Origin of the sequence: Specibacter sp. NPDC078692 (genome assembly GCF_040686835.1) — a bacterium.
GTDB lineage: Bacteria > Actinomycetota > Actinomycetes > Actinomycetales > Micrococcaceae > Specibacter.
Genome location: NZ_JBFBLV010000027.1, coordinates 1 through 56,256 on the forward strand (window position 1 = coordinate 1; position 56,256 = coordinate 56,256).

The 56,256-nt window shown below is 57.0% G+C and carries 57 protein-coding genes and 1 pseudogene (1 of these 58 only partly in view); 21 read left to right on the top strand and 37 right to left on the bottom strand.

The genetic code is table 11. The features are described 5' to 3' along the window. Positions 1-45: 45 nt before the first annotated feature. A complete protein-coding gene (locus tag AB0O97_RS15945) occupies positions 46-1,179 on the top strand; it encodes a hypothetical protein (protein ID WP_363883938.1) in 1,134 nt (377 codons plus the stop codon). Between the two features lie 182 nt (positions 1,180-1,361). Here AB0O97_RS15945 and AB0O97_RS15950 read toward each other — a convergent pair whose 3' ends face one another. The 3 genes from AB0O97_RS15950 to AB0O97_RS15960 form a co-directional block, all read right to left on the bottom strand. Continuing rightward, complete coding sequence (locus AB0O97_RS15950; RefSeq protein WP_363883940.1) at positions 1,362-1,805, bottom strand: hypothetical protein; 444 nt, start codon at positions 1,803-1,805, stop codon at positions 1,362-1,364. A 191-nt stretch (positions 1,806-1,996) separates the two neighbouring features. Next, positions 1,997-2,851, bottom strand: a complete 855-nt coding sequence (locus AB0O97_RS15955; RefSeq protein ID WP_363883941.1) for a hypothetical protein — start codon at positions 2,849-2,851, stop codon at positions 1,997-1,999. 433 nt (positions 2,852-3,284) lie between these two features. After that, a complete protein-coding gene (locus tag AB0O97_RS15960) occupies positions 3,285-4,034 on the bottom strand; it encodes a hypothetical protein (RefSeq protein WP_363883943.1) in 750 nt (249 codons plus the stop codon). Positions 4,035-4,311: 277 nt separating this feature from the next. Here AB0O97_RS15960 and AB0O97_RS15965 point away from each other — a divergent pair, with 277 nt between their 5' ends. Together AB0O97_RS15965 and AB0O97_RS15970 are read left to right on the top strand one after the other, a co-directional pair. Beyond that, positions 4,312-5,103, top strand: coding sequence for a DUF6414 family protein (locus AB0O97_RS15965; protein WP_363883944.1), 792 nt, complete (start codon positions 4,312-4,314; stop codon positions 5,101-5,103). Then, complete coding sequence (locus AB0O97_RS15970) at positions 5,093-6,271, top strand: AAA family ATPase (RefSeq protein ID WP_363883945.1); 1,179 nt, start codon at positions 5,093-5,095, stop codon at positions 6,269-6,271. Before AB0O97_RS15965 ends, AB0O97_RS15970 begins: the two co-directional genes overlap by 11 nt. Positions 6,272-6,961: 690 nt before the next feature. Here AB0O97_RS15970 and AB0O97_RS15975 read toward each other — a convergent pair. The 6 genes from AB0O97_RS15975 to AB0O97_RS16000 form a co-directional block, all read right to left on the bottom strand. After that, positions 6,962-7,564: a hypothetical protein gene (locus AB0O97_RS15975; RefSeq protein WP_363883947.1), complete on the bottom strand. Its 603-nt coding sequence runs from the start codon at positions 7,562-7,564 to the stop codon at positions 6,962-6,964. Positions 7,565-7,727: 163 nt separating this feature from the next. Continuing rightward, entirely contained in the window at positions 7,728-8,552 is an 825-nt protein-coding gene (locus AB0O97_RS15980; RefSeq protein ID WP_363883948.1) for a hypothetical protein, read from the bottom strand. Between the two features lie 393 nt (positions 8,553-8,945). Then, positions 8,946-9,353: a hypothetical protein gene (locus AB0O97_RS15985; RefSeq protein WP_363883950.1), complete on the bottom strand. Its 408-nt coding sequence runs from the start codon at positions 9,351-9,353 to the stop codon at positions 8,946-8,948. Further along, positions 9,340-11,457: a tyrosine-type recombinase/integrase gene (locus AB0O97_RS15990; RefSeq protein ID WP_363883952.1), complete on the bottom strand. Its 2,118-nt coding sequence runs from the start codon at positions 11,455-11,457 to the stop codon at positions 9,340-9,342. The genes AB0O97_RS15985 and AB0O97_RS15990 overlap by 14 nt, the downstream gene beginning before the upstream one ends. Further along, positions 11,454-12,743 (bottom strand): hypothetical protein, encoded by a 1,290-nt coding sequence (locus tag AB0O97_RS15995; RefSeq protein ID WP_363883953.1) that lies wholly within the window; start codon positions 12,741-12,743, stop codon positions 11,454-11,456. Before AB0O97_RS15995 ends, AB0O97_RS15990 begins: the two co-directional genes overlap by 4 nt. A 527-nt stretch (positions 12,744-13,270) precedes the next feature. Next, positions 13,271-14,809, bottom strand: a complete 1,539-nt coding sequence (locus AB0O97_RS16000) for a site-specific integrase (protein ID WP_363883955.1) — start codon at positions 14,807-14,809, stop codon at positions 13,271-13,273. A gap of 55 nt (positions 14,810-14,864) precedes the next feature. Here AB0O97_RS16000 and AB0O97_RS16005 point away from each other — a divergent pair. Further along, a pseudogene (locus tag AB0O97_RS16005) lies at positions 14,865-15,848 on the top strand (DUF4113 domain-containing protein); the annotation flags it as partial. Here AB0O97_RS16005 and AB0O97_RS16010 read toward each other — a convergent pair. Both AB0O97_RS16010 and AB0O97_RS16015 read right to left on the bottom strand, forming a co-directional pair. Next, complete coding sequence (locus AB0O97_RS16010; RefSeq protein WP_363883957.1) at positions 15,845-16,717, bottom strand: AbiV family abortive infection protein; 873 nt, start codon at positions 16,715-16,717, stop codon at positions 15,845-15,847. The pseudogene AB0O97_RS16005 and the gene AB0O97_RS16010 sit on opposite strands and share 4 nt — an antisense overlap. Then, positions 16,714-17,436, bottom strand: a complete 723-nt coding sequence (locus tag AB0O97_RS16015) for an SOS response-associated peptidase (RefSeq protein ID WP_363883959.1) — start codon at positions 17,434-17,436, stop codon at positions 16,714-16,716. The genes AB0O97_RS16010 and AB0O97_RS16015 overlap by 4 nt, the downstream gene beginning before the upstream one ends. A 113-nt stretch (positions 17,437-17,549) precedes the next feature. On the opposite strand from AB0O97_RS16015, the gene AB0O97_RS16020 reads away from it, so the two are divergent. The 5 genes from AB0O97_RS16020 to AB0O97_RS16040 all read left to right on the top strand — a co-directional run bounded on the left by AB0O97_RS16020 (position 17,550) and on the right by AB0O97_RS16040 (position 20,080). Next, complete coding sequence (locus AB0O97_RS16020; RefSeq protein ID WP_363883961.1) at positions 17,550-17,696, top strand: hypothetical protein; 147 nt, start codon at positions 17,550-17,552, stop codon at positions 17,694-17,696. Between the two features lie 291 nt (positions 17,697-17,987). Continuing rightward, the gene (locus AB0O97_RS16025; RefSeq protein ID WP_363883963.1) at positions 17,988-18,911 is read left to right on the top strand and encodes a DUF3560 domain-containing protein; all 924 of its coding nucleotides are present in this window, start codon (positions 17,988-17,990) and stop codon (positions 18,909-18,911) included. Between the two features lie 38 nt (positions 18,912-18,949). Next, on the top strand, positions 18,950-19,249 hold the full coding sequence (locus AB0O97_RS16030) for a hypothetical protein (RefSeq protein WP_363883964.1): 300 nt from the start codon (positions 18,950-18,952) through the stop codon (positions 19,247-19,249). Between the two features lie 109 nt (positions 19,250-19,358). Further along, positions 19,359-19,604 (top strand): hypothetical protein, encoded by a 246-nt coding sequence (locus AB0O97_RS16035; RefSeq protein WP_363883965.1) that lies wholly within the window; start codon positions 19,359-19,361, stop codon positions 19,602-19,604. Between the two features lie 32 nt (positions 19,605-19,636). Then, on the top strand, positions 19,637-20,080 hold the full coding sequence (locus AB0O97_RS16040; protein WP_363883966.1) for a hypothetical protein: 444 nt from the start codon (positions 19,637-19,639) through the stop codon (positions 20,078-20,080). Here the strand turns inward: AB0O97_RS16040 and AB0O97_RS16045 are convergent. The 24 genes from AB0O97_RS16045 to AB0O97_RS16160 form a co-directional block, all read right to left on the bottom strand. Next, the gene (locus AB0O97_RS16045) at positions 20,077-20,820 is read right to left on the bottom strand and encodes a hypothetical protein (RefSeq protein ID WP_363883967.1); all 744 of its coding nucleotides are present in this window, start codon (positions 20,818-20,820) and stop codon (positions 20,077-20,079) included. The genes AB0O97_RS16040 and AB0O97_RS16045 overlap by 4 nt on opposite strands. Positions 20,821-20,905: 85 nt before the next feature. Then, positions 20,906-21,256: a hypothetical protein gene (locus AB0O97_RS16050; RefSeq protein ID WP_363883969.1), complete on the bottom strand. Its 351-nt coding sequence runs from the start codon at positions 21,254-21,256 to the stop codon at positions 20,906-20,908. Next, positions 21,253-22,074, bottom strand: coding sequence for a hypothetical protein (locus AB0O97_RS16055; RefSeq protein WP_363883971.1), 822 nt, complete (start codon positions 22,072-22,074; stop codon positions 21,253-21,255). The genes AB0O97_RS16050 and AB0O97_RS16055 overlap by 4 nt, the downstream gene beginning before the upstream one ends. Positions 22,075-22,122: 48 nt before the next feature. Further along, positions 22,123-23,745 carry a hypothetical protein gene (locus AB0O97_RS16060; protein WP_363883972.1) on the bottom strand — a complete coding sequence of 541 codons (1,623 nt, stop codon included), beginning with the start codon at positions 23,743-23,745 and terminating at the stop codon, positions 22,123-22,125. Between the two features lie 127 nt (positions 23,746-23,872). Beyond that, on the bottom strand, positions 23,873-24,142 hold the full coding sequence (locus AB0O97_RS16065) for a glutaredoxin family protein (protein ID WP_363883973.1): 270 nt from the start codon (positions 24,140-24,142) through the stop codon (positions 23,873-23,875). 48 nt (positions 24,143-24,190) lie between these two features. Further along, the gene (locus AB0O97_RS16070; protein WP_363883975.1) at positions 24,191-24,988 is read right to left on the bottom strand and encodes a hypothetical protein; all 798 of its coding nucleotides are present in this window, start codon (positions 24,986-24,988) and stop codon (positions 24,191-24,193) included. Between the two features lie 867 nt (positions 24,989-25,855). After that, positions 25,856-26,074: a hypothetical protein gene (locus AB0O97_RS16075; RefSeq protein WP_363883976.1), complete on the bottom strand. Its 219-nt coding sequence runs from the start codon at positions 26,072-26,074 to the stop codon at positions 25,856-25,858. Continuing rightward, positions 26,067-26,807 (bottom strand): hypothetical protein, encoded by a 741-nt coding sequence (locus AB0O97_RS16080; RefSeq protein WP_363883978.1) that lies wholly within the window; start codon positions 26,805-26,807, stop codon positions 26,067-26,069. Before AB0O97_RS16080 ends, AB0O97_RS16075 begins: the two co-directional genes overlap by 8 nt. Before the next feature lie 149 nt (positions 26,808-26,956). Continuing rightward, a complete protein-coding gene (locus AB0O97_RS16085; RefSeq protein ID WP_363883980.1) occupies positions 26,957-27,628 on the bottom strand; it encodes a hypothetical protein in 672 nt (223 codons plus the stop codon). Between the two features lie 43 nt (positions 27,629-27,671). Next, entirely contained in the window at positions 27,672-28,532 is an 861-nt protein-coding gene (locus AB0O97_RS16090; protein WP_363883982.1) for a hypothetical protein, read from the bottom strand. Next, a complete protein-coding gene (locus tag AB0O97_RS16095; protein WP_363883984.1) occupies positions 28,532-29,176 on the bottom strand; it encodes a prepilin peptidase in 645 nt (214 codons plus the stop codon). The genes AB0O97_RS16090 and AB0O97_RS16095 overlap by 1 nt, the downstream gene beginning before the upstream one ends. 2 nt (positions 29,177-29,178) lie before the next feature. Then, a complete protein-coding gene (locus AB0O97_RS16100; protein ID WP_363883986.1) occupies positions 29,179-32,490 on the bottom strand; it encodes a LysM peptidoglycan-binding domain-containing protein in 3,312 nt (1,103 codons plus the stop codon). Between the two features lie 97 nt (positions 32,491-32,587). After that, on the bottom strand, positions 32,588-33,772 hold the full coding sequence (locus tag AB0O97_RS16105) for an AAA family ATPase (RefSeq protein WP_363883988.1): 1,185 nt from the start codon (positions 33,770-33,772) through the stop codon (positions 32,588-32,590). A gap of 100 nt (positions 33,773-33,872) precedes the next feature. Then, a complete protein-coding gene (locus AB0O97_RS16110; RefSeq protein WP_363883989.1) occupies positions 33,873-34,370 on the bottom strand; it encodes a hypothetical protein in 498 nt (165 codons plus the stop codon). 464 nt (positions 34,371-34,834) lie between these two features. Then, entirely contained in the window at positions 34,835-35,332 is a 498-nt protein-coding gene (locus AB0O97_RS16115) for a hypothetical protein (RefSeq protein WP_363883991.1), read from the bottom strand. 162 nt (positions 35,333-35,494) lie between these two features. After that, on the bottom strand, positions 35,495-35,917 hold the full coding sequence (locus AB0O97_RS16120; RefSeq protein ID WP_363883992.1) for a pilus assembly protein TadG-related protein: 423 nt from the start codon (positions 35,915-35,917) through the stop codon (positions 35,495-35,497). Positions 35,918-35,924: 7 nt separating this feature from the next. Then, complete coding sequence (locus tag AB0O97_RS16125; RefSeq protein WP_363883993.1) at positions 35,925-36,377, bottom strand: TadE/TadG family type IV pilus assembly protein; 453 nt, start codon at positions 36,375-36,377, stop codon at positions 35,925-35,927. Beyond that, positions 36,362-36,751 (bottom strand): TadE family protein, encoded by a 390-nt coding sequence (locus AB0O97_RS16130; RefSeq protein WP_363883994.1) that lies wholly within the window; start codon positions 36,749-36,751, stop codon positions 36,362-36,364. The genes AB0O97_RS16125 and AB0O97_RS16130 overlap by 16 nt, the downstream gene beginning before the upstream one ends. A 17-nt stretch (positions 36,752-36,768) precedes the next feature. Continuing rightward, positions 36,769-36,987, bottom strand: a complete 219-nt coding sequence (locus AB0O97_RS16135) for a hypothetical protein (protein WP_363883996.1) — start codon at positions 36,985-36,987, stop codon at positions 36,769-36,771. A gap of 111 nt (positions 36,988-37,098) precedes the next feature. Further along, complete coding sequence (locus AB0O97_RS16140) at positions 37,099-37,965, bottom strand: TadC protein (RefSeq protein ID WP_363883998.1); 867 nt, start codon at positions 37,963-37,965, stop codon at positions 37,099-37,101. After that, entirely contained in the window at positions 37,965-38,834 is an 870-nt protein-coding gene (locus AB0O97_RS16145; RefSeq protein WP_363883999.1) for a type II secretion system F family protein, read from the bottom strand. Before AB0O97_RS16145 ends, AB0O97_RS16140 begins: the two co-directional genes overlap by 1 nt. Beyond that, positions 38,831-40,408, bottom strand: coding sequence for an ATPase, T2SS/T4P/T4SS family (locus AB0O97_RS16150; RefSeq protein WP_363884001.1), 1,578 nt, complete (start codon positions 40,406-40,408; stop codon positions 38,831-38,833). Before AB0O97_RS16150 ends, AB0O97_RS16145 begins: the two co-directional genes overlap by 4 nt. Continuing rightward, positions 40,405-41,148, bottom strand: a complete 744-nt coding sequence (locus tag AB0O97_RS16155) for a hypothetical protein (RefSeq protein ID WP_363884003.1) — start codon at positions 41,146-41,148, stop codon at positions 40,405-40,407. The genes AB0O97_RS16150 and AB0O97_RS16155 overlap by 4 nt, the downstream gene beginning before the upstream one ends. Positions 41,149-41,239: 91 nt before the next feature. Then, positions 41,240-41,941: an SAF domain-containing protein gene (locus tag AB0O97_RS16160; protein ID WP_363884004.1), complete on the bottom strand. Its 702-nt coding sequence runs from the start codon at positions 41,939-41,941 to the stop codon at positions 41,240-41,242. A 117-nt stretch (positions 41,942-42,058) separates the two neighbouring features. Between AB0O97_RS16160 and AB0O97_RS16165 the strand changes: the two genes are divergently transcribed. The 5 genes from AB0O97_RS16165 (at position 42,059) to AB0O97_RS16185 (ending at position 46,026) form a co-directional block, all read left to right on the top strand. Beyond that, the gene (locus tag AB0O97_RS16165) at positions 42,059-42,373 is read left to right on the top strand and encodes an HTH domain-containing protein (protein WP_363884006.1); all 315 of its coding nucleotides are present in this window, start codon (positions 42,059-42,061) and stop codon (positions 42,371-42,373) included. Positions 42,374-42,598: 225 nt separating this feature from the next. Next, positions 42,599-43,015 carry a hypothetical protein gene (locus tag AB0O97_RS16170; RefSeq protein WP_363884008.1) on the top strand — a complete coding sequence of 139 codons (417 nt, stop codon included), beginning with the start codon at positions 42,599-42,601 and terminating at the stop codon, positions 43,013-43,015. A 293-nt stretch (positions 43,016-43,308) separates the two neighbouring features. After that, a complete protein-coding gene (locus tag AB0O97_RS16175; RefSeq protein WP_363884010.1) occupies positions 43,309-44,199 on the top strand; it encodes a hypothetical protein in 891 nt (296 codons plus the stop codon). A 292-nt stretch (positions 44,200-44,491) separates the two neighbouring features. Next, complete coding sequence (locus AB0O97_RS16180; RefSeq protein WP_363884012.1) at positions 44,492-45,427, top strand: ParA family protein; 936 nt, start codon at positions 44,492-44,494, stop codon at positions 45,425-45,427. Between the two features lie 2 nt (positions 45,428-45,429). Then, positions 45,430-46,026 (top strand): hypothetical protein, encoded by a 597-nt coding sequence (locus tag AB0O97_RS16185; RefSeq protein WP_363884014.1) that lies wholly within the window; start codon positions 45,430-45,432, stop codon positions 46,024-46,026. A 64-nt stretch (positions 46,027-46,090) separates the two neighbouring features. Here AB0O97_RS16185 and AB0O97_RS16190 read toward each other — a convergent pair whose 3' ends face one another. Further along, positions 46,091-47,017, bottom strand: a complete 927-nt coding sequence (locus AB0O97_RS16190) for a replication protein RepA (protein WP_363884015.1) — start codon at positions 47,015-47,017, stop codon at positions 46,091-46,093. A gap of 498 nt (positions 47,018-47,515) precedes the next feature. After that, on the bottom strand, positions 47,516-48,319 hold the full coding sequence (locus tag AB0O97_RS16195; protein WP_363884016.1) for a hypothetical protein: 804 nt from the start codon (positions 48,317-48,319) through the stop codon (positions 47,516-47,518). Between the two features lie 60 nt (positions 48,320-48,379). Here AB0O97_RS16195 and AB0O97_RS16200 point away from each other — a divergent pair, with 60 nt between their 5' ends. The 7 genes in view from AB0O97_RS16200 to AB0O97_RS16230 are tightly spaced (at most 25 nt apart) and all read left to right on the top strand, a layout consistent with a single transcriptional unit that may run on beyond the window. Further along, a complete protein-coding gene (locus tag AB0O97_RS16200; protein ID WP_363884018.1) occupies positions 48,380-48,856 on the top strand; it encodes a hypothetical protein in 477 nt (158 codons plus the stop codon). Positions 48,857-48,858: 2 nt separating this feature from the next. Then, positions 48,859-49,848 carry a conjugal transfer protein gene (locus AB0O97_RS16205; protein WP_363884020.1) on the top strand — a complete coding sequence of 330 codons (990 nt, stop codon included), beginning with the start codon at positions 48,859-48,861 and terminating at the stop codon, positions 49,846-49,848. A gap of 3 nt (positions 49,849-49,851) precedes the next feature. Beyond that, positions 49,852-50,184, top strand: a complete 333-nt coding sequence (locus tag AB0O97_RS16210) for a hypothetical protein (protein ID WP_363884022.1) — start codon at positions 49,852-49,854, stop codon at positions 50,182-50,184. A 3-nt stretch (positions 50,185-50,187) separates the two neighbouring features. After that, positions 50,188-50,721, top strand: a complete 534-nt coding sequence (locus AB0O97_RS16215; RefSeq protein WP_363884024.1) for a hypothetical protein — start codon at positions 50,188-50,190, stop codon at positions 50,719-50,721. Positions 50,722-50,746: 25 nt separating this feature from the next. Continuing rightward, on the top strand, positions 50,747-53,293 hold the full coding sequence (locus AB0O97_RS16220) for an ATP-binding protein (RefSeq protein ID WP_363884026.1): 2,547 nt from the start codon (positions 50,747-50,749) through the stop codon (positions 53,291-53,293). Continuing rightward, on the top strand, positions 53,290-55,401 hold the full coding sequence (locus AB0O97_RS16225) for a hypothetical protein (protein WP_363884028.1): 2,112 nt from the start codon (positions 53,290-53,292) through the stop codon (positions 55,399-55,401). The genes AB0O97_RS16220 and AB0O97_RS16225 overlap by 4 nt, the downstream gene beginning before the upstream one ends. 9 nt (positions 55,402-55,410) lie before the next feature. After that, positions 55,411-56,256: the 5' portion of a peptidoglycan DD-metalloendopeptidase family protein gene (locus AB0O97_RS16230; protein WP_363884029.1), read on the top strand. 762 nt of this gene lie beyond the right edge of the window; 846 of the gene's 1,608 nt are visible here — the first part of the coding sequence; it begins with the start codon at positions 55,411-55,413; its stop codon lies off the right edge, out of view.

Here is a 56,256-nt window from a genome sequence, read left to right on the forward strand (position 1 = left end):
TAGGACACGGCACGGCTCTTAACTTCAGGGGTGTACTGCTTGGGCATGCTATCCATTCTCTCAATAGAAAACGGCACAAAACCCGGGACGATTCACATTGATGATGGATTTGAGGAACTGTTCCAGCACGGAATGGTGCTCTCATCACAGATTGGCCGCGAGATCTCCCGAGTGTGGGAGAACCAGCTCAGGAACAAGGCCGTGCTTTCCGAGCGTGAAGCGAGCCGTTTGCAGTTGGCCTTTGACACCGAGAAGCGTACTGCCTTGTCAGTGCTAAAACCGACCGCCCAGAAGACGTGGTGGGATCAGGCAAAACCCTCCGAGTTAGCTGAAGCCTATCGGGTTGCCTCTGCCTGGTCAGCGCATGACCCCGCAGCGGCCGCCGCCGAGACAATGATCTTGGAACAGGCCGCTACGCGCTTCGGTCTGGACGCGGAAGCACTCGTACAGTTGGTTCCTGCAGGGGCGGCGGTTGCGGCCGTACCTGCCATATCCGAGATGGATCTACGCAAGTCAGAACTCAAGGAAGCCAAGGAGTATTTCGCCCAGGTCAACCCTGAATTGTTGCGCAAGTTCGAGAACAGTGTCCGCTACATTGATTCGACGAAAGATGAGCTTCAGCACGAGAAGACCTTTATCAAGGAATGGAAGAAAGCCACCGGTCAGGAAACTGCTCCCACCGTGGGACTGGGGGCTGCCGCAGCAGAGGCGAAAGCTACCCGGGGCCAGGCCCACGGTCTGGAAAACGCCGCCGCAGCAGAGTTTGCCGACGCCCGTGCTGAGCGCATTGAGGAGGACAAAGCGCTTGCATCCGGGCCCAGCCCCGCAGAGGAGGCATGGTACCGGGATACGTTCTTGGCCGAGTCCCCCGAAATTGACCAGGCCTACGAGAACAGCGCCAATGCCGCAGGCACTGCCCGGAAAGACGACGCCGCCGGAATGCGCCTGCTAGGGCAAGCGGAGACTGCCCATCTTGCCGCCGATCGACAGGAAGAGCTCGTGGCGCGCATGCGCGCTGGTGTTGGCGGTGAGGAAGGCGTCGCGGCCTTGCAGTTCGCCCAAGGGCAACAGAAATTCCCGATAGCCCACGCCGCTGCCGGCAAGGGCAAGACCGTGAACAAGGTCAAGGCCAATGCGCCTCAGAAGGCTGCGGCGAAGGGAAAACTCATCTCTCGCTAACGCACACGATGAACCTTGTTACAAGCAAAAAGGAGAGACCAGCCCCCTGCGAAGGGCCCAAATACGCATAACCAAGCGAGGCCTTACAGTCTGCGCAGACACTTGCTGCCCCGCCCTAATGGTGAGCTCTACGGGGCAGCAATGTAAATGCGTACAATACGATGATTTCAAGCATCGGGACACTACTTTGATTTCCCACTAGGAACGAGAACGTTGTCCGTAAGCTTGATCCAGCCAGGTTCAATCGTTCCCGTGTCAGAACCATCCGCCCAAAGCGATGCCGATAGCGAGCCGGCTCCTTGCAGATCGAGAATTTTCCCGGACCCATTATTCTGCCCGCAGCCCATTTGCCATGAGGTCGATTCATCCCCTTGAACGACTGCGAGACAAGCCGTCTTCAAATCATCGCTTTGCACAGCAAAATACTGGATCCCGTTACGGGTTGCCAATAGACGAGCAGTTTCGGCGTTGGCTGGTTCGGGCACGATAACGAACGCCGGCAGTACATCATCTGCTGTGGCATCGCGGTCGAGTGCCTTGATTCCTGCCTGTCCTGAGCATCCTGCCAGCAGAAGAGCCGTGGCCATCAATCCTGCGCTGAACCGAACCCGTGCAAATTTCATCATTCCCCCATGTGCCGTGTTTCACACGAGAATACATGACTATTGAAAATCGTCTACTCAAAAACTGCGCCTGTCGTGTGCTTGGGACCTGAATGAGACCAATCCCGAAGAGCCACTAAAGCGGGCGATATTAATCGCAGATTGGTGAAACTAAGCTTGAGAGCTCCTGACATTCTCAAATTCTAGGTGAGGGGTCAAACTGCCCGGGAACCGACATTCACCTTTGGCTCAGGATTCGGAACGCGCAGGATTTTCCGGTCTTTTTCCTTAAGAACCCAGCCTTCGCTTAGATCAGCCAAGGCTTGCGTTGTATACCGCCCATACTGGAGCTTATTCAGGAATTGCGTGAGTCGTTCGATATGCATTCTCAGGATGTCCAGAATGCGCCAGGCCTCCAGCGGCGTCAGGGACAGCGAGCTACCGAGCGCAAGATCCCTTCCATAGTCGTAATGGGGAAGTCCAAGTTCCTTCTCGCTCTCCGTGGCGTCTGCACCTATACCCAGTGACTGAATTTTCTCTTCGAACTCCGATTTGCCGGCGGTGGTACGTAGGGAGTCCCGAAGGTGCGAGAGCTTATTGCGAATCCACCGGATATCATCGATGTCCTCGTGCTTGATATCTACGCCGAGGTAGGCCTTGTAGAAGTCTTCGCACTCGTTGGCACGCCACGAATCTTCAGTTGCCTGTTTCAGGAGTCCCGCGCCATACCAGCGCAGCGTCTCGTGAGCGGACTCTTCTAGGAACACCTCATACAGCGTGAATGAATCCTTGATCACGGCTGCAGCCAGCTGATACCAATACTGCTCCCAGAAAATACCTACGCGATCCATGAAGAGGTTGTAGCCCTCGTCCCCGTGTGATGCCTGAGGATCAAATGTGCCTTGAACTTCGATTGTGGCAGCTTCCTCCTGTCCCTTGAACCAGGAGGTCATCCCTTCAGAGCTGGCGAGGAGAAAACTCCGCAATTCCAACTCGTCTCGATGCCACGTGACATATCTGCCTGTGTCTAATTGGTGGCCAAGCCCCTTGATACGGTCTTCTAAATTCATGACCGAAGACTACAAGAGAACACTCACCAGCATCACGAACCTGAGGTAGATGACATCCAAAGCGGGAATCCACGCCCCGATGAACCCTCGAGAATATGCCGGATGGATCCAAAGACTGAGCCCCCGGCACGTCCCTCCCAGCTATTTTCTGCCCATTAACACGAAATCTAGAGGACTGACAGTCAGCGCAAGAACCTACATCTGGTGCTGTTTCCGTTGTCGTTTGTAAAAGCAGGATGGTACGCGGCGAGATCTGATGCAGATCTCAGCTGCCACTCGGATCTTGAAAGTGGATCCTGGAGCGGCATCATCAAGGAGGTTCGGTAGCCTCCCTGTTACGGCACATGCTGCTGATGTAGAGACTCCCTCTGGTTCCAAGTCACTCTATTTGTGTTCGACGAAATAGGGCGCCTTATTCACCTACGGTTTCAAACTACTCGCCGGTCTCACGCTGAATTGGTTCCACCGTTGAGCTGGAATCCCACAGAGTGTTGTAGTGATCGCGAAGGGCATGGGTCGCACCAGTTCCTAACCGCGTAACGACAGTGATTTGCGTGCCCCCGAGCGAAGTACCTATCAGCAGGGCTTCTCCGCCCTTTTGGGGAATAACTAGCCGGTCGTGTAGTTCTTTGGACCCATTGGCGATGAACCGTAGTTCTCTGTCTGGCCGCGCCCCCAAGGCAATCCTAAACTTCTGCCTGCGGTCGTGCTTGTTCATGCCGCCTGCATCGTGGTCGCGCGTCAGGAATCGATGGATCGTTGGTAGCTGGAGCAACGTCAACAGGTCGCGAGGATGCAGATAAGGGTCGATCACCATCGAATCAGGAACGTCGTTTATGCGTGTAAGTAGCTCAGCATAGACCAAGGGGTCTGTCATACGTCCCACGACTTCAACTGGTGGCGTCGGCTTACTAGCACTGTCCGCAAGGCCTTCTGATTGAAGGATTGCTTTGCCCGCTGGGCTTAGTGTCAGCCTCCTATCAAATTCCTTCAGAAGCCGTGACTGAAGCAGGTAGGTCAATGTCGACACAAAATACTCAGCCGCAATCGGGTCAAAGTCATTGGTTGTCCTGGCTTCAATGAATGCATTGGCGTCTGCGCTCGTAGGTTCTATGCCGTGTTCGTTTAGCGTTTGTACAAACTGTAGGGCGCGCAGCGATTTTGTTCCAAGCAACTGAATCATGCTAGACATCATCCCAGAATATTGGAAGGCAAATTGGGGTGGCCGCCCGAGATCGATTTTGGTGCGCCCATGCCACACCAAACAGACGACTATTCGGGCTCCGGCAGGATAGGAATCCCTAGTGAAAGCGGCGCCGTGCCCTGATCTCGACCGGTTCCGAATGTCGGATCATTGTCAACAACTCAGATCCCAGTTGCATCGCGATAAAGTGAACCCAAAGGCAGAGCGGAACTAGGCCGTGCTTTCGATCCTGGCAGGTCGGCGGACGGAAAATAAGATGGGTAGCGGAATCACAACAATGACTAGACGTCAACAGAGCTCCGGCACGTCGTTCATCAAGATCGTCTACTTCGATGAAGAATCTACCTCGGACCTGCTAGATGTTTTAGCTGGAGGTAAGACTGCGTCGACGACCGAGCAAGTCAAGGAACGTGCTACTGACCTCCACAGTGAAGCAGCGGCCGGGCTGGCCGCCAAATTCAACTGGCTTCCCTTCTTCGGAGGAAGCGCTGAAGCCAGCGCCGGCATGAGCGCTTCAAGTCTCGGACGAAGCATTTTCAACAAGACGCTGTCGAACACCATCCTTACGGACTACCTTGCCAGAGTCGAGGAGTACAAGGGAGTCAAACGGCTTGCAGATCTACGGGTAGTAGCGCGCAAAGACTCCGCGGCGTTCATGAAGATGTTCACACCGTATATGGCCATGCTGAAAATGGATGATCTCCCCATCAACCTGGCTGGATTGGATGATGCGCTTGAAGCCGCGAAGGGATACTACGAGCTCGTCGGTGAAGACCCAAGCGGAAACAAATGCATCCTGCGCTTCAACATTCGAGCGTTCCGAAACAACTATGGACTAGCCGATTTGGGGCGAATGCAACTCGTATTCCATGGCATCCTTGTTGGCAAGGCTGACGAGGCCAGTCTTACAATGGCAGCGGAGATGGCCCCAAATGCCGACGAGAACCCTGTAAGCGTCCGGGATCTAATTGATGGCGTCGAGATCAATCATGACGACCGCCTCGATGTCTACGACGTTCTCCTGGCAGGGGTCGAGTATGGCGAATGACGTCAAAGTCACCATCTACTTCGGTCCGCTGTCGTGGTTCGAGCAATGCGTGGGCAAGAAGAAGAAGGAAGGCCTCCTAGAGGCCGTATTTGCACGCGAGGAGAATCTACGCCAGCTACGAGTCGTCCTGCCGGAAGACAGCAGCAACGAGGACAGATCCAAACCTAAACGCAAGCGTCCGAAGCGCTTGATCGCAGAGTCAGGCGACTATGCCAGTTTGCAGGAACATGCCATCACTAACTTCCCGGGATTGGTGCAGGTACACAATCCGAAAGAATTGCACCTCCACAATCCCCCAGAGCAGGTGCATGAGCACCTCAAACGGATCTACTCGAGCACTCTCGAGGTCGTTTCTTATGACTATCCTGCGATCACGCGCAGCACACTCGTACAGTTCCGCGATCAATTTGCCCAGCACCTAATCGGCCAGGAGAATGTCAAGGAGTCGCTCTTGGCGGCGCTCTATCCGCTGACTCGAAGCGCGCGCACCAAGCCGGTAGTCATAATGTTCTATGGCCCATCAGGTGTCGGAAAGACAGAGACTGCCAAGTTCATCAACGGACTCCTCGGTGGCGCACTTATGCGCAAGCAATTCTCGATGTTTCACAACGAAAAATTTGCCTCGTATCTGTTCGGTGGGGGACACTCGGAACCGTCATTTGCTCATGACTTGCTCGATCGGGAGTCGGGCGTCGTACTCATTGATGAATTCGATAAAGCAGCCTCAGTCTTCCACAGCGCCTTTTACCAGTTCTTCGATGGCGGAGTGTTCCAAGACAAAAACTACAGAGTAGATGTTGGCCGCTCGCTCATCATCTGCACATCGAACTACGATTCCGAGAAGGAAATACGAGACGCGCTAGGTGATGCTCTCTACTCAAGGTTTGACGCACTGATCAAGTTTGACCCCCTATCGAAGAACGAAATCACAGCGGTCATCGACCGCCTCGTCGATGTTCGTTTCGAGGCGCTCGTGGCCGATGAACGGCAGATCGTAGATGCGACGCAAGTCAAAGAGAAGCTGTACCCTCTTGCCCTGCATCCGGCCAACGTCCGCAAGATCGGGAAGATTACGGACGAACTCATATCTACTCTGCTCGTGCGCACCCTCATCTGCCAAGACCCACCGTTGGCTGAGAATACTGACGCGACAGACAGCTCCCGCTAAAGCTTCGTGTAAGGGCATCATCGGCAACTGATCCTGGCCAAGCTGCCTGTCTGGCAAAACGTCCGTTTCATCGTGGGGAACACCGAGGCAATTCCCGGTTCTCGGTTTTGGAATCTATCGTTGGTCTCTGTAGGCGTTGAACAATTCGTCACATTCCTCGAAGACGTGTAGTAGTGCGTCAGCGTGGCAGTTGGAGCGGGGAGTAACTCGAACAGGACTGCTCCGTCTACATCAGCGATGATGTGCATCGAAGGGAAATAACATGAACGTGACAATTCCGGGTATCCAGCGTCGATCCTGCTCGCAGTTCATGGCGATCCGCTGGTGACAGCCAGCGTGAGCTTCTACAATAAAGAATCTGAATTTATCTGGCTTTATCAAGATTTCTTGATAAAGGTTCTCGTGCTGTGCTCTGTGGTGCCCTTGTCTAGATCTTGCGGCAGGACGATGCCTGTCAGCGGCCATGAGAAAGTGCCCATAGCTGACCTTCAGGACGGTCTCATTTGATGGACACCACCCCAGGCAAAAGCCTGCTCAATTGGCCAATGACCGCGGAAATCCGAACGCGTTTTCCCGACAGCATCAGCGCCATACTCAAGGCCCTCACTCGAAATTAGGCCAGAATTCCCGTGGTGTTCCGTCTCCCGACAGCTTCGCCAGCCAGACGAAAAGTCTGCCAGTAGGGGAATTTCACTCTGTGTTATTAGCAGTGTCGAGTTTGGCTCGAAGGCGTTCGCGTGCACTTCGGCTGGGGCCAGTCGATCCATCGTATGAGTTCTTGGGGACATCTCGCCGGGGGGCCTCGTAAACGGTAGCTCTCAGTTGCTCGAGTGCGATTTCCGCCGGATCCAGGAGGTCTTGATATTCCTGAGCCGTAAGCAGGGCCCAGCCAGAAGAACGTCGTTGGTCATCGGTAGTTCGTGCACTGACCACAAGGGGAATGAAGGCATTTTCAAAGTCTTCCGCGGCAGTCCTCACGTCTGGATCGGGGTGTCCGTATCGGATTTTCCTTGTTCGGCCCACAAGGTCGCCCTCCCACGATGATTCAACTTTTTGGCTAAAGTTGGTCTGAGTATCCGAGGATTCGCCAGAGACAGACCTGGACCTCAGCTCTCGAAGAAGGAGATCAAGGTCGACTACCCAGTCAACTGTCGTGGGGTGCAGTTCTCGTACGAATGCCCGGAGCTCTTCCTTGACTTTTGCGGTAGTTTGAACCCGGAAGAATGCTGCGTTGCCGATGAGTACGAGAACGGCGGCAATAACTGGCCCAACGACGAGCGACAGGAAATCCATAGGTCTAGCTTCTCATTCTTCTAAATTTCCATGTCAGTTTTATCTAAAAACCCAGGAAAATCACTCTCGGTCATTCCCGTCGGAAGGGTGACCTCAACTCTGTAGACCAGACACGGGCTTGATCTGGACGTAGATCCATTCTTGCCAGCCGAAGAGGCAGGACTCATGTTCCTATTTGAAGAGGTTCCCAGTTCGATGTGCGAGGGTAAACGTCATCGGATTGCCAGCCCCGTGCGTTGTGCCAAGGAGCAACTGAGGGGTCTTCGTGGGCATCCCATCTCCACGCATCAGGATTGCGGCTCTCTGTGCTTGTATTTGGTCGTTCTGCTAGGACGAGGAAGTGGCCGCTCGGTAGTTTGTAGAAGAGCCACCACCCGGCGGCGTCGTGGAAGTAGAAGATCTGTTTTCGATCTAGCCGGTGTTTTGCCGCGAGGCTCCGCACCTGATAATCAAGGTCGAAGGTGTGCAGCGTCGGTGTGAGCTGAGCATTCATGTAAGCGATGTCCAAATAGAACGCGAATCCCTGGAACTCACGGACATCCCGATCGTCGAGAAGGCGCCCCTCGTCGTCGACCCCCAAGAGTCCGGCGGCGGTTGAGGAGTGCACGTCGAGGGCCTCGAATCCTTTCGTATCAGCAAATGGTGGAAGGTACTCCGCTAGGGCTGCAAGCAAAACGATGCACTTTGTCGAATTTTCCAGCGTGTCGTAGTCCAATTCACGTCCGTGCATCACCCCGTGTCTGGAAATCGACCCGGATCGTGTTGTCTCGTACGAAGGAGTGCTGAAAACGCGGCGGACCTCAACGAGGTTTCCGGGCATGCCTGCCAACGACTCGTCGTCAATGAAGTTTTCCTGGTTCTTAGCAGTTACGTTCTGAAAGAATGTTTGACCCACCAAATCTCGTGTGAGTCCGTCAATTTGGGACATGAGAATGGGGACCGAAGCTGCATACTCTCCTGCGAAGTGAAGTTCAATGGCCTTCTCCATTAGCTCGACGCGTCGCCAGAGCACGTTTTTGAAAGGGACATGTGCATTGCCCCACCGCCGGATTGGCGCCGGAGCAAGCTTTAGCCAAAATTTGCCTTCGTCGTTCCACATTCGAGTGACCGCTGCGTCTATATCTGCTGGGGTTCCACGGCGTCCAATACTATCCAGGATTTTCACGGTGGAGTCATGATGCCAGTTGCCGCAAAATGCCCAGCCCAAGGAGGCAAATGTCGAAACTGCTTTCTCCAAATGAGCCGGCTGGGCCGACCGTAGAGAGCGCAGCTGTTCCGAATGGTTGCCTGATTCATTCATCGATAACCTCCATTCGCAACCCTGAATCATCTACATTTAGCACGCGGTTCATCTGAGAGATCCGAGTGGTTGTCTCAGAGGCTACCGCAGGCGAGGTCCCGCCGTAATACTGGTGACATTGGTGCGCCGTTGCACTGTTTCGAGAAGTCGAGAGTTCTCGTCGAGCAAGTTGTTGAGCGCGGTCGCATACGCCTTTAGGCGCTTGTCGAGGCCATCTCGTTCCGCGACAAGTCGCTTATTCCGGGTCCGCTCCTTCTCTAGGTTGGCGCGAAGCCTGTCGACTTCAGGCTTGGTTCGGTTCAGCTCTTTGGCACGGCGCTGGAATTCTATGTTGATATCGGGATTGTCATGCGTGAGTCGGTGTCGCTTGACTTTGGCGAGTTCAACTAGGCGCAGGCTCGTGAGCGGGCCTGGAACGCGCCCTTCCAGAAGGTCCTCTTTAGCTTGTTGAAGTGCTGAGCGGATATCCTCGGCTTCAGACGCTGTCATCGTAGTTTCCCTCATGACGGTCGATCGCGTTGGTCATGGTCTTGGAAATGGACGTGATGCGGTGATTTCGAATTTCTGGCGCGAGCGGATCGCTGGGCAAGGAGCTGATCTCGGTTCGCAAATCCAGGATGTCCTCGTCTGTTCGTGCGATGTTGGAGCAAGCGCTTCGGCATTCTCCTAGGGCTGGTTCATCGTCGGATTCTTTCGTGCAGAGGGCGGTGCTCTTGTTGAAGACGCAATGCATGCCTCGCCCTTTGAAAACTTGTAGCAAAGGGTCTTGGATCAACTTCTCCGCTTGGCGGCCTGTCGGTATGACTCGACCGCCGAATTTTGCCTGCGCCAAGTGTGTTCTAGTCTCTAGTTCGGTTGCCGAAGGCCCACTGACGTGGCCACCTGAATCGAGGTACTCTTCCAATTCGCGAACGTTTTCAATGCGTTCCAGCCATCGCTCCAAGGCCAATTCGTCCAGGAATCCCGAGGCGTAATTTCCGGCATAGCCTTGGGTGATCTGCGTGGCAACGTGGCCATATTGGATGGCGGCGGCCACGAGTCCACGTGGCTGCCGGACGATATGCCAAGCAAGAGTTCGACGAAACCGGTTGGGACTTACCCGGCCGTTTTCGTCCTCCGGAATGCGGTCGGGGCGCTTAGCCTCATCGCAATAGCTATTGACCCAGTCCATGAACTCCTTGATGTCCGTACCAACCTGTGACGTTGTCAGCGCCCGTCCGGGCCGGGGGTTGAATAAAACCTCCTTTTTCCGCACGGGTTGTGGGCGGATTCTCACGGGGAACAGCAACGATTGGGTGTGAAGATGGGTGAGGACAGTGATGGCGCGGGCCGCGGCCGGATGGACTACCCACGGCACCTCCCGTTGTTTACCTTCGACAGCTTTGGCCCCATCGCTGCTTCGGGCGCCCTTCCACTGAACCCCGAAAACCGTCCAACGGCCGTTGGATTCTTCAAAGGTTAGGCAACCACGTTCAAGGCTGAGAACTTCCCCCGGCCTCATGCCGGAGAGATAAGCAATCAGGATGTAGCAAGCCGTGACGAGGTGTTGGGCAATATTGGTGACGTCGTCGAAGGGAATCGGTCGTGATCTCCAAGGCTCGCCATCAATGGTCCCTCTGCAGTTCGTCGCCAGATAGGCGTCATCGTCTATCGGCAAACCTGATCGTCGGATCATGTCCTGGTCAAACTTGGCGTGTTCAATTCCTGCTGTATAGGTGAGTCTCCCGAGGTGCTGCCACCGAATTTCGCGGCTGCCGTCGGAGAGCGTGCGCCCGGGAAGCCTCAGACCCTCGCGCTTCAATTTGTTAAGGGAAAGTTGAAGCCTCTGCTGCCTCGTCCCACCCGGAGTGGGCCTGCCAACGCCGAGGGGGCGGAACCGGTCCTCCTGCATGAGTAAATCGCAGTATTCGCGAAATGAGGCCACAATATCGGTCGAAAAATCATCGACGAATCGCATGGCCCAACTCACCAGTGGGACGAGGGTCTCGTCGGAGACCCTATGCGTTCGATTCTCAGGGCTGCGAGGGATTGGGCCGAGTAAATCTTGGGACAGCTCCCCGAGCCATGGCTGAGATTCCGGCATCCGTAGCACTTCCGGAACGACTTCCCGGTAGGCCCAAAGTCGGCGGGTTTCACTGATCAACATTGATTTCGCGCCATGATATAGATCGAGTGTTCCGATGTGAGCCAACAGCAGATCGAGCCTGTTCGGGAGGAGCTGGTCGAGTCTGTCGATGCCCTGTTCCGATGCCCAGGACAACACACGAGCAAGTGGCGTTCGGGCGAAACAGATGGTGCGCAGCGACGGACGGCTTTCCGCCCTCGCCGCCGGCAGGGGGCGCACTGTTTCATCATTGATCAGGAGCCAAAAATACTCTTTGACCGCCAGACGCCACTTGGAGGGAAAGGCCTCGAACGCCAGAGCTATCTTCGTGCCGTGATTCTCAAAAATCCCTGGGGTGAGGTCCCACCGGTCATCGGAGAAGCGGGACAGCCTCGCATGGACCGTATCGGGGCGAAGAGGCCGAGTCGCCAATACCAGCGGATTCTCTCTGAATAGCTCTTGACGGGATGCTGCTGCCTGCGGTGTCATCGGAGATCGAGCCTTCCATCCAAAAGTGCCTCAATGAGGGCAGCGTCTTCGCCTGAAGCAGTGGTGGCCGCCGCCGCCACAACAACTCGTTGCTGGGCAAGTACGTCGTCAAGTTGTTCAGCTGCAGTTCCGAATTTCCTTTGCCATTGCTCCGGCATGAGTTCTTCTCTGCGTGCTTCAATCTGCTGGCGAAGCAGGGCCTGAACTGGAATATGGCGTGGCTCTGAGCGCGCGCACGGACAACCCAAACACAGCAAGAACGATGCCGTGCACGCCTTTTCCGGTGCGGTATATGGGCCATGCTGATTGTCGACGCATGCTGTTGCCAGGGTGTCGAGGCGCCCATCCAGAATTTGCGCCAGCTTTTCTGGCGTTACGCCGAATCGGGTTGCCACATCCCCGGGTTCATTTCGAGCCTGTTCGACGTCCTGGTTCGTGAGTACCAGGGAAAGATTTGTTGTGCGGATCCGCTCAACTTCACCCTCCAGAACATGCTGAATGACGGCCTGATTACTGGCTAAGGCGCCAGTGTCGCGGGAGAGGTAGGTGTTTGCCAATGTGTCAACAGAGTGCGCTACGGGGCGCTGGTGCAGTTCAAGGAAAGTCCGCCGCAGACGCCGGCTGTCCACACGCTGTATCTTGTCGTCGGCGTCGATCCACCCGTCCCACTTATACATGCAATTCTCGGCCACCGGGCGAAATCCGGGCCCATTTGGTATTGCGGTGTACCTTCGATGAAACGAATGAGAAACCAACAAGTGACCGGACAGTGTAAAACCGCGGGCCCGCCGGCAGAGGCGGTGGGCAATCATGTAGATGCCAAACGCAGAGGCATAGTCATCTCTCGCACCCTCCTGCGGATATTCACCTGTCTCCTCAGAAATGTTGGTGAACGGCAGATCCATTTCTGCTTTGAAGGGTCCCCTGCGAGGTTTGCTTGCCCGGGTGACCAGCACGGACGGTTCGCCATCTTGCGCCCCATCGGCACGGCTATATTGAGGAGTCAGATTACAAATGGTCGATACGTTGTGCCCCGTGAGGCATTGGATGAGTATGACCAGTGCGGTGACATCGGACGCCGTTGGAAAGAGCGAATAGAACAGGTCCGCCCCGCCCGGACCGATGCTTTGCACCATGGAACCCCCCGACGGGTACCGGGGAACGTCGCCAACGGCGGCGATATGAGCCAAAAAGTTGCCGCGCCGTCGCTCTTCCAGGGAAGACTTGTTCTGCCCATTTTCGGTGTAGGCCCTCAGCTCAGCTTCGCCGGCACTCAGGCGAGCCACAGCGGCGCGAACCTGCGACCGTGCGGCACGTTGAATTCCACGAAACTCACCTTCGCTATAGGAAGCAGAAGGCGTCGAAGGGCCAGGGTTGCGAAGAGGAGTAAACAGGGCGTTTCTGAACGGAACAGGGATGTCAACGTTTGTGCGAAGCAGGACGCGGAGGGCAATCAGGGCGCCGTTGGAGGCTCTGGTATGCCGGATTATCAGCTCATGTAGGTGAGAAGGCCGCAGATCGGAAACTGTAGTGGGGGGCCTGGAACCCGACGCAAGCAGTTTGGCAAAGACACTGACGCCGGCGTAGAGGTTCATGGCAGATTGAATCGTCTTTCGAGTCCCTGCAGGGCCAGTGGCGCGGGCAAATCCTTCTGCGAAAACTCTCTGAAGTTCCACTGAAACGCCCAAGCGGTGGAAAGTAAAATCCTTGAACCCCGGGGCCGCTTCTGGATACACCCGAACGATGCTCTGGCCATTGGATGAAAAATGGGTTTCCGGGGTGCGGTAACCAACTGGTGGGAGGGAGGCCTCTCTCATAGTTGTCCTTCAATCAGGGCATCGTCGTCTAGCCGAACTCGCGGATTGGAGCGGAGGATATGAAGGAACGCATCTGCTTGCAATTCGCTGGTCCCATGTTCCAGGAGCAACTTGACGTCGAGGCTGCGGAAGGGTTCTAGGTAGATTTTCTTGGTGGTGTTCACATCGGCATGGCCGAGCATGGTCTGCACCAATGACCATGTGTCACCGAATTGTTCCCGAAAGTCGAGTGTCTGGTGTGCGTCCAGATGTGAGGATCGCCGCTCCCAAATAAGCCGTCCAACGGCATACCAGCGCAACGCAAAGCTGTGGCGAAGCATGTGAGGATGACACTGCAACCGATCAATCCCTGCCTTTTCAACACGCGCGTTGGCTCTGGCAAACGACTTGTACCAACTCCGTTTGGGACGGGGAAGACCGTTTTCGTGAAGCCACAATGCCAGCGGCTCTAATTTGCCATTGGTTCGGGTGAAAAGCAGCGCTCTCTGCTGCGGCGAAAGGTTATTGACCTTCACGGGCAAGGACGTACCGTCTGGCTCGGTCAGCTCCAGCCGTCCGCCGCCCCCGACTCTGGTAACAATACGAATGCCAGTCAGCTGGTCGTAGACTTGTGAGGCTTGGGCTCGTCGAATGGCGGCAGCCCGATCGGTCTCGATGTAGTCGTTGACACTGTTAATCACTTCGCGTTTTACCCAGTAGCTGTGGCCGTGCCCGCCCTTGGCGCAGCCGGCCGCGAGTTGCAGCGTGACGTAGCGATTTTGTTCTGCGGGCTGCCGGAGTTCGCAGGTGAGGACACTCGCCCATTCTTGGAGGCGCAGTCCGGTCCCGTAAAGTCCATCAACAAATGCGGCGTCGCGGGTCTGCGATCGCGGACGCCAGCGTGTTCTTTCTTGACCATTGGGTGCAATGCCGTGAAGGCCTACATCACGCCACTTCCTAAAAGCCCCGGGAGAGAACCATTTTACGTCCGCGGATCTGACAGTAGAGGCGATGACCCGGCGGTCGCGGGTACTTGCATAGTCCGTGCGTGGCATCCCAGGATTTGCGTAGTGGGAACCTCGTCCCTGGTGGTCGGTCGTTGCCAAGATTGTTGTGATCCCTCGGGTGCGTGCCGCCCAATCATGGAAGGCCGAAATGGCCGCCAGATCGCCGCCCCACGTGGACCCAGACACCGGTCGTGGATTGTTCGGATCGGTCCTTCGCCAAAACTTGTAGTCGAAGAGGTCATCGTCTGTGACCGTTTCCCAGGAGATCGTGCGGAGTTCAAGGAAGTTCATCCAAACGCGCAAGGCGTGGGCGTACTTCCGATTCGTTGATGGGGCTCGATTTCGCATTCGACCGCTGGCAAAGAACGCATTGAATGCACTGTGCGGAGCACCATGTTGGTCTAGGAGGAATGGTTTGCCTATCCGTCCGGAGTCCAGACGTGTGCCATTGAGCGAGCTCAAGGCGCGGAGGAGCAAGTCATCGTTCTCAGACTTAGGAAGTTCCTGAACGAAGTAGAGAAACCATGTTCTGCTGGCTGGTGTGCCCATAACCAGAAGCTACGGGGTAGACCATGCCGACCAACGACAACACGCCGGAGAGGGGGTGAGAATTTACAGCTGCGACGAGGCTTTCATCTCGCTCAAGGGCACCCCCGAAGAATTGTTAGCCGTTGGCCGCGCCATTAAGGCCACCGTCATGCGCAACACTGGGCTGCCCGTCTGCGTTGGGATCGGGGTTTCCAAAACTTTGGCCAAGCTTAGCAATGCCTGGTCGAAGCACAACCCAGACTTCGCGGGTGTCTGCCACTGGGACTCCGTTCCTCTGGATCAACGCGAACATCTGATGAAGTCCCTGCCTGTAAGTGAGATCTGGGGCATCGCTGGAAGACTGGCCAAGCGCTTAAACGCGATGGGCATTCGCACTGTACTGGATCTCAGCAGAGCCAACCCCGTGATGATCAGGGACAGATTCTCAGTCGTTGTCATGCGCACCGTCCTGGAACTCCAAGGGCAGGCCTGCATCCCATTGGAAGAGGAACGTCTCACGAGAGATCAGCTGATCTTTTCGCGTTCGTTTGCGACTCCTGTGATTACCAGAGCTGATATGCGCCAGGTACTTGCCCTCTATGCTCAGCAGGCAAGCGCCAGACTGGCTAAGCATGGATTGCAAGCCAAAGTGCTCACTGCTTTCGCAGGCACCTCTCACTTCAACCCCAACGACCGTTCACACCCCTCCATCTGCGTGCCTCTGGCGATGCCAACAGCAGATCCAGTCCTCCTGGGGAAGGCAGCCTTTGCACTTACCAATTTCATTGGTGAGGGGATCAAGTATGTAAGGGCCGGCATCATGTTGACTGATCTCAGACCATCCGGGAACCAGTCTCCCCTTGAGCTCTTCGAGAATCCCCACGAGGAGAGGCACATCAGCCAGCTTCTAGAGGATGTCTCCGCCAAATACGGCAGGGAATCAATCGGTCTCGGCGCCGGTGGACTCAAGGGCGGCCCCGATTGGTCGATGAAACGTGAAATGCTCAGTCCGCGCTACACAACCCATTGGGCCGAGCTTCCAGTGGCGAAGGCCAGCTAGCGGTAGTCGTGCGCGGATGGACCGTATTCATCCATCATCATTTGTTCAAAGACCGCAGATCCCTTCTCCCGCATTTCATCCGGCAGGTGATTGACGACACGGAGATCTAGGCCGGTGAGCGGGAAAGTCCACTTCTCTGCAATTCTGCGGATGTCTGGCCAAAACTTCTGCCTTGCCTCAGCATCCGGGGAAAGCACTGAGCGGACAACAAGCATGGCCTTATCTCGGCAATACTCCCAGCGAGTCGCCTCATCAAAGACCGATTTTTTCCACACTTCAGAAGTGACCTTCGCCCCAGTTTCAGTGAGCATCCCCACCGCCTTCATTGAAAGCACCAGGCGCGTGATTTCATGCGAGACGTAGACCAGTTCAGGATCACCGCCAGTCCACCCGAACTTACCGGGCTCATTCTCCTCATAGTCCACGTACAGAGCGGTTTCCCTTTGCCTCAGAAGCTCATTTCTGAATACCCAATCCGCATCATTGGGCCCATCCAGGTAGTGGCTCTCTCGATGACTGGCGACATCCTGAACTATTTCGGCATAGGTAGTCGGGTTGGCCCCATGCACTGCAGCATAGATGGCGCGAGGGAGGTGACTATAAAAGTTTTTTGCAGAGCTACCCAGGACCTTTTGCGAGTTGATGTCACGAGCCATGTCCAGAAGGATCAGCACCTTGGCCGCTTCCTCCGTGCATACAACACCGAGTGCCACGGCACCGGCACGTTCACCACTCCCCAAGAGCGATTCGATGGATGCAGAAAGAGACTCGACATGCCCTCCCAGAAGCTCAAGGCCTTCCCCGATGATTGATAGCCGTACCTCCGGCTTCTCCTTGACGATTTGCCCCAGACGCCTGGGAAGCATCATGCGCGATTCGATTCCACTGGTTCCACCAATTCGGGTCCGTCCCCCTTGAGCGGGCCAACCTGGTGGAACAGCAGGGCCTCGGCCACAGGCGTAGCCGCTGCAACTGCAGCATCCACCAATGTCTGATCCCCGTCCTGGCCGGCATCCAGCCATTCATCCCAGAAACTGGGCGGCAACGTCACGGGCGTGCGGTCATGGAGCTGGCTTACCTCGCCAACAGCCGCACGTGTCAGGATCGTTGTGGTCAGCGTCCAGTAGTCCTCATGGTCCTCAGGCAGCGACTTGTCAGGCCACCAAGTGTACAAACCAGCGAACGCCAAGATCTCATCCCCAGGGGAGTGAATCGCATACGGGGTTTTTGTCTTCCCCTCGGTGTGCCACTCGTAATAGAAGTCAGCTGGCAGGATCGCTCGCTTGCTCTTGACCGACCCTCGGAATGTGGCCTTCTCCGCCGCAGTCTCGGAACGGGCATTGAAGGTGGCGAACTTGGTTTTGAGCTCCTTGGAGTACGACGGCGTGAGTGACCAGCGGCCTGCCTCCAGCCGGCGCACAGGCTCGTCCTCACCCTTGGCGGACTCCAACACGACCGGGACGCGGTTAGTCGGCTTTATATTCCATGCCGGCTCCGGCAGGTTGTCCCCTGCAGCCATGACGTCGAACATGCTCACTAAGTCGCCCACTGCCCTGGCAATTACATATCGTCCACACATGTTCCACATTCTGCCCCGTTATGTCCTATCTGACACCCCCTTCTTCGATGTTCTTCTCACGTGGGCATGGCCCCATTCTGTTGTGGCACTTGCGTGCAGCGAATTCTGCCTATGATCGTGGCATGAAGCTAGTAGGAGTAGTTGAGAAGGATGTTGAAATCAGTGAGATTGGGGCCGACGCTGACACCTACAATGAAGCGAAGTCAAAGGTAGAAGCATTGGTTCCGGAGGGATGGCGATTGATCTCCCTGAGGCGTGAAACTCCATAAATTCTGATGGCCTGTTCTTCCCACCAGCTGGTGGGAACTGTAGGCCAAAAATCAATGAGACAGCTGCCCGCGCGGTGGTATAGCATTGAGAAACAAGGCACCCGGTGTGGCTAGTGTTGATCTGACAATCTCACTCTCCTCCTACCGGGTGCCTTTCTTTATGCCTAAAACAGGTCGGGAAATCGAACTCGACTGCACCTCAGTGCCGCTCCCAACAACGGGGTTGACAGTCCGCTCATCGAACGCTAAATTAGTTGTTGTCAGATCAACACATTTAGTTAGGTGAGTTTCATGATTTCCATAAGCCATTCAGCAGAACACGGAACCATCATTGACGGCACTTCAAAAGGTGACGGAACCCCTGAAATTCTGAAATCAAACGGGTTTCGCTGGTCAAGGAATTTGGGATCCTGGTACCTGCCCCGTTCACGTGACCAGAGGCCGAAGATGGCCGTCATAGACCGCACCTGCGAGCAGCTCAGCAACTCTGGACACACCATTGAGAAGACTATTGACGCAACACTCCGCCCTGAGGCTGAAGTGGAAGCGGATCGATCCATCAGCGATACTGCCCGGGCTGCGCGCCGCGAGGTGAAGGTGACTCGATTGAATACCCTCGCCGCCGCCCAGCAAGCCAAGGCTAACGGCTATGACCGCCAGCTGCCGCCCATGGGGCAGCCCATTCTGGTGGGCCATCATTCCGAGGCAAGGCACCGCAAAACCCTGGACCGGGCCCGCACATGGACTCTTCGCACCATGGAGACCGAGCAGGCAGCCAAGGAGATGGCCGAATCCGCAATTGTTGCCGCCACGGCAACCACCCACCGCCACAATCCCGTTACGGTCGGAAATCGCATCAAGACGTTGCAGACTGAGCTGCGCGCCCTGAACTCCCAGCTTGTGGCCACCACAACCATCTACAAGGACAAGGCCTGGGCTGGCGGCCGGGCGACAGACCTGACTGAGCAGATTGCAGCTCATGAAGACAAGCTTGCCTACTGGACAGGCGTCCGCGCGGAGCAGATCAACGCCGGCCAGGTTATGGACTACTCCAAGGACAACATTTCCAAAGGCGATTTGATCCACTATCTCGGGGACTGGTACCCCGTGGTGCGGGTGAATGCAAAGTCAGTCTCGATCCGCCAGCGCCCCAACCACACCTGGACGCAGACGGTGGATTATCACAAGCTGACCGGGCACAAGCCCCAGGCCTAACCCTTATTGGCGCCACTTCGCGAGAAAGGAGGAATCCCGTGAAGTACACAGTGACCTGGTCAGAGCACGCTACTTACAAGACGGAAGTCACCGTCACCAACGCGGATATAGCAGCCTGGGCTAACGAAACGGGCATCCTCCGCAGCCTGGAGCACGCGCAGGATCCGTCGCACACAATCTCTGCTGACGACATCACCAAAATGCAGGTGGCAAACCCTGCCTTTCACAGAGCAATCATTGCGCTCTACACCAACAAAACCACGCTACTGAAGCCCTCAGACTCTTCCATCGTCACCGCCACCGGCCAACGCATCAGTGAGATCACCAGCGGCAGCTGAGTCCCACTTGCCAACTTCAATCTGGCGCCCCAACCCCATTGACGCGGGGCTTCACGGGAACTATATTAGTTGTTGTCAGATCAACATATTTTAAGTAATGGAGAGCACCATGACAACCTTGTTGCGCCGAAGAATGGCCATCCTTATTGCCAGCACATCAACCGTCCTGGCTTACGCCATCGGCTTCTCCACTCCAGTCCTCAACGGAGTCACCCTCATAGCCCTCATGGTCCTTGCGGCCGGCGCATACGTCGCACATCGGATCCAGCGGCCCCTGCCAGCAAAAGAAGCTCAAGTAGAGCTTGCCGCGTCATCTGCGGCCATTCGGTCATCACACCATCAACAAGCCGCCTGATCGCCGCCAGCATCCATTGAAGGAGGCACCTCATGCCAACCACCATCGACAACAGCAATCCGCAGCGACAGCTGGAGAAGATCCACCAGGAGTTCCTAGACTTTCTCGCCAAGGAGAGCACCCTTCGCGCCGAGAGAAATGAGTCTGTCCGTTCCGCCGTAGCAAATGGCGTCTCAGTCACTCACTTGGCTAGGGCTGGCGGGATCTCCCGCGAGCTACTCCACAGAATTCTTCGGGCCTCACCCCCAGCCCGTGCTGGCGCCAGTAAGGCCCGCGGTAAGGGAGATGGGATGGATGCTCTAGCTGCAATTCAGAAGTCTTTGGACGCAGCTGCTTCCAAGCGCGCCAGTATTGAGAAGCAAAGGGCTGTGGCCATCCGCGAGGCTGTGAATGCTCACGGGTGGACCCGGACCGAGATTGCCCGCTGGGCTGGGGTGAGCTCGGAAACGGTCCGCAAGGTGTGCCTGAGCCACTAGCCGTCTAAAGTGCTGCTCTCATCCCCTGGGGATGGGGTATTGCTGACGAAGTCCAGCAGGGCGTGGCCCATGTAAGTTGTTCGCCTCATGCTTGATGGGAACAGCTCAAAGCCAAACCCAAAATCTCCATTGATAAGACCGTCGCTATATAGGTCCTTCAGGACCCCCGCCCCAAGTGGTTCCCACTCAACGATGTCTTTGTAGATGACTTGCGTGAAGACCCACGTCAGAGTTTCATCCTTCAATTTGTGGCCATGGACCCGATGGAACTCCTTTGGATCGTCAAAAATTTGAAGCGCAAGGAGGTGCTCTGGTTCGTATCGGCTGAGCACCTTCATGAAGAAGCGGTCAACCACCTCTTCATTGCCCGACCATGATCCTGAGTTGCTGACCGCGTGGGCGATTGCGGTTCGCATTTCTTCCCCGTTGGTCTCAGCAACGATCCGGATTCCCTGGGCAACAGCTGCATGAAAACGGCCATCACCATAGATTTCATCCAAGGTAATGGACTTACTAGCTTGGAGCTCCACAACTGCCTCGGCAAGCTTCTTCAACCAGGCCTCCTGGCGGGCTTGCTCGGAAGCTGTAAATATCCCCGAGAAGACGGCTGCAATGGACCCACCCACCCAAGGGATGGCTGAGAAGGCCGCAGTGCCAAAGATGTGTTGAACGGTCTCCTCTGGATCCATCGTGGGCATGGTGTCCACCAGTGAAGGCTCAACAGTCTCGTCCGGGTTCAAATGGATCCATCTTCCTTACAGTCAGATAGGCGCGGAAAGCAGCCTGGTATCAAGTTGGTGAAGCCGTGGTGTCAGTGACTGATGGTCAGCTCTTGACGTTGGGTGAGCCTTTGGGGCGGCCGGGGCTGCGGGTAGTTTTGCGCATTTTTTGATAGGCACGGATCTTCTGGGCTGACCATAGCCGGCCGGTGGTTTCAGGGGCCGGGAATTCTGGGTCGCGGAGGGCGTATTCGCTCACGGACCGGGCGCCGACTCCGAGGATCTTGGCGACGCCGTCACGGTTAATCAGGTCGTTGACGGATCCTGCTGGCGCCCAGGGCTTTTCCTCCAGGAGTGCATCGACCAGGCGCTGGGCCGTGCCATCATCTGCTGCCGCTCCTAGTTCGCGAGTAACCACGAATTCAAGGCTTTCTCGGATCGATTGTGTTGGGCTCACAGGAGGTCTCTTTTCGGGTTAAAGGCTGGGCGTTTCTTGCCGGTCCGCAGGATACGGTTCTGGACCGTGTCTCTCTTGCCGACGTTGGTTTTCTTGTGGGGGTCTGCTTCGCGGGCAAGGCCGGTCGCGTCGTAGAGCTTCATCGTCACTCCGGTGATCGGTACGGAGTCAACGTCAAGGTTTAGGTAGCGTTCCTTGGCCTGAGACACTAACCAGCTCAGGGCGTTGTCGCCGTGCTTGCGGGTGTTGTACAGAACGTCTGAGGCGAAGTAGCCGCTCTTTGAGCCGACTTCCATGACGCGGCCATCCGCGAATGTCAGGCTGAACTGGACACGTTTATCGTGGCTTCTCTGGGCTTTGGCAGCGCCTCGGATCTTGGACATGAGGTCTTCGACGGCTGCAATGCGCCCCTTGGCTCCCTTGGTCTTGGGGAAGCGTACTTCGTGCTGCCTGGCGCCCTCACCAAAATATGTGGTGGCAGCTTCAAACTTGCCGCGCTTGGGCACGGGAACATACCGGCCTTGGGTGTCCTCGGGGATGATCGTCTTGGTCTCTGCTCCGGCTTTCGCACGAACAGGAACAATGTGGCCATCCTTGGCACGGCGTCGTGCCGGCCGGGTAGACGCGTGCCCGTCCCTGGCGAGCTCCGTCAGGGTGGGGATGTAGGCCGCACCGCTGGTTTTGCCGTGCAAGATCTTCCACACCATCTTGGGGTCACGCTGAAGCTCATTCGCGATCTCAGCGTTACTTAGACCCTTGCCCTTGAGCTCGGTGACAAGCTCAAAGGCTGTGGGTTTAGCTCCTAGTGGCTGGCTCATGCCTGCGGCTTCCTCTATCCGGGTTCTGACGGTTCATCATGCGCCTGCTCATCCTCGCGCAGCAGCTTGGGCTGCGAAGAGCTCGTAGGCCTCCTGCGGGCCGTTCCGATCCGCTCGCTTCTTCAGCAAGTCACGAGCCTCAAGGGTCGCCGGGGTCTGGAACTTCCCACTGGCATAACCCTGCAGCCGCAACCGCCCCACCTTGCCATCATCAGCACCGCCAAGATCATCCGGCAGCGCCCACTGAGGAACATGCGTGGTGTACACAGCGTCACCATTGATACCAATGATCGAATTACCAGGCAGCGTCAGCACACCAGTCTTCGCTCCCCCGGCACCGGGCCCATCCAGCACACGTGCACGGCCACGGCCCCAAACCTGCGCAGCAAGCTCCGGCCGGTAGAACGGCCGGTTCCGCGTGCTCAACGGCTGGGGAATCTTGTAGATAAAGGCCTCGCCGCGGCGCTGGACACTGTCCATGTACTGGGTGGGGACCTCAGCAGCTGACCAGACAACTTCCGTCCTAGAACGGCCACGGGAAGCAAAAGCACCAATGCTCTGAATCACGATGGAACGCAGCGCAGCCGCAACCGCAGCCCGCACATCATAATCAACATTCTCCACAGCCAGAGTGCGCTCGCGGGCACGGACCATGCGCTGGGCAAAAGTATCCAAGGGACGAGCCTTCATGAAGGCCACCGACTCCACCGGATCCACCATCCAACCAGCACGCTGGGCCATGAACACTTCCGAGGCGTCAGCCCAGGTCTCCCCGATGACACCGGGACGGTTGGGGTAGTACCAACCATCAGAGACATTGCGGTGCCGCACCCCCAGGAGCCCAACGTGGTTCCAATTCTCAGGAACACGGAACTTCACGTAGATCCTGGCACGCAGGTAGGGATCCTGCCGCATAAGTTCCATCGTGTCTGCACGGTTGAGCCGGCGCCCAGGTCCCACCCCAAGCTCGCGGCACAGCGCCGCATACATAAAGCGCCCATCAATGGAGGCGAACTGCGTGATGAATTTCTGCTCCTCCGGATTGATCATAGGGACGCAGTCCTCATGAGTGGAGAAGTTTGGGCCAAGAACGTTGTGCTCAAGGTGGTGCTGGCCGGATGTCCTATGGATCTCCTCCCCGATGTCTTCAGTGACAAATTCAGGATCAAGATCCTTGGGCAACGACAGCGCCCACAGATTCGTGCCGGTGGCAGCCGGCGAAAGGAACAGCGTGGCGCCAGGGACGACAGAGCTAACCATGGCCGCCGTTGCATCCCAGGCTTCACGCGCCTGGGCAGGTGTCAGGTCGATATCACCGAACCACTCCGCAGCGGTACGGACTTCAACTTTTTGATCTGTGCTCTCACGAACGAAGCGCCCGGTCGCCGGGGCTTGAAACCAGTGGCCATTGGCACGCCACCCTGGGGTCTTCACCAATAGCCAGTGACGGCGGTCAGGGCCCATCTCGGCCGCGGGCACCTTGCCGGTCAGCATGATCCGCTCAGCCCCATAGGAGGCTGCGGTGTCCAGCAGATCTCCCAGATTAGGCTTCTGTCGCCGCTCACCCACTTTGGGCTTCACGCGCTCGCCGGTTCCGGTGTATCCGTAGCCTGTCGTGTAATCGATCCAGATGGTGGGGACGGTACGAGGTGACCAGGGGTGGGGCCGCATTCGCTTCCTCCTTGAGTGAGATGTCGGGGAAAATTGACCCCGTATTTTGTGTTGATCTGACAACTACCAATTCTATGGTATTTCAGGACTGTCAGTCCACTACCGCACGGTTTTGTCCAGCGTGTTCTTAGACGGGCTGGAGGCTGAGTAGGTGTTCGTCAATCTTGTCTGGGCGGTACCCACTCCAGTGATCATTGGCGAAGAAAACGATAGGTGCCTGTGCATAGTTCAAATCTTGCAAACGCTTCAGCGCTTCGGCGTCTTTGGTTACATCGAGAACAACAAAGCCTCGACCTTCGCGGAGGCCCTTGGACTCGAAGTGGCGCAAGGTTGCGTTGCATTGCACACATCCAGGCTTGGACATCAGGGTGAAAATGGTGCTGGCTGATTCAGGCATTTCTTGGCTCCTTGGCGGTTTTGCCGGTGTTTGAACTGGTGGGAGTTGCTACGAGTCATAGGGGTGGCGAGAAGCTCGTTCTGCTCGTTCTTCATCGGTGATGTCGATGTGGAGGGAGGCGTGAATGGCCGCTGCGTGCGTGGTCTTGATTCGGATCTCGTCTTCGATTTGCTTGACCCTGGATGTCGCAGCTGCGAGCTTCGCTCCGAGGGTTTCAACCAAATCGTCATTGGTTATCTGCGGCGTGTAGAACTTTGAATACTGGTCGATGAACGCGGCCAGTGGTGCCTTCTCCTGCAGGAGAAGGGCGCAGTCCCATACGCCGTGGTGTCCAATACCTGGCGTGCTGCGGATCTGGGCCAGTTGCTTAGCTTCAGGGGCCGGCAGGTTTCCGATGTACCTGACCGAGTCTGCGTGAGCGGCCCTCCATTCAAGAGCTGGCTTGGCCGTGTTCAACGCCCGTTTCCAGGCGATCCGGCCCTGCCAGGTGATGAGCGCATAGAGTCCAATACCGGTCGCCCCCAGAGGAGCCAGAAGTCCGATCAAGAACCCCAGCTGTAGCAATGTACCCAGACGGTAAATGAGTACCAGGGCGACGATTCCCAAGACAAAGTTCAGGAGGATGACGCTGCCGTCTTGGGCCCACCGTGGGGTCTTTAGCCAATCTATGACCTGAAGATGCTTCATCAACGAGGGGGCCCTTTTAACCACAAATTCAGGTTCATCCCAGTTACCGGCAAAGGTGTGTGGGGAATCAAAGCTGGCGGGCCAAGGATTGGAATGCCGCAACAACGCGGTCAATATCTGGTTCCGATACTTCGCTGGCACTTCAGGGGGCTCCCCCATCGGCCCAAGGATCAACCCGCGGGCCGAACGACCAGAGATCTTATACGGGTGTGTGCTGGTGCTCTTCATATCTGAGGTAGGTGGAGGAAAGATCCTAGAACACACAAATTTGGGGGCTCTTTCCGTCATCACGCGGAAGGAGCCCCCAAAAAAAGAACCGGAAGCTGGTTTTAGATCAACGCACCGGTTCAGAGTCCAACCAGAGTAGGCACTGAACCGCCATATTCGGGACTGTCACGGGGTGATCGCAAATGTGATGGGCCCTGGCTCGTCAAACGGTCCGGAAGGCTGCCAAGATCAATTCCTAAGGCTATTGTCCCCGTACAGTCCATGATCTTTGTCAGGTGTGCACATGCATTACGGTGCAAGGGCATTGCCAGCAGCCTTCCGGGTTGCTGTGTTCATGCATCGGGTGAGTGCAGGCCGAGCATGGCAGCTCATCATCGGGGTCGGTGAGCCCGTCGAGGTGCTTTGTCATTGCGTGCGGGAGTTGTCCCCTAACCCACCCGACGCAGAGACATGTGCCTGCTGCTGTTGTCAGTTGTGATGGCTGGCGACCCCTTATTAAGGCCTCCAATGAAACGGACGGCTGATCAACTACGCATCCTTGGTGACCTATCTCGTTCTCGTAGTGCAAATGGATGGAGTGCCCGCACATATAGCATGTAACGGTGCCTTTGACTGCGCCCCAGCGCAGAAGCGATTCCATGGCACTTTCGAGCGTGCCTATGCCCGATACAGGCCGCTTCTCCCCTGGACTCATCACATAACTCCTTTCATTAGTTTCCTGTTCAGCTATCAGTGTTTGGGGCACCCCATTCGGATGTACTGGTCAGGACCCGGGCCAGCGTGTGGACAGGGAGAGAACTAGCCCAGCTCCGACTTCAGCTCGGCAGGAAGGAGATCAACAACCTTCTGCACTTCTTCATCAGTGCCAGCGAACCCCTTGGTGTGCAGGCTCTCGATGATGATTGCTCGGGTGGGGACACGTCCGTTGATCCGGTGAACAGTCACCGCAAAGAAGGCCAGAGTTTCAAACGGATCTCCTGAAAGATCCCCGCTCAGCCCTTTGAGTTGCTTAGTCATTTTTCCTACTTTCATCAATAAGGTTTTCAATTCGATGCCTCTGCGAAGCATCTACTTCAACTGAATCGAAGGTCTGGGCATCAAAGAATGCCACCTGACCATGCGCAGCTGCCAACCGCCTTGCTTCTTCGGCCGACTGAGCTTTCGAGGACACATCCAAGGACACAATCCCGGTCTCAGGGTCATGCCACGCCCCGAGATAGTTCCCGTCTTGCTCCAGAATCTCGCGCTTACTCTCCTCGTACATAGTTAGATCGTTCATGTCCAAAGAGCTGACCGGGATCGAGACTTCATGTTCTGGATGGACACTGACAAAGAACCCTGCGCTCTCTGCTGCTCCTGTCCGAGGGTCGATGGTGAATCCGCCATCAGGTGTTGAGACTTGGGCCAGAGCTTCAGCAAAGTTGGTGTTTTTTTCAGTTAAGTCTCCCTTCTCCGTTGCTTCGGCGGGTTCTTTACGCGCAATTTCTGCCTGTTTGACGCGGTAAAGCCTGGTTCGTAGGGGATCAACAGTTGGGGAGTTAGGATCCAGATGGATGGCATCCCTCAGCCTCTGTTCTCCTTTGGGTGTCCTGTCGCTGGCTTCCTTGAGTGTCAGGACTTCAGGGGCTTGAATTACTGGTTCGGCTCCTCCTCCCCCGACTTGCTCGGATCCGTGGAGAGATCCTCCACAAGAGCAATGGCAGGTCTCTAAGGGCTGGACTGATTTTCCGCAGCGGCTAGTGTGCGCCATGGCGCACCTCCGCCAGGCGGCCTGGTGCCTGTGGCGAGTGGTGTTGGTTTCGCATCTGGTGTTCCCCTCATGAGTGGTCGCCCCGTAATGGGCTGTTTTCACTCGATGTAGGTCACTCTTTTGGATCGCAACCATGTTGACACTCATGACTATTTTTCCGCTCGTCGCCCCGAGGCGTCCCAGGCAGGATTGAGCATCAACTGGGTTTGCCCAATCTGCTGGAGCCCAAAGCGGTTATAGAACGGGATGAGATCCATGTTCGCGGCGATGCACCCAACTACTGCGCCTTGGCCGGCCAGTTCATCAATCGCCTGGGTGAGGAGTTTTGCCCCTGCCCCTGGTTGCGCTTTCGGGGTCCGCGCCAATAGCTCAAAGGTGACAGCCGGCCCTCCGTGAGCGGCAGCATCCATCGCCTTCCTCAGCGCTGCAGGCGAGGTCCCGGGCCCGTGGTGCGGGAGCACCGAGACCGCAGATATGACGAAGATTATCCCCACGACAACTTCGACGGCGAGCAAGAGGAATATCGATGTCTGCGTGTACCCAGCAGCTAGTGGGATTGTAGGGAGGAAGAACAGGACTACTAGAAGCCCGAAGGCTAAGGCACCTTTCAGCGGGGTCGCTCGACGGTTCCTGATCACCACCATTGCTTGTGAGGAGTCATGGTAGAGATCACCATCCATGGTCGCCATGAGGACCATGACCAGGTGTACTGGGTAGGCCGCAATGGCTGCCCATTTGCCAGTCCCGGGCCGCCTTTGAGTAAAGGCTTGGGCGCTGATCCAGGCGAGGGCAAAGATCCGGCTCAGTGTTGCTTGCTTCATGGGTCACCTCCCAAATAAATATGTTGATCTGATCACTATATATTTATTGGGCTATCGTGTCTACTACCTCATTTCCCTTGGGAATGTAGACGACGATATTTTTGGCGACTAGGGGCTTTACGTACTTCCGATTTTTACCGTTCTTGCTGACCTTTAGTTCCCCGACCACCATCATGTAAGCGCCCACCAGGTCTTCCCACCCATCGATGCCGTAAGCCAGGAAGAACTCGGTCTCCACGGGCTTTGGGATGAAGATGCTCAGGTTTCCCTGGGTCCCGGTATTGATCCATGTTCCGTCGCCGGCGTCACCGGGTTCCATGATGGTTCCCCAGTACCCTCGTTCCTGACCCTCGGCAGCTGCGGTGGCGTCCTGGAAGCGGATGAAGTAGTCGCGTATTTGAATCTTGCCGTTTGTTTGAGGCGTCGAGACTGTTTGTGTTGATTCTCGATATTTTTCTGAAATGGCAAGGTTGATGAGCATCTGCCTGGCAGCAATCGAGGAGCTGCTGGCCTGTTTCGCACCCCATTTAGTGAACCGACCTGCCTTGTTGCCTGCTACACCGCTTCCAGCTGCGGAAACAGGTGTGTTCTTCGCGGCCCGCTTAGGGAGGTCCAATCTCAGGTCGAAGTGGCCACCCGGATTTTCACGGATGTCTTTCTCTACTGCTTCCGCGCGTTCGCCTTCCTCGTTGGACTTGGTGGCGAGGTCGCATCCTTCGGCGTGGGGGCTTGCTCCGAAACATGCACCTTGACCAGAGACGGAGCGCTTCCTGAAGTAGGCGGGGCTCTGGCAATTAGTGCACTGCAGGGCAAGCCGGTGCTCTTTGATCCACGATGCAGGTTGGCTGTCGAAGAATTTGGCTTCGTAGTCTTCCTGGTCAATGGTGTCGGTGGCGAGGTCCATTAGATTCCTGTCGCAGTCAGAGCAAGGGCGAGAGTGATTACGGTTCCGGCCACCATATAGGGGCCCAGCGGGATTCTTGCTTTGGTTTCACCAGCCGGCACGATTGCTCGCCGTTGGGTGAAGTGCAGGATGAGGGCATGGGGAAGGCCCAGGACAAGGCCAAGGAGGCTTCCCCAGAGCAGTGGTGTCCATCCGGCGTAGGCGAGTGCTCCGCCGAGTATTGCTGCCAGTTTCACGTCCCCTAGGCCAAGGTCTCCGAAGATTGCGGCGAGGAGGTAGAGCAGTCCCAATGCGAGTGCGCCGAGGGCCGCTTGTCCGAATCGTGACCAGTCATTGGTGATGATCGTGGCGGTGATGATGGTTGCTGCCACGGTGCCTGCGTAGGGGATGCTGAGCGCGTCGGGGATCCTGTGGGTGCGGGCGTCGGTGACCCCGATTCTGCCGCCCTGAAAGGCCGTCACGCCCAGCAGCAGGCCTATGGCCCAGAAAGCGGTGCCGTTGCTAGCAGTTGTCAGGATGATCAGCAGTGCCACGGCCGTGGCCACCATGATGGTGGTGGCCACAGCGGGGTTGATTCCGTCACTTGCCTTCATGCGGGCGATTTCTCGCCCAAGGTAGTTTCGGGGCATGGCGTCCTCGGTCATGGTCAAGCCACGGCCCGGCCCAGGAGGGAACCGATGAGTTCCTGGGTCTTTAATTCGGGTTCGTAGCCGTCTTCAAAGTCATTGAGGAAGGCCTGGAGTTTAGCTACCGTCTTTTCGATCCCGCTACGGTCGCCGGCTACGTGTTCGGCCAGCATCGCATCACGCCACATGGCCTCGTTGGTGGGGTCAACCATGATTCCCTTGGCTGCGGCCAAGCGGCCATTTGCGGCTTGCTTGGTGCGGATGGATCGGTTGGCCAGTTCATGGGCTGCGTCGCAGATTGCTGCGATCATTTCCTGGCGCATGACTTCGGCCCAGGCATAGTTGGATTCCTTGACCCCGGCGAAAGGTTGCCCGCGTACCAGGCGGAGAGCTGCCACCAAGCGGGGCGTGGGCGTCTGTGCCAAGTCTTCACCGATGAGATCGAGCCATACTCCCCAGTCGGTGCGGACTGAGTCATCGAGTCGGTAGCCTTCCAGCGCGGCATGGGGCATGTAGGGATCCCCCTCTTTGTCTTGGCCGAGCCAGTTCCTGGTTTGGTTAGAGAGCTTGTTCCGGTTGGAGCTGGCCGTCTTGCCGGCAGGGTCCTGGTTGGGCCAGAACGCCTGGTGGAAAGACTCAGATGAGGCGCCCGGGTTCAGGGCCAGGAATGCAGCCAAAGCCGTGCAGCGGGCAACTGTGGCCGTGGAGACGGCCTGCTTAGCCGTGGTGGGGACTTCGCCACGGATGTTGCGCACGACGACCGGGCCCAGGATGCAAATGATGGGGTTGAGGTCCTCTTGGATTTCCTCGCCCAACACTTCACGGACAACTGCTGCGGCAGCGCCCTGCAGGGGCGCCTCCTCTGCTGGAGGCTCTTCTTCCTGGACCGGAGATGCTGCGCCGGCTTGGGCTTGGGTGAGAGCAATGTCTGTTTCGTCTGCCTCAGTAATGGATACTGCCGCTGCGCTGGCGTCCTCAGCTTCCACGGGAGCGGCCTCTTGGCTCTGTTCCGATTCACCCTCCAAGGGGACGTCTTCAGGGACCGCTTCCAGATGCCGTACCGGCGCCTCTGCTTCAGCCTCGTCTTGGGCCCTCAGATCCACCAGGTTGATTTCTTCAGGATCGAGGTTGCGTGCCCATTCGGGACCGGGGGCATCAAGACCCTCAGTAGTTGCCAGGAGCGTGAGGATCTGTGCGTATTCGGGGTCACTGATCATTTGCGGTGTCAGCTGCAGCCCAATAGGCGCCAAGGTTGCAGTGGAGTAATCATGCAGATTCAGCGTCCAGTCCCCGGCCAGCTGGCCGGCAGTGACGGCCGCGATGCCCAAGCGGGGAATGCGGCTAACCAGATCTGCCAGCTCGGTGCGTGCCGGCTCTTCCGGAGTTGTACCGAGAATGACTATCTCAGGGATCCAGCTCTGCGCATCGCTACCCAGCGTCCGGGCCTCTTCAACCGAGGAAACACCGAGGGCGGCGAAAGCGGCCTCAGTGGCCTTGACCTTCCCTCGGAGGCGGGTCAGTAGCGTGTCCATGTCATCCAGATGACGCACACGCCCTGTCTTCAGCGCTGCCGGCAGCCCTTCAGCGATTCCAACCAACGTGATTTGAAGATCTTCACCCCAAGGCGAGCTCGCCATTTCAATGGCCATGGCGTTCAGTGCCTGCGCCTGGTACTCAGCGGTGCCGTCAATGTTCAGCGATCCAAGGAACTCAAGATCCACCATGATGTGGGCATTGTTCGCATCCTGGCCAAGGGTCACCAGGGCCGGGTAGGGCGCTGAAGGAATCCTGTTCAGTTCAGGGATCTGCGAAGCATCCAGAGTCCAGACTGTGCCATCCTTCTCAGCACGGATGAAGGGCGCTGGCAGCTCCGCAGGGGATGCAAGATAGATGGCGATTTCATCCGGTGCCACACGAGCACTGAACATCTGCGGCAACGCAGTGTTGGTGTCCTGGGCCCATTCAGCCAAGAATTTCAGCCCGGCGTCAAGGTCAGCCACCAGCAGGGGATCCTCGACAGAGCGCAACTGCAGCTCAACCGTGGCCGAGTCGCCGGCAGGCATATTCACCCGTTTCCCAGGCTGACGGCGGCGACGCTGACGCAACCGAAGCAAACCCAGCACGGAGAGAATCCCGGCACAGGCGATGGCACCCAACCCACCAATGGTGCGCGTGTCGAGAACTTCAGCGCTCGCGGCCTCCTGGGTTGCGGTTGCTGGTGCGGGAGTCTGGTTGCTTTGCGGCTTGGCGGGTGCGTTCTCGGTGGCTGGGGATGTGGGTGCGATACCCATCCCTGCCAGTGCATCGGACTGGGTATCCTTGGCCGGCGCTGGGGATTCCACTGCGGGGGCTTGGGCCTGGGGAGATTCGACCACGGGCGCAGATGCTTCCGGAGGAGTCGGCTGGGGTGCGGCCGGCGCCTCGGTCATGGCTGTGGCTGCTGTTTCTGTGGGGATGGTGATTTTCCAGCCCGGCTGGATGAGGTTGGGGTCGGTGAGGTGCTGGCCGCCTTCTTGGACGGTACTGGTTGAGGCGGCAAAGATTTCATCGGCTTGTGCTGCGTCTCCGAGTTCCTCTTGGGCGATACCGCTGAGGGTTTCTCCCGGGGCCACCGTGTGGGTTTCTCCCGGGGCCACCGTGTGGGTGTCAGCGGCCGGGGCTGCGACTGTGGCGTCTGCGGGAAGGTTCAGCGTCCATCCCGGGTCAATCCAATGTTCCTGGGTGAGCGTGCGGCCGTCAGGCTGGATCTTGTCGTAGTTGAGTTGGGCGATCTCTTTGTAGCGGGTGCCATCCCCTAGGTGGTGTTCCGCGATTTTCCACAGGGAGTCCCCTGTTTGCACCGTGTAGGTGGGGAGGGTGATGGCAGGAGTTTCTGTCTTCTGGGCGGCCTGTGTGGTGTCCGTGGTGGTGGCTTCGGAGATCGTTTGGGGTGCTGAAACTGTTTGTGTGGGCGTGACCGATTCGGTGGCTTGTGCGGTGGAGGCTCCTGCCAGTGATCCGGCTGTTGCCGTGAAGAGAATGGCGCCGATGAGTGCCGCGGCGAATGCTTGCTGCGGGCCAAGTCCACGGATTTGTGGCGCTTTGATTCCGCGGAAGGCTGCCGGGATTTCGATGATGATCGAGAAGGCGAAGGTTGCCCAGGCGGCCCAAGCAACCAGTGGGAAGAAGGTACCGAAGAGCAGCTTTCCGCCATAGTCAGGCTGGGACAACATTCCCTGGAGCACCTCGAGCGGTGGCAGGGGGTTGCCGGCGAGCATGATCAGCGCGGCAGGGATTCCTGCCACGAGGATGATGAGCAGTAGAGCTGCTGAGAGGCTCTTGACCATTCTCATGATTCCTCTTTCCTTTGCGGCCACACGGATATAGGCCCACTTTTAGGGGGTAGGTCTCTTTTGTGGGCGCTAGCCATGAAAGTTGTTGACATCGTTTTTATCCCAGCACCCTGTTGATGAAATCAGCCATGCCCGGCACAGTGAAGGCGAGTTGACCTCGCCGTGGTGAGTAGACCAGCCCTGCTTGGATAAGCGTGCGTCGAGGCATGGAGAGGGTAGTTTGAGGTTTGCCCAGGCGGGTGGCTAGTTCGCTGACCAGGCTTGGTTCGTCGTTGTCCGCGGCCATGGCCTTCATGAACTCTTGCTGGTTGTTGGTTGCCCGTTCCCAGCGTGCCATGTAGAGGCCAGCATCAACCTCTTCCCGTGCCCTTGCTATGCCTATTCGCGCATCTTCTGCATTGATGGTTCGGGAAGCGGCCACATCCCATACGTGTTTGCCGCATGCCTGAATGAAGTAGGGATAACCCTGGGAGACGGCTAGGACCTGTTCTAGGGCATCTTCACCCCAGGTGACGCCTTCTCTGCTGGCAGGAGTCACCAGGGCGTCTGTGGTTGCTTCAGGGTCCAGCAGGCCAAGGGAGCGATAGAGGTACATGCGTTCGGCGTAGCTGGAGGCATCTGCCATTACCGCCGGCAGCGATGGAAGGCCGGTGCCGATGAAGATAACCGGTACAGGTTGGGGATCCTGCCCTAGCTGGTGGAGGGCGACATTGAGGGCCATGAGGTCGCCGCGATCCGCTTCCTGCAGTTCATCGATGGCGATGAGCACTCCGATGCCGGCCGCCCTCGCGCCCTCCCCCAGTGATTGCAGCAGTTCGGCCAGGTCTGTGGCGAGTTGGCCACTGTCGGCCTGCCCACTGGCTGCCTGTACGTCGAACCCAAAGCTGTAGGCCCCCGCGGGATCAATGTTTATTTGGAATGCCTTGAAAACGCTGAAGGCTTCGCGGAAGGATTTGCGGACCTTTTCAGGAAGCTTTGCGACCTTGCGCAGGGCCACATAGGTTTCGTTGGTGAGTTGGGATCCCAAGGAATGTGATCCGCTGGCTTCAATCTTGATGGTCACCCATCCTGCAGCTGCAGCCTCGCGTGAGCATTGGTTGAGCAGAACGGTCTTGCCGACGCCGCGCAGTCCGGAGATGATCCAAGGCCGGTCGCCCATTTGATCCCTGGTCACTGTGGAGAGCAGGCTTTCATACTCAGACATGACAGCAGATCGGCCGGCCAGCTCGGGAGGAACTCTCCCGGCTCCGGGGCGATAAGGGTTGGCAGCGTTGAGGATCATATATCTACCTTTATCCATCTTTATCAAATAATCAAGATAATTACGGATAATGTTTGATAGAGGGAGTGGGTTCGCTCAGGCTCCCCACCCCCTCACTCACCTAGGGGTTGACGTTCACCGCCTGCAGCTCACCTACACGGATCTGCGTCTGGGACTGTGTCGTTGTGCCGATGACGCCACCACCGCCACCACTGCTAGTCCATACGACTTCCCAGTTGGACGTAGCAGTCACGTCATAGGGTTGGGCCCCGTCCCCTGGTGACATTTGCGAGTACCTGTACCCACAGGTTGGGCTATCGGTGTTGCCGTATCCCTTGGCATACGGCGTGCCGGCATTCGCGCAAACAACCGTCTGGCCATCGCCCATGGAATAAGCAATGTTGGCCACCTTGGCTGTAGCGGTCACAGTCACCCCACCCAGGGTGGCTGACTCTACATAAGGACCAAAGGACAACGGGGTCTGATTCTCAACCCAAAGCCAGACTGGCAGGCCGACAGCCCCCTTGCCGGAGGCCTTGGTGGTTGAGCCGATGGCGATACCTTCAAGCTTGAAGGTCTTCACCAGGGCCGCAGCGGCCTGTGCAGGAGTCAATGTCATCACACCAGCAGGCGGCGTCGTCAGCCACTCATCCCGACTGGTCCCAAACTCAGGGCAAGCGAACACATCATCAGGATCGCAAAAGACTTTTCTACTGCAGGTGTACCAGGCACCTTCGCCCTCATTCGACCCCGCAGGAGCTGCCTTCTGATTGTCTGCGAGTTTCCAACGGCAGCCAGTGGATCCATCGTAGGATCCATCCTCGTTATTGCACGGGATCTCGTATTTCTTCTCCTTGGGGTAACCCTCCGCATAGCAAGTCGTCGGCCCAGGCGTAATGCCCGTAACTGGATCAGTGGTCCCGCCACCGGTCCCGCCACCAGGAGTACCTGGTGTCTCAGGCGGGGTGACTGTACATACCCCCAGGCTGCAGGTGGTGTCCCCGTCAGCGACAGCAGCATTTGCAACGCCGAACAATGACGCCCCAACCAACGCCCAGATGGCCCCTAAAGCCAGCACCTTCTTTAGCACTTGATCACCCCGCTTGCTTGGGGATAGCGAGCAACAAACCACTTCCCCTGAGCAGGGTCAAACTCAACCTCGAGGGAGTCTACAAACCTCAATACGGAACCCGTCTGAGCAGGTGAACCATCAGCGTTGGTCCCTGAAACACCTGAAACGTCATTGCAAACAGTCAGGGCAACGAACCCATTCGGGACAACCTTGTCACCGGATTTATCCGTGACGTTCAGATCAGAGGTAGATGACCCGGTTACTTCCAGTCCTCTTGAACCACGAATCGTGACGTTCTGCTTGGCAGTATTGGCGGCTGCGTCAACAACGAACTTTCTCGCCTGGCCAACCGCCACAGCATCGATCCGGGCCGAGTCCTTTCCGCCATCTCTGAGGATCTCATCAGTAATGGCCCAATACTGCTTGGCTACAGCAGTCGCCTGGGCAATAGCATCCTTAGAGTCCTTCGGCGCCACCTGCGTCGCGCCCGCCGTGGGGGAAGGAGCCATTGTCGTTATAGGCGCACTGGCTTTTGCGCTGGGTGATTCGGATGGCGTAGGTGTGGGTGTTGTGCAGCCGGCAAGGAGGATCCCACTAGCTATCAGGGCAGCCACGGGGACCAAAGACCTCCGCAAGATGTTCCTTTTGGTTTTCATTGGTACTGCCCTTCTCTAAGGTCCACTCAGCAGTTGAGCTGAGGCTGTTCCTGTACCCGTCAAGTTGCTGACGAACATGGATAGGAATTTGGTTCGGTAGTTCTTTTGGGCCGTTACCGTAACGGTGCGTCCATTGACGGCAACAGTTCCTTGGAGCCCTGCTGCTGCGAGGTACTGGCGGGCCGAGTTGGCAGCCTGGCCAGGACTAATCTGAACGGCACCTCTGGCGGGGAGTTCTGGATCAGCGCCGCCATTGGCTCCCGCTCTCGCAGCTGCCTGCGCTACTGATGTTGCCTGCTCCGATGCCTGAATTTGGCCGGCTGTATCAACAACCAAGCCAACGACCAAGATTAGGACCGGCACCAGCAGCACGAATGTGACAGCGGAGTCGCCGCGCTGTGCAGCACGACGAAGCTTGGCAAGTAGTCGTCTCATCATGAGTCGTTCACCTCTGCCTGTACGAATCGACTGGGGAGATTGCCGAGCTGGTTAGCGATTTCTCTCCAGGGATCCCAGGAATACCAATGTCGCTAAGGTTTGCAACGCAAGTAACCGTGGCCCGAACCGTCGCAAGCTGCCCGAGGGGGGCTCTAAACCCAGAAGTGTCAATATTGATCGTCAAGGTCGAGCAGTTCGTCCCTTGTTCGGCCAGGACTCGGCGCGCGGCATTTTCGGCGTTTGCTACTGCACCCGTTTGAGTTCTTGCCAGTGATGCATCCCGAGCTGCAGCGACTGCTGCGCTTTCCACTACATTGCCGGCAATGGATACCCTCCCGGCAAAAAACAGGAAGCCAATGACCAGCAGGATTGCCGGGGCGATGATGGCAAAGGAGACTGAGGAGCTTCCAGACTCGCTTTTGCGTTGAAGTGATCCCTTGGGCTTCATCGGTTGACCCATCTTTCGGTGGGGCCCGACACGGTTTGGGTGATGGTCGGGCCCGTCCAACCTGGGATGAAAGTTGACGCGTGTCCTGTGACGGTCACGGTCACTGAATTTGCATTCCTGTCCACGGAAATTGAAGCTCCGTTCAGGCTGCCCCGGTGCTGGTTGATGACCTGGTTTCCCGCTGTCACGCCACTCCCCGTTGTGCCATTGCTGGCACGCGAGTTGTTGTAGGCGGCCGAGGCCGCGGCATGCGCGATGTTCTGCCCTTGGTACCACAACGCCCCTTGAATGATCCCGAAGAACATGGCGAGCAGAACGGGGAAGATCAGCACAAATTCAACGGGCGCGTTGCCGCGCTCGTTGTCCTGCTTTCCTGTTCTTGCCATGTTTTTCAATGAATCCTCTACTTGAGTTGTGCCAGCTTGGAATTCACAAAGGCCGTGACTGCGAGGATGACCAAGGCACAGATTGCGATCACTCCAATGAGGATCAGCACCCAGCCCGCTGCGCCGTCCCCGGCCTCGGCGCGGACGCGGAGTCGGGTGAGCTTGGATTCCATTGAAGTGCGGAATCCGAGGATGTGGGCTTGCACCACCAAGAAGAGCTTGGTCAAGGTTGTCATGATCATTTCCTTAGGTTGTTGTGGTTGGTTGGGAATTGTTGGTCTATTTGAATATTTCATGAAGCACTTCCCTTTCTGTAAAAGGTAGGTGGTGAAAACTAAAGCCAGCCATTAAATCAGGTTCAATAGCAGCGGGGTGAGGAGTACCCCTCCGAAGACCAGAGCCAGGACCGTGGTCAGCATGGACACCTTGGCCGTGGCCTGGCTTGCCAGTGTGTGCTCCTCGTTGAGCATCTTGATACGCATGCCCTGGCCGGCTGAGCGCAATGCCTCATAGACCGATGCACCTTCATCCCCTGAGAGCCTGACAATCTTTGCCGCCTCACCGAGCTCAGGGACATCAATGTCTTTGGACAGCGTTAGAAGTGCGTCCCACGGTTGGGTGTGGTCGTAGCGTGCACGAGTCAGCTCCTGGTTGATCCTGATGAAGGCCCATGATTTTCCAATCGAGGCGGCCACTTCAAGCGCAACAGCTGGTGGCGCCCCGCGGCGACGCTCTGCCGCCACCAGTTCAAGGTAGACGGCCACGTTGCGAACAAATTCCTTTCGCGCGGCAACTGCTTTGTCACGGAGAAAAAGATCCGGAAGGAACCAACCAAGGGCAGCCGCAATGAGTGCCAGGAATGCGGGTACTGCGAAGGGGACGAGGTTCACCGCCTGTGCCATCAGGCCGAACAGAATCACGAAGACGAAACCTGCCGCAGCGGCTGCCGATTTGTTGAAGATGAACTTGTTTGTGCTGATACCTACAAGCGCAAGGTCGCGCTCAGGAATAGTAAAACCGCGCAGCGACGGCAGACGCTGAATGACCCAGCCGCCTACTCGCGCCTCAAGCGTTCGGCTTTCTGCAGTGTTTGCTGTCCCTGTTGCGCCAATCCGGGCAAGTGCCGGGCCCAATTTGGGTTTGGAAGGAAGGGCCTGGGCTAGCACCAAGGCAAGAGCGAGGCCGATCAACGATCCGCCAATGAAAAGTGCCATCAGCTTCTCCTTCCACTGTTTACTAGCATTCGGGGGACAAGACGGGGAGCAACCATCTGCTTCATCGCGACCAGCAGCAAGGCAATGATGCCGAGCCAGCCGGCAAATATGATTTGCCCGATGGGTGTCTTATAGGGCTCTGAGAAGGTGCTCATCAGGGGGATTGCCAAAAGTAGGAAGATGGTCAACCCGGTTACAACCCTTGCATTGCCTCTTGGCTTACTGCGATCCGTGGTTACTTCACGGCGCACCCGAACCTCTTCAAAGACTGTTTGAGAGAGATCGTTGAGGGCGTTGACCAAGCCCTGGCCCCGCTGCTTTGCGGCAAGCAGCAAATTCATGACAACCAAATCTCCGGTGGGATCGTTGAGATCGTTGGCAAATTCCTGAAGGGCGTCAGCAGTTGGCCAGCGGCCTTCCAATCTGGCAACCAGACGTGAGACTTCCGGAAAGATGGCCGGCTGAGCGTTGCTGAGGGAGGCAGTGATTGCCCGTTCAAGCGGCGCACCTGTCACGATCAGGCCTGAAAGGCCTCGCGTCCAGGTCTCAATGGCTGCCAACCGTTCCGTCTGCAGTTTTTCTCCATGGTCCGAGAAGATGGTTGGTAGTCCAAGAATCGCAAGAGGCAGCGCCACGATGAAGATGACCCACCCTGTGAGGAACCAGAACAGCACGCCTGCGATGATCCCCGCCAATAGCAGTAGCTGAGTCCGTCGTGAGAGACCTGCCCTAAAGCGCTGAATAAGGATCTGGATGCGCCCAGGCGCCTTGGCCTCATCGGGTTCCGATGGGATAAGCGAGATCAACGCTGCGAAGATGGCGGCCAGGACAATGACCACACCCAGGGAGGTGAGCAGTGCTGAATTCATTGGGCACCACCCTGGAAACGGCCGTGTTCCAATCCAGCTCTCTGCAGATCGTTGAGGAGCCTTTCACGGGTGGGCAACCTGATGAAACGAGCTTGGGTTTCGCCGGGGGAAAGCAGGAAAATATCTTGGGTAGTTACACCGCGTTCACCTTCCGCAGCCATCACTTCACTGATGTGGGTGACTTTTCTTTGGGTGTCACCATTGTGATCAATGATTTTGCCCATCTGGACAACGAAATCAATGTGGCGGCCAAGCTGCTCCACCATGTATGACTTCCCGTAGCGCTCAATACCCAGCCCCGCCAAGCGGTCAATGCAGTCATCGGGCCCGTCAGCGTGGGTGGTGCTCATAGTGCCGGCCCCTGTTTGCATGGCATGGATCATGGAGACAATTTCTGGACCACGAACTTCTCCCACCATGATGCGTTGAGAATTCAGGCGAAGGGCCTTTTCCATGCACTGCTCCAGCGTGTACTCACCAGGTGAATTGCCTTGTGCATCGCGTTCCCCTGTGCCCGGCCGGTATTGCAGCGAGAATGGCGGGACCACGCGACCATGAAGTTTCTTCAGATGGAGCTCGCGTTCCTTTTCGATGGTGACAATCTGTTCCATGGGGCCGATTTTGCCGGCCATCGCACGCATGAGGGTTGTTTTTCCGTCCCCACCCTCTCCACAAATGACGAAGGTTTTCCTGGCCTTAACGCCTACCTCCAAGAAGTGGGCTTGATCGGCGGTAAGCGTTCCAAACTTGGTGAGCTGCTCCAGGCTGATGTTGATGTAGCGGTGGATCCGCAAAACCGCTGAGGGTCGTTCTGCAATGGGCCGGGCAATGGCAGCGAGGCGCACATATCCAAGCAAATCCATGTCAAGATCCGGGTGGGCTGAGGAAAATGATCGCGCCTCTTCACCGTTGCGATTGGCAAAGAATTGTAAATCCTCCATCAACTGCTCGTCGGAGGATGCAATGGCCGGCTTTCGGACCATTGAGCCGTCGCTATATTCAGCAAAGACCTGGTCAAACCCATGGATGTGGATGTTCTCCACGTCGGGGTCCTCGATCAGGGCTTGGTACCGCCCCAGCCTAAACATCTGGTCGAAGACAGCCTTGACGACTTGGTTTCGATACTCAGAGGACCAGATCTCTCTTTGGCCGGCAGATCGCAGTTGCTCATCAACGTGCTCGTTGACGACATCGATAATGTGCTGGCGCCCCATCTCCTCTTTGTCTTCGTCCGAAAGCCCGTGACGGCCATCCAGAGAGTTGACCTGGCGGTCTACGGCCTTACTGCGAAGCATGGCAGTTGCTGCCCAAAAGGGCTCGTCCCCAACTGCCGGCTGGTTTTGGGTCTCGGCTGCTGTCTCAATGTCAGCCACCAGCTGGTTGATCTCATCGTCGGAGATTCCCAGGGATCCTGCCATTGCGTCAGCCCCTGCCAGATGAGCAGTCGCTCCTGCCGGGATAGTGAAACTCCCTTTGGCTCTTGCCGGCAATTCGGTGGTTTCTGACGGCGGGCGGAAGAAGGGCAAGCTCGAAAGATCAACGTTTGAGGTGTATTCATCATCTGTGGTGCTCATGCTTGCGTGACCTCTTCCTTGGGTGCCGGGCGGATTCCAAGCCGTTTCGTTCTATCTAGGATCTGTGTGTCAACTGAGGCCGCCAGCGCAGTGAGTGCCGAGGAAAGCCCCGTGCGCTTGAATTTCTTGGCCTTGGGGACCCCGAGTGAATAGACAGCGGCTGTGCTGGGATCCCAGGGCATCTTGCCCAATACCGGGACACCCAGCTGCCTCTCAATATCCCTGCTTGAGTAGTTGCCTACTACAGCGTCCATAAGCACGAGCCCCAAGTGGTCCCCGTGGCCAACCCGCACCAGGTGTTCCTTGAGCTCATCAAGCTGTCCGATGAGGGCGCCGAGGTCGGGAAGCACAGGACGAGTCAGAACCACGACGCTGTCTGACATTTGCATCAGAGGTGTGCGAGGGTCTCCAGGAACATATCGGCCGGCATCAACAATGACATCCACCCCGCTGTCCCCCTGTTGGGAAAGAACAATGGCCAAGTCCGACCAGAATCCAGTCATGCCTTTTCCTGCGCCAGTATTGGAAATTCCCGAGAGCAGGTACTTCCCTCTTTGGTCGCCTTCGCGTCCAAGATCTTGCGCCAATGGCACGACTTGCTCCCACAGAATGTCGCTGGAGAGCCCCTGGCGCTGTGCCTGGACTGCCAAAGGCAGAAGCCCTCGGCTGTTGTCCAGCTGGCCCTGCATGAAACCAGGAATCACACTGCTCGGTTTTGAGGTGTCTGCCTCGACCACCATGACCGGCCTTGGCCAAATATCTGCGAGGCCCACGGCAGTTGAAGTGACACCCGGTGATCCGGAACCGCTACAAAGAAATATCGAGGCCATGTTATTTCCCTGCCTCAGTCAGCGGATCCAGGATCAACCCTGCATTGCCCGAGGCTGACCAAGCCACAACCTTTGGGGCGTCATCAGTGGAGACCACGACATCAACAATGACCAGACCTTTGACATCATCCAGGGAGGTCGAATCGACTACTCCGGAGATGGGGGGAGTATTCAGATCCGCTGTTGCGCCCTGCGTGGGGGTCCTAATGATGCGCACGTGGTCACCGGCCTGCAAAGGCCTGGAAGGGGCCTGTGAGCTTGCAAGACCCACGCCCACGACGGAGCTGCCAGATTGGATACCGAGACTCTCGCCCATGTTCTTAGCGGTCACTAGGGAACCCTCGGGAAGGTCCACCAACGCCTTCTGCCCAATTACTGCCGCGGACCTGTCTGCGGGAATGGACTCTCCTGCTGACTTCTCAACTACCTCGATGGTCGTGAGGTCTCCTGCGCCAATGACAGCCCCCCGTGCAAGGTCGGTCTTCACCACTAGTACGCTTACCTGCCCATTGCCCGACATTCCGAAATAGGTGAGGAGCCCGCCAACCATCGCCAAGGCTATGCACAGAGAGATGAGGGCCGGCTTCTTCCGAGCCAGCTGGGAGGGCATTTGGAACCCCTTGAGCTCCTTGGGTCGGCTGCCCACACTTTCAGCTGCAGAACGGCTTGATTTGCGTGACTCACGCGTACTGACGGTGCTCACGTGAGCTCCTCCTTGGGTTTGGGTCCCCCAACAAGTCGCTGAGGTAAGCTTAAAGTCAACTGGATAAATGAAGTATACAGTAGCCGAAGATGGTCTGTCCTACGGCATGATGGAAGCGTGGTTAAAGTGATCAATGCCAATCTGGGCGAGCAAGTAGAGACGGCCATCGCAGTTTTTGGCACCACCACACGTGTCGGAATCCTGAAATTCCTCCTCGATGAGGGCCCATCACAGATGGGCTCAATCGCCAAGGGAGTGGGGCTAACCAGGGCCACAGTGGTCAAGGCCATCCTGGCGCTCGAGGAACTTGGCGCAGTCACCGCGGACATTCCCATTGAGCGACGAGCTGGCAAGCGCGTCCTGTACGCGGCCCACGGAGAACTCATTGAGTCCCTGCTTGCCGCGCTGAATTCCGCTCTTCCCACCAAGTAACTCCTCCCCCGTTGTTCTCTTCACTGGGGGTAGGTATCGGGTCTCGCTGTCAGCCACGAAATTAGTTCCACAACCCCTCGTCCCCCAAAGTGTCGGCTTGTTAAGTGTGACAGCTAGACCATAGACGTGAAATCCGCGGGTAGAAGGCTAGTGCTAGCGTTACGACACGCCCAATAATTCAAGAAATATGCCGCTTAACGCTAGCGCTAGGGTTATGGTCGTTTTATGACAGCAATCCGTGGACGCCGCCAACGCGGCGCAGCTATGGGCAACGTCTCTCTGTTCGCCACCCTTGAGCCCTCAGTTAAGGCCAAGCTGGACGCCATTGCGAACGTTACGAATCTGTCTCTGGGCCTAGTCCTTGAAGAAATCATCAAGAACTCGCCAGAAACCAGTGACGTGTCGCTTAGGAGTCGCAACCGTGGTGAGGCTAGCGGATATGAGGGCGTAGCCGTGACTATCCCCTCTACGACGAAAGCCAAGCTGAGGCGTCTACAGCATGCCTACGGATCTCCAGACAAGCCCGCATCTGAGGCGGTTCTGGTTGAGTTGCTCATCAAAAACAGTCAACTAAGTGGTGCAGGATTCCCGTCATGGTGGTCCACGTACCAGGAGGAATTGCCAATCAAGCGAGCAATTTAAAACAAAGAGCCCCGCTCTGACGAGCGGGGCTGCTTAGAAAAGTATGGTTGGGCGAATGCTTGCCGGCTGAACCCAACCTTTCAGATAGCTCCATCTCTGGGGCTTTCCCTTGTCCTTCAATCTGGAAGGTCCCTTTTATGGTACCCCTATGCGCTCAAAAAGTGCCAGCTCAAGCGCAACCATGCACCTCAAACCGACTCGATGGCGTTCCACCCGTGGCCGAAGTTCCGACATGGTCAACGAGGTCTCGATGGCTTTTAAGCTGCAGTCTGGCCGCACTTCTCCCCGAGGGAGTGAAAGCCCGCAAACGCCTCGGCGGCCTGAGCGTCAAAGCTTTCATGAAGGTAATGCGCGTCGATGCAAATTCCGCCGATCATCTAACCGGGCGCAATGTGCGCACCTCACATTCAACGTGCGCAGCCAAGGCAGCCACTTCCGCAACACTGGTCAAAAGATCACGCCAGGTGGCTGAATGCCTGGGCCTGATGACCACCGTTGACCGAGGTCGATACCTGACCCAGGAAGAGCGCCAACAAGTATTGAAAGACACCGGGTTTGGCTACACCAAGAAGGCTTCCACTCGAAGCCTGACCATGAGCCGAGAATGGGTATTGCAGACAACGACCGACCACCTACCACGTAGTGGTTCTACTATGAATAAATCCTCCTTAAGAGGTAGTAACCAAAAGCGCTCACGCGCTTCAGCCGCTTCGCGGATCCGAGAAGAAAATCCAAACAAGCCAACGCCACTCCCCCGGCCTCTTGCTACTCAGAAACTCGCTGCGGGCCTGGAACGTAGGCTTTTCTGGCTAGCCGACTTTGGCCACATTGGAAGAGTTTGTGACGTACTGACTGCGACCGGCGTCAATGCGTCCGCCTGGACACCATCGTCGCTCGCCAATGCCTTGAATTCATTTACGGCACAGCGAGGCTGGGCCACACCTCACGAGATCTCCAACCCCTTGGCCTATTTGTCCTTCCTCCTGACTGCAGCAGCCCTGGATGATGCATGGGAGGCCTTCAACCCACAGAGCAGAGCTCAGGAGGCCAGGAAGGCCACTCAAGCGGCCAAGGAAGCACTGGAAGCTCGAAAGACCCCTGAACACAGGAACAACCTGAGGACCGGAATCGCCAAGCTGAGGGCGGTTTTGAAGCCTGCAAAACACAGTTTCGGACCTTGCTGAGGTCCGAAAATACCGATTTTGGAGTCTTGGTTGGAAGCTAGTCGTCAATTTTGCCGCCCTAGCTGAGGAAAATAAGGCCATAAATATGGTTGGAGGTCATGATGTATGTAACGTAGTAAGCTATGCCATAAGTCCAACTATTCATGTAGTCATAACACTGGCTGTCCTTAGGGATTGAACTAGGGCCATATTCTTGGCGGTAAATCAGGTGTGAATTACCGCGTGATATACCATCTCATGTGCGGTAGAATTTGTAGTGAGATTGTCAGAACTCACTACCGCAGGAGACAGCATGACCAGTTCATTCACAAGCCCGCTGGAAGAGACCCAGCACATTTCCCAGGCCCTCGACAGGGTCATTTCCATGGCCAACGGCAAGGGGGGAGTGGGAAAAACAACAGCCACGGCCAACATCGCCGGCACCGCAGCACTGGGTGGATACCGTGTTCTAGTCATCGACTTGGATCACCAGGGCGACATGAAGAGCGACCTTGGATACGAGAAACAGACCGGCGAGGAACTCCTAGCTGCACTCATTACCGGAACGACTCCGCCCATTTTGAAGGATGTGCGTGAGAATCTGGATGTGATAGCTGGTGGGCCGGCACTTGAGGACATCGCAGCGATCATGGCGGTCAGAGCCGGGCGAGATGACTCATCAGACTTTGGCGACATGCTCTATAAAATGCTTGCGCCCATAGTTGGAGACTACGACCTGATTCTTATGGACACTCCACCTGGCGACAAGGTGATTGTCGAAGGCGCCTTGTGTGTCTCAACCGCTGTCATCATTCCGACGAAATCTGATGATGGCAGCGTGAATGGGGTTGAGCGTATGGGACGCCGATTCCAGGCTGTTCGTCCACGCAACCCAGTGCTTCAGGTCGCTGGAGTTCTCCTCTTCGCGGTTGGGTCAAGGTCTCTCCGTCTTGAGCGCAGCGTTCGGGAGAAATTGGAAGGCATGCTTGGGGAGGTAGCCCCGGTTTTTACGACGAGAATTAGAAATCTGGAAAGTGCCGCCGCGGATGCAAGGGACCGCGGCCTGTTGTTCTATGAGCTCGAGGGCGCCGCCAAAGGCGAGAAGGCAATAACCCTGGCAGCTCTGAAGGCGGGGGAGAAGCCGACGCGTGGAATGTTTACATCCAACGCCAGCGCTGTGGCCGCAGAATTCGAGGATCTCACAGGCGAGATCCTCACCCGTTTGAATGAAATTAAGGGAGTGCAGTAAACATGAGCGTCAAGCATGAGAACCTCTCGTCTATATTCGCCCCAACTGCCCCCAAGTCAGCTTCTGAAGGTACAGAACGGGGCAAGAAGCTCGCAGGTCTGCTCCCGCCCCGTCAGGTCACTGAGTCTGCCGTGCAGGCTTCTGCGCCCATTCCTCAGGAGCTGCCCTCATCACAGCCCCAGACGCCCACCCCCAAGACCCCTGCAGTTTCAGCGGCAGCTGACTCTGAGGTGAAGAGCAAAGGGGTTTACCTCCCGCATGATCTGTTGAAGGTTCTCAAAACCAGAACCCGGGGTGAGATGAGTACCTACACGGACATGTTGATTGATGCGTTTGATGCCATTACGGACGAAGCCCTGATGGAGAAGATTTCCCCCCAGGCGGCCGAGACCGGAATGCCTGGAGGGATGCCCAGGCGGCGTCGAACTACTGATTCAACCAAGAGCGGCACACAGATCCAACTTCGCCTGGATAAGGCGCAGGAGGACTGGCTGACAGCCAAGGAGAAGGCAGTGGGTGCTCCGTCGCGCAGCGCCCTGGTGACGATGGCCTATGAGATGTATTTCGAGTCAACTCCTCCCAAACGGAGGAATCACTAAGTTGAAATGGCCTGGGCCCCGTCGATTGACTTGACGGGGCCCAGGCCATTTCAACTCCTGGGCCCTAGGGATTTAGCTTGGACTGGATGTGCTGGGCCGAAGGCATCAAACGGAGACCGGATTTCATTACTGCCAAGTTGGCTTGCGGATACAGGATTCTGACCTCTCGGAGGTTCTTTTCAAACGCTGCCTTGAACTGGCGTTGCACGGCGTAATCGCTACCAAACTGGTTGGCCAGTTGATTCCAGCTGACGGTTGATGGCCGACGCAAACTGAACAATCGGTAGACCAGCCAGGTGTACATGTCCAGACGCATGGGGGAGCCAGCCAAGGCCCGGAGTACCTCTGGCCGCAGTGGGACCGGAGCTTCAACGACAGTTTGGTAGAAATCCTCAGACAAGGTGATGGTTGATCCCAGGAGTGGTTGTTGGCCCTGGGAATCGTCCTTGCTAAACCAGAGGTCGTACTTACTAGTGACATTGAAATTGGCTCCCGAGACCGACCACCGCTCATTTTCGTTGCGGAGATCTTCAATGTTCATAGTTGAAACAGTGAGGCGCCGAAGCTGGTCCACCATCCTGCGACCACTGGCCCCAGAAGCGTTCATCCCCAGCTTTCCCAAGAATTGGGAGAGTGAGTCACCTAGGTGAAGGGTGCGAGACCTGGTGCGGACTGCCTCTGTAGTCATCCAGGTCATGAGGTAACGGGGAATCACACCATACGGGTAAGCACGCGTGCGAGATCCATCCCGGGCAGTGATCATCCCAGGAGAAATTCTCAGGGTAATTGAGCCGTTACGACGGACCCATTCAGGTGCATCGCCGGGATCCCGGTAGGGCAACGAAAGCTGGGCCCACAACCTGGCTGCATAGTTCAAGGGGTCAGTGACTCCTTCGCCCAGCTCAAGGTCAACAGCAGTGTCCAAGAGTAGTAACTGGCGATCAGTGAGAAGGCTCGATTGCCGTGCAATTGTATTCAGTGTCTGTGTCATGAGCTTTTCATCCGATGTGGCGGGCGGCCGCGGCCGGCAGGTTGTGATGGGGCCTCTGGGCTGTGGAGGAGCAAAGTTGTCCACGTGCATCTTGTGACGGGCCACGAAGAGTTGAATTCTCACTCCAAGGATTGAATGAGAAATGACTGTTTCCGCAGGTCAGGGCACGTGCATCTTGTGACGCTTCCCGCGGGGTCTGAACGTTGACTGGATAGATTTCCACGTGCATCTTGTGACGAGTCACCGCGTGCATCTTGTGACGCGACACCCCTCTGCTTCCCATACGCAGCAAGGGATGCGGAGGGGTCGCCATGTAGTTAAAAAAATTCCTGTATATATTCCTGTAGTTGAGCGACGAATCTCTGTTGAAATGTGCACAACTTGTCCAGGCAGAATCTTTGAAGAGAATCTCAGAGCCTTGTGCTGTGGTTGCCATGAAGAATCCCCTCTTGTGATCGGCCGGCGGGTAGATGACGGTCAACTGGCTGTGGTTGGGAATCACCAAGCACCTCTGTTGAGTGAGGTTCGCTTGATGGCCCTTGCAAGCTTTGAACGCAGGTTGGAGACCTGGTTGCACAGAGATTGGTAGCTACGGCCTTCCCGTTCTGCCCATGCTTTGCATTCGGCAATGCTGAGAGTTGAGTAGGTGCCCAAGATCTTCACCTCACGGGGAGAAAGGGCGCCGCACTCCGAAGCCCAGGCAAGAATCGCCATGACCTTGTCCACCCCTGAATCAAATTCGATGGGCTGGAAACTGAAGGTGCCGGCCTTCCTAACGCCAACACCGTGATGGCTCTCCCATTCGCCAGACTCATCGATGATCTCCGGGGAGACTTCCACCAGCACTTCGCGATCCTGGGCCGGGTATTCCGTTGTGATGATGCGCAGCGCACGCAGCACCAGGTTCCCCGTAACCGACTTGGTGCAAGCCAATTTGTAGGTGCGAATTGATTCCCACATGGCGGCGACTGCAGAGCACAGAGCGTCCTCTGTAGTCATGGACAGCAAGCCCCTGCAGGTGTGTGCAAAACGGACCGCCTTGGGAAGGAAAGCCTGGAGGAGCACCCGTTCGGCAGTGAGATCTCCGGCGAGCGCGCAACGGATTATGAAGTGGAAGCGAGAGTCGCGGACGGGGGCGGGTGCGCTTTGGAGGAAGTACAGGGCCTCTGTGCCGGTCATGGTGATCCAGTCTCCGTAGCTGTGGAGGGTGTCTGCGAGTTCAACTTCCCATTGGCGGTTGAGGGCTCCGACCATGCCTTCGGTCTTGCGCTGGGATGTGGCGGTGTTTAGTGACGTGGCCATGGTGGCTCCTTGTGGAAATCGCAGTGAACTCTTACTGGCTACGTTCCTCAGGGGCTCTTGATGAACTTCTGGATGGTTTTTGGGGCTTCTAATGCTTGGTCTGGAAGTGGTTGGTGTGGGGATCTGGATGAACTGGTAAAGCTGCAGGTCAGAGGGGGGTTTGGGTGTTCTGTATTTGGTCAAAAGAAAAGTGAGGATTTTTGTTGGTTGAACTGGTTTTTTGGTGCCTACATCTGCAAAGAGAGACCCTCCAACCTCGCCTCAGCAGAAGGAAGCACCCCGATGACCAGAAAAGAGAACGAAGCAGATGGCTACTCCACTCCTGAAAATGACCAGGAATGGAGCCGTTTTCTTGATGATTCGGTGAAGATTGTTGGCGCCGATGACAAGCTCATGGCTGCTGCTGCTGATCTCCTGGAGAACCCGTATGACCAGGGCAATCGCACCCAGATGATTGGTCTGCTGACGTCGGCGGAGTTTGAGGATGCTTCTGATGCGGTGAAGCGGGTTTGTCACCCTCATGGAGAGGATGTTTAGCCGTGAAACTCAGTTTCAGGAAAGAGCCCGTGGAGCTTGCTGAGCAGGAGCCGGCTATTGAGCACACAGGGGTAAGGACCAGTAGTTACACTGCCGGCAGTCAGGCTACGGCCAATGCCATTGTTGGGGCCTTTTATTTGGCTGTGGTTCTGTGCGTGGCCCTCTCGGTGCTGGCTTTTATGAAGCCGGCGACGGTGGCCATTGCTGCTGAAGGAGGTGGCTCGCAGCCGCTTAGTGCTGCAACCGAATCGACGGGGGCTTTTGCTCTGGGTTTTGTGGGGGCTTGGTTGTCTGCCAGTTCGGAGGATTTCACGAGCCTGCAGAACTACGTCGCTATGAACTCGAGCGCGGATCTGCCGTCAGCTCCCACCGTCTACAAGGATCTGGCCGTGGCGTCGATAACGCCGGCTGAAAGTTCTGACCTGGTCAGTGTGGTCATTGCCGGGAATGTTCAGGAGGTGGGGGAGAAGAAGCAGGCGGTGTGGCCTCGGCGGTATTTCTTGGTCACGATCAATACCGGTCTGGATTCCATGGGTGTAGTCGGACTGCCGGCGCCCATCGCTGCGCCTGCGAAATCTGAGCAGGGGGCTTCGCTGGTTTACACGGAGGCTGTGGTTCCCACCGATGCAGCTGCCCAGGCGGTCACTTCGTTTCTGGCGGCTTACGTGGCTGGTCAGGGTGACATGAATAGGTACCTCAGCCCCAGTTCGACGTTGACTCCTATCGTGCCGGCCCCTTTTACGGCGGTGAAGGTGCAGTCGCTGCAAGCCAATGTCAACAGCAGTGGCACTCCCCGTGATGGGTCCCAGCTCAAGGTCCTGGCCAAAGTCCAGCTGACCAGCACGACTGATCAGAAACTGATCTCCACTTATGCCCTCACTCTCGTCGCGAGAGCAGAGCGCTGGGAAATTTCATCCCTCGATTTGACCCCTGCAGAAGCAGAAGCCAAAAAGTCTCCGGTCTCGACCGTTGACCCAACCAAAGGAAACTAAGCAATGATCACCGAAGTGCTCCAGAACGCAACCGAAGTCCACGGCATCCTCGTAGCTGCATCCATTACCGATACCGCCAACTCCCTCATTGACACGGTCACAGAAACCCTGGTCAAGAGTGCAATTGGTGTTGTGGTTGGCTTCCTCATCTACAAGGTCATCAAGTCCAGGTTTGCTGTCTCAGCGATCATCGGGGCAGCCCTGGCCGCAGGACTCTTCCTCTGGCTGGTGTTGGGCGGATACAACACGATCAAGGACGGGCTGAAGGGCCAGGTTGATAACGCGGCCTCATCAGTTGTCCAGGTGACTGACACCGCACATACCTGGGAGCTGTAATCCATGGATGAGCGGGCCCCAGAAGTTGGGCGGTTCTACACACAAATCCGGCGATTCAAAAAGATGCTGGGCCGATTTCACGATGGCACGCCCATCCCTGGAGGCCCGTACACCCTAGCCCAAGGCATCTTTGGTGTGGTGACCATGTTTGTCCTGATTTGGACAAACCCTCTCTGGGCAACAGGGGTGGATCTTCTGGATTTGGTGCTTGGATTGCTCATCGTCTGGGGCGTTGCTTGGCTCAGCGGAAAACTGCCATCGACAAAACGCAACATGCTCATCGTTGCCATGGATGCTAGCTCAGCCGCTTTCGCCCCGCTGACCGGCAAATACAAGGGCCAAACCATCAATATCAGGCCCCCACACCGCGCCTTTGTCAGGGGCCAAACCACACCCAGACTTCCAAGACTTGGTCCCGCTCCAGCAGAGCCGGCCGTGACCGTCGCTGAGGTGGAGCCACCCAGTGTTCCAGCTCGGCTTGAACTCACCACTGGATCCGCTGTCCAGCGGCTGCTGGCACAGACCAAATCCCACTGACCTCCCACAACTCAAGGAACCATTCATGCGTATCCCAGCAACTTCCATGGCAGAGAACTTGATGTTCACCCGGTCCGGGGTCGTGTGGGCAACCTGGCGCCTCAAGGGGCTGGCCTACGGCTTCGACAACCTGGAGAAGAAGATCCTGGCAAAGGCCCACCACCAAGCCCTCTATCAGGCAATGCTCGGGGAGTCACTGCTTCTGGGGTTGTGCGCTGACTTTGACCCTGCAGTGGTGGTTGAACGCATGATGTCCGGCGTCAACATGGCTGAGAGCCAGGAATACCTCACGGAAGTGGAGCTCACATTCGAAGAGCTGCAAACGGTCCCGGTGGGTGAGCGCGCATATTTCCTTTCGGTTCCGCTTCGCCCGTTGAGCCCGCTCGACAGGGCCAAGTCCTCCATCCATTCAGCCGATGCTGCGCTGAGGGAGCAGCTCGCGCTGCCCAAGCGGTTTGCAACACAGACTGAGATTCAGCATGCCCTGCAGGCCGCCCGAGAAGTACAGGAGGCCATCCCCTCAGATTTCCATCCTTCCCCTGCAGGTGCGGCTCAGATGGTCTGGGTCAATCAGCACATGCAGCAGCGCGGGCTTGGCATGGACCTGTCTCTGCCCACGGCAGCGACAATTTCCCGGGAGCGACTGGATGAACCCAGCAGCCACCACATCATTTCTTCTGGTGCAGAGCTCTCCGAACCTCATCTGGATGAGGGTGGACAGAGTGACCTGGTGGATTCCAAAGTCGCAAAGTATGTCCCCTTCAAGCGCCGGTATCTCAAGGTCACCCATCTCAGTGCCAGCGATGAGACGCACTCGTACCAAACGATGATGGCCATGACAGGCACTCCGAAGGGTGGGTTTGTCTTCCCGGGAGTGGAGTTCATCTCCAGACTTGATGACCTTCCTGTTGATGCAGACTTTGCCATTCGCCTCAGCACCACCGCAGCAGCCAAGGTACGACAGCGGAACAAGAGGGCTGAGAATGCTCTGGAAGAACAGTACGGCCAGCAGGGAACCTCCGATTCCCTCATTGGTGGCTCCAACGATCTTGATGACGTGGCACGGTCCATCATCGAGTACGACGCCTCTCTCAACCGCACCGATTCAGAGGTTGAAGTTCAGGCCACAACCATCATCGCCGTGGGCGCACCCACCCCTGAAGAAGCCAAAGCCAAGGCCAAGTACATCGCTGATGACTATGCCCGCAAGGAATTTACCTTCGATGCACCGCTGGGCGGCCAGGAAGAACTCTGGTGGGCCATGCAACCAGGCATTCCCACCTCTCGCCTGGTCCGGGAACTGGCCCAGATCACTACTGGCCGTGAGTTCGCCTTCGGGATCCCGCTGACCTCCAATGACCTGGGCGACGAAGAAGGCTTCCGCATTGCCGACAATATCTCCGGTGGCCGCCGTTCGCCCATGCTGATGAACCCGGCAGGCAACATGGAAAGCGACATCTCCGGATCCTTTGCAGCTGCAGGGGAGCCAGGAGGTGGCAAGTCTGTATTTCTGAAAACGGCAGCCGGCCACGTTGTGGATCGAGGCGGGATCCTCTTCATCATCGACCGAACACCCAACCGCGAATACGCCAACTTCGCCAAGTCATTGATCCCATCCCGGACGGTCATCCTCGATGTCGTGCACCCCAAATACTCGCTGGATCCGTTGCGGATCTTCGGGCGCCAAGTGGGCGGCCGCCTGGCCCAGTCGTTGCTCTCTGTCCTGCTGGGGATCAAATCAAACTCGGATGAGGGGGCTCTGCTGGCCAGGATCCTGAAAGAGCGAGAAGAAGTAACGAGCCTGAACGCGCTCGTTGAACTCCTGGACTCCGGCGCCGGCCTCGACGGCAACCGCGCCACCATGGCCCAGACCCTCTCAGACAGGATTCGAGTGGTCACCGGCACAGAGTTCAGCGACGTACTTTTCGACGCCTCCTTGCCGCCCCTGCCCATGACCGCCCAAGCCACAGCAATTCTCACCGATGGCCTGGAACAGCCCACCCGTGACGAACTCATGAACGAATCGCTCAAGAGCGAACTGAGTGTTGAAAAGATCGTGGGTCGGGCCATCTACGCCCTCCTTGCCGCCATTGGAAAATTCCGCTGCTTTGAAGACTCCAGCCAGATGGCACTGTTCCTGGTGGACGAGTGCTATCACATGACCACATCGCCAGAAGGCGAGAACGAAATCATCTCCCTCATTCGCGATGGCCGAAAGCACAAGGCCGCCATAGCCCTGGGATCCCATGACGCCAAGCATGACTTTGGCGGTGAAGTCCTCCGCGGGCTCATCCCGCTGCGCTTTGTCTTCCGCTGCCGTGACGAAACCATCGCCAAGAACAACCTGGCCTGGCTGGGCCTGAAAGAAGAACGCTGGGTAGAGACAGTGATGAAGCACCTTTCCCCCATCGGAGACGGCGGCGTGGTCCCTGCACACCGACGTGGTGAATGCCTGGTCAGAGACTCAGTCAACCGGTTCGGGAAAGCCCAGATCATGGCACCCAGAAACCCGGACCGACGTAAAGCCGTCCTCACCACACCGCCCAAGGCCAGGGAGATGCAAAAAGTATGACGACCATTGATCTTCCAGTAACCCGCCAGGGCCCCACCCGCGTGGAGGTCTTCCTGAACCACCCAGGGATAGCAACCATCAACGCTGCCTTCGTGCTCTGGGACATGATTCGCTTCTGGATCTACCGACATCCCAAGATCTCTCGGATCTCGGCAGCACTGGCCTTCATCGCTCTGGTCGAGCTCATGGGAGCGCAAGCCGCCTTCGCCAGTGCACCTTCTGAAATCACCGGCCCAGGACTCACCATGGGCGGACTCAAGGATTCACAAGGCATTCCCATCTACCAGTACGTTGAACTGCCGCTGGATCGAGGGGATGTCTGGACTTTTGAAAAAACCCTTATCTCCTACCCCATAGACCTGGTGTGGGCCGGCCACATCTTCTACATCAATTTGGTCATTGCAGTCGTCACCTACATCCTCTCCTTCGAATGGGTGTCCATCCTGGCTACACCCATCGCGAGCATGGCTGACTCACTGCAGCTCCTTATGTCAGAGATCAAATGGATCCCCTTCGCCCTCCTGATCACAGCCTTCGTGACCGGCATTGCCATGCTCAAGGGAAAAACCTCATCAGCGCTCATTGAGTTCACCCTCGCCATCGTGCTGGCATTGCTGGCCACCGGGGTACTGGCCAACCCAGTGGCTACACTCACTGGCCCCACAGGAGCAATCACCCAGGCCCAGGACTGGGGAGGAAAACTCGCCATCAGCATCACGGTGCCGAAAGACGAGCAGCCCCAGGATGGGAGCAAGTTCGATGCCAAGACGGTTCTGACCGACAGCGTCAGCTCCAGCCTGGTCGATATGTTCATTCGGCAACCAACCCAGATGATTGCCTTTGGCAAGACCCTGGACGCCAAATGTGCCGAGAAGTTCAACACCGAAATGAAAAAGAAGAACCCCTTCAACGGTGGTAACAGTGTCAGGGACAGCGTTGGTGACTGCGACAAGGAGGCAAAGGACTACGTCCAAAACCCCAACTTCAACCAGATCCTCTCCACCTACACAATCAGCTCAGGCAGCCTGGTGCTTTTCATCTTCATGATTGTTCTCTGCTGCTTTTTCGTCTTCACAGTGCTCAGCGCCATCTGGAGCGCTTTCAAATTGATGATCCAGACTCTGCAAGGAATCCTGCCTTACATTGCTCGGACAGGCTTCTGGTACGGCCTGGCAGGAATCGCCAGCTCGGTGCTCCTCATGGTCTTCGCCATGATCCTTCTGGCCGGTTATTTGAGGCTGACGGTCCTCGTACTCCAAAGCACAGCTGCACTCGGCATGACCCTACAAATGTCGATCATCAACATGATGCTGACTGCAGGACTCGTCATCCTGTTCATCATGCGCCGCAAAGCCAAAAAGGCCGGGGAAACCCTCGGGGACATGCTCAACAAGATCGGCAAAAGCGGCACCCGCAAGGAACCCAGCAGGCCCGTCACGGAATTCGCAAAAGCGGTAGCACCCGTGGTTTCCCCCTTCATCAGTGATGCCCTCCGAAACAAAAAGACGCCGGCCGCAGCCAAAGTTCAGCCCCATGTCGCCCCACCCGTCGATAACCTGGTGGACCTTGGCGAGACAGTGTCGGCAGCACGGCCCCAACGAGCATCCAGCACAGCTACAGCTGTCAAGGCAGGCGGAGCAGCGAAAGCCCTCACTGCGGGCCCTGACAGCCCAGGGCAGCCGAACCCGGGACCAGGAACCCCGCCAGGATCGCCCAGCCCTGCCGGCCCGACAACGCCGATGCCCAGTCTGGGATCTGCAGCCACCCCCGCGGCAAAGGCCACAAAGAATGCTGAACGTTCCAAGAAGGTTTCCCAGGGATTGCAGGTGGCCTCCATGGCAGCAAACTTCATTCCCGGTGGAGGCGCCATCGTCGCGGGCGTCAAAATTGGCGCCAAGGTGGGCACAGCTGCAGCCTCAGCGAAATCTCAAGCCGACGCTCAGAAAGCAGTCAAGCCACGCATCAGCGTCAACAACACAGGCCAGGGATCTGTGGAGAAGCCGCTGGAGGGCAAAGTCGTTTACACCCCACCGCAGCGAACCCAAAAATCAGCTCAAGCTGTAGCCCTTGCCGCCAAATTCGCCCAGCTACGCGCAGCAGCAAAGTAGCCCGTGAACATGAAAAAACTTCTCCCCTTGGGCGTCATTGCCGCAATCGTGGTGCCCTGCTTTTTCATCGCCATGATGCTCACCATTACCCTGGGCGCCATTTCGGCTGCCACAAGCGGGAAAAAGGACCAAGGTGGCACTCCGGGCTGTGTTCCCCTGACCGTTGTTGGTGGCTTCGCCAATCCCCTCGTCGGGCAGCTCACCAGTCCCTATGGGCCCCGGGCCAACCCCTTCGGCCCAGGCGTCATCCCGGCAGGCTTTCAAAGCGAAGAGCCACTGATCTTCCATGATGGATCAGACATTGCGGGCGTCCCTGAAGGCACCCCCTACTACTCCGCCAGTGCCGGCAAGGTACTGACGGTCTTTGGGGCCGGCACCATCGACGGTCCAGGCGACGGCGGCAACGGGATCATCATCGACGCCGGCAACGGTGTCCACATTTGGTACTGGCACGCTGTCAACGGCAGCGCCAAGGTCAAAAAGGGGGACACCGTCTCTGCAGGTCAGGAGCTGGCAGCCACAGGGCGCAGCGGAATGGCCACAGGGGTCCATCTGCATTTCTCCATCCAAGTCAACGGCAAGAGTGTGGATCCCGTTGCCTGGATGAAGCAGAAAGGAATCACTCTGGGCCAGGGAGGACCCACCAAGACAATAGAGAACGCATCGACCACCAACCAGCCCACAGCACCGGCCCAAGCTGAGAAGGCAGGCTTCACCACCAAAGGCCCTGACGCCGCGGATATGACGCTTAACGCGGACCAGATGCGGAACGCCGGGATCATCAAGGCCGAAGGCCTCAAAGCAGGTGCAACAAACAATGACATCAAGATTGCCCTCATGGTGGCACTGCAGGAG

Coding starts and splice junctions, on each gene's coding strand:
- AB0O97_RS15945 (WP_363883938.1), top strand. CDS start 46: ATGCTATCCATTCTCTCAATAGAAAACGGCACAAAACCCGGGACGATT.
- AB0O97_RS15950 (WP_363883940.1), bottom strand. CDS start 1,805: ATGATGAAATTTGCACGGGTTCGGTTCAGCGCAGGATTGATGGCCACG.
- AB0O97_RS15955 (WP_363883941.1), bottom strand. CDS start 2,851: ATGAATTTAGAAGACCGTATCAAGGGGCTTGGCCACCAATTAGACACA.
- AB0O97_RS15960 (WP_363883943.1), bottom strand. CDS start 4,034: ATGATTCAGTTGCTTGGAACAAAATCGCTGCGCGCCCTACAGTTTGTA.
- AB0O97_RS15965 (WP_363883944.1), top strand. CDS start 4,312: ATGGGTAGCGGAATCACAACAATGACTAGACGTCAACAGAGCTCCGGC.
- AB0O97_RS15970 (WP_363883945.1), top strand. CDS start 5,093: ATGGCGAATGACGTCAAAGTCACCATCTACTTCGGTCCGCTGTCGTGG.
- AB0O97_RS15975 (WP_363883947.1), bottom strand. CDS start 7,564: ATGGATTTCCTGTCGCTCGTCGTTGGGCCAGTTATTGCCGCCGTTCTC.
- AB0O97_RS15980 (WP_363883948.1), bottom strand. CDS start 8,552: ATGGAGAAGGCCATTGAACTTCACTTCGCAGGAGAGTATGCAGCTTCG.
- AB0O97_RS15985 (WP_363883950.1), bottom strand. CDS start 9,353: ATGACAGCGTCTGAAGCCGAGGATATCCGCTCAGCACTTCAACAAGCT.
- AB0O97_RS15990 (WP_363883952.1), bottom strand. CDS start 11,457: ATGACACCGCAGGCAGCAGCATCCCGTCAAGAGCTATTCAGAGAGAAT.
- AB0O97_RS16000 (WP_363883955.1), bottom strand. CDS start 14,809: ATGGGCACACCAGCCAGCAGAACATGGTTTCTCTACTTCGTTCAGGAA.
- AB0O97_RS16010 (WP_363883957.1), bottom strand. CDS start 16,717: ATGATGCTTCCCAGGCGTCTGGGGCAAATCGTCAAGGAGAAGCCGGAG.
- AB0O97_RS16015 (WP_363883959.1), bottom strand. CDS start 17,436: ATGTGGAACATGTGTGGACGATATGTAATTGCCAGGGCAGTGGGCGAC.
- AB0O97_RS16020 (WP_363883961.1), top strand. CDS start 17,550: ATGAAGCTAGTAGGAGTAGTTGAGAAGGATGTTGAAATCAGTGAGATT.
- AB0O97_RS16025 (WP_363883963.1), top strand. CDS start 17,988: ATGATTTCCATAAGCCATTCAGCAGAACACGGAACCATCATTGACGGC.
- AB0O97_RS16035 (WP_363883965.1), top strand. CDS start 19,359: ATGACAACCTTGTTGCGCCGAAGAATGGCCATCCTTATTGCCAGCACA.
- AB0O97_RS16040 (WP_363883966.1), top strand. CDS start 19,637: ATGCCAACCACCATCGACAACAGCAATCCGCAGCGACAGCTGGAGAAG.
- AB0O97_RS16055 (WP_363883971.1), bottom strand. CDS start 22,074: ATGAGCCAGCCACTAGGAGCTAAACCCACAGCCTTTGAGCTTGTCACC.
- AB0O97_RS16060 (WP_363883972.1), bottom strand. CDS start 23,745: ATGCGGCCCCACCCCTGGTCACCTCGTACCGTCCCCACCATCTGGATC.
- AB0O97_RS16065 (WP_363883973.1), bottom strand. CDS start 24,142: ATGCCTGAATCAGCCAGCACCATTTTCACCCTGATGTCCAAGCCTGGA.
- AB0O97_RS16070 (WP_363883975.1), bottom strand. CDS start 24,988: ATGGGGGAGCCCCCTGAAGTGCCAGCGAAGTATCGGAACCAGATATTG.
- AB0O97_RS16075 (WP_363883976.1), bottom strand. CDS start 26,074: ATGACTAAGCAACTCAAAGGGCTGAGCGGGGATCTTTCAGGAGATCCG.
- AB0O97_RS16080 (WP_363883978.1), bottom strand. CDS start 26,807: ATGGCGCACACTAGCCGCTGCGGAAAATCAGTCCAGCCCTTAGAGACC.
- AB0O97_RS16085 (WP_363883980.1), bottom strand. CDS start 27,628: ATGAAGCAAGCAACACTGAGCCGGATCTTTGCCCTCGCCTGGATCAGC.
- AB0O97_RS16090 (WP_363883982.1), bottom strand. CDS start 28,532: ATGGACCTCGCCACCGACACCATTGACCAGGAAGACTACGAAGCCAAA.
- AB0O97_RS16095 (WP_363883984.1), bottom strand. CDS start 29,176: ATGACCGAGGACGCCATGCCCCGAAACTACCTTGGGCGAGAAATCGCC.
- AB0O97_RS16100 (WP_363883986.1), bottom strand. CDS start 32,490: ATGAGAATGGTCAAGAGCCTCTCAGCAGCTCTACTGCTCATCATCCTC.
- AB0O97_RS16105 (WP_363883988.1), bottom strand. CDS start 33,772: ATGATCCTCAACGCTGCCAACCCTTATCGCCCCGGAGCCGGGAGAGTT.
- AB0O97_RS16110 (WP_363883989.1), bottom strand. CDS start 34,370: ATGACATTGACTCCTGCACAGGCCGCTGCGGCCCTGGTGAAGACCTTC.
- AB0O97_RS16115 (WP_363883991.1), bottom strand. CDS start 35,332: ATGGCTCCTTCCCCCACGGCGGGCGCGACGCAGGTGGCGCCGAAGGAC.
- AB0O97_RS16120 (WP_363883992.1), bottom strand. CDS start 35,917: ATGATGAGACGACTACTTGCCAAGCTTCGTCGTGCTGCACAGCGCGGC.
- AB0O97_RS16125 (WP_363883993.1), bottom strand. CDS start 36,377: ATGGGTCAACCGATGAAGCCCAAGGGATCACTTCAACGCAAAAGCGAG.
- AB0O97_RS16130 (WP_363883994.1), bottom strand. CDS start 36,751: ATGGCAAGAACAGGAAAGCAGGACAACGAGCGCGGCAACGCGCCCGTT.
- AB0O97_RS16135 (WP_363883996.1), bottom strand. CDS start 36,987: ATGACAACCTTGACCAAGCTCTTCTTGGTGGTGCAAGCCCACATCCTC.
- AB0O97_RS16140 (WP_363883998.1), bottom strand. CDS start 37,965: ATGGCACTTTTCATTGGCGGATCGTTGATCGGCCTCGCTCTTGCCTTG.
- AB0O97_RS16145 (WP_363883999.1), bottom strand. CDS start 38,834: ATGAATTCAGCACTGCTCACCTCCCTGGGTGTGGTCATTGTCCTGGCC.
- AB0O97_RS16150 (WP_363884001.1), bottom strand. CDS start 40,408: ATGAGCACCACAGATGATGAATACACCTCAAACGTTGATCTTTCGAGC.
- AB0O97_RS16155 (WP_363884003.1), bottom strand. CDS start 41,148: ATGGTGGTCGAGGCAGACACCTCAAAACCGAGCAGTGTGATTCCTGGT.
- AB0O97_RS16170 (WP_363884008.1), top strand. CDS start 42,599: ATGACAGCAATCCGTGGACGCCGCCAACGCGGCGCAGCTATGGGCAAC.
- AB0O97_RS16180 (WP_363884012.1), top strand. CDS start 44,492: ATGACCAGTTCATTCACAAGCCCGCTGGAAGAGACCCAGCACATTTCC.
- AB0O97_RS16185 (WP_363884014.1), top strand. CDS start 45,430: ATGAGCGTCAAGCATGAGAACCTCTCGTCTATATTCGCCCCAACTGCC.
- AB0O97_RS16190 (WP_363884015.1), bottom strand. CDS start 47,017: ATGACACAGACACTGAATACAATTGCACGGCAATCGAGCCTTCTCACT.
- AB0O97_RS16195 (WP_363884016.1), bottom strand. CDS start 48,319: ATGGCCACGTCACTAAACACCGCCACATCCCAGCGCAAGACCGAAGGC.
- AB0O97_RS16200 (WP_363884018.1), top strand. CDS start 48,380: ATGAACTTCTGGATGGTTTTTGGGGCTTCTAATGCTTGGTCTGGAAGT.
- AB0O97_RS16210 (WP_363884022.1), top strand. CDS start 49,852: ATGATCACCGAAGTGCTCCAGAACGCAACCGAAGTCCACGGCATCCTC.
- AB0O97_RS16215 (WP_363884024.1), top strand. CDS start 50,188: ATGGATGAGCGGGCCCCAGAAGTTGGGCGGTTCTACACACAAATCCGG.
- AB0O97_RS16220 (WP_363884026.1), top strand. CDS start 50,747: ATGCGTATCCCAGCAACTTCCATGGCAGAGAACTTGATGTTCACCCGG.
- AB0O97_RS16225 (WP_363884028.1), top strand. CDS start 53,290: ATGACGACCATTGATCTTCCAGTAACCCGCCAGGGCCCCACCCGCGTG.